Here is a 57,671-nt window from a genome sequence, read left to right on the forward strand (position 1 = left end):
TGTGCAGAGACCCTGTACAAAGTTGGAATCGAATACGAAAGGGAAAAGGCTGGTCTAGAGCGAAAGGTAATCCAGGATTCTGGATGGAACTGGGCGTATTTAGAAGGTGGACCGGATTCTGGAGAAAAGATTCTCATGGTCCACGGCTTCGGTGGTGATAAGGATAATTGGGTTAGACTTTCCAAGCATCTTACGAATAAATATCACATAATCTCGGTAGATTTACCTGGCTTCGGGGAAAACATAAAAAACAAGGAAGTCACTTATCGAATTCAGGATCAGTGCGAAAGACTGGATTCTTTTGTGCAAAAGATCGGTTGGAGCAAATTTCACATTGTTGGAAACTCCATGGGTGGTGCAATTTCCGGAACTTACTCGTCTATCTATCCGCAAAAAATACAATCACTCGCGCTATTTGATTCTTCCGGAATACGCACACCTGAAAAAAGCGAACTTACAAAATCTTTGGACAACGGAAGAAATAATCTCGTAGTAAATTCTCCCCAGGAATTTGACCAATTGATGGCTTTTGTCTTTGTTGAACCGCCTGCGATTCCTTTCCTACTGAAACCTTTTTTTGTGAATAGAGCCGTGCAAGCTGCGGAATTCAACCGGAAAGTATTCTCAGAAATTCGCTCAAGCTATCCCTTGCAGGATAGTATGCCCAAGATCCAAGCTCGTACTCTGATTCTTTGGGGAGACACAGACAGAGTGATTCATGTGAGCGGAGCAGAAGTATTAAGAAAAGGAATTAAAAATTCCGAGAAGGTTATTCTCGAAAAGATGGGTCACGTTCCAATGCTCGAACGACCCGAAGAAGTTGCGCAAGTATACGACCGATTTCTTTCGAGTAGTCATAAATCTAATTAAGAATACGTAATTCGTTTCACTGTAAGTCAATTCGTGTAGAACAAAGAGTGTCGAAATGATGGAATTAATTTTGCCGAATCATGTCTAAACTGAGCTGAAAGTAATTTTTACAAAAAGAAATCGAGGTTTTGGGACCCGATTCCTAAAGTTGACCGAAATGATCCTTTTTCCAGAAAGGATGGTCGGGAGAACTAAATGAATATCGGCCGGATCGGAGGTTGGTTTCGTGAAAGACTGCTTTCGTCAAAACGGAAAAATGAGCTAAACTTTGCCGAACAGGAATTCGAGCTATTTCATAGCATAGCGCTCCGCAGTAAAAATCAAATCGCGCTTCGTGACCAACTTGAAAACATCCAGACTCTGCTCGGCGCCACCGAAGACTGGGTTTTGCTCCTAGACAAATCCGGAAAAATTCAATTCATCAATGCTTCTGGTAAGCAAGAAATCTACAGGCGTTTTGGAATTCAACTTAGCCCAGGTGCAAAGTTTTGGGAAGCGATTCTAAAAGAACAAAGAGAAGTGTTTCAAACACTCTTTCAACAAGCGGTTTCCGGCAGAAAAGTAAAATGGCATTTTACAAAACTTTTTCCTACAGAAGAGCAATTGGAACTCGAAGCATCTTTCGTCTCGTTAAAGAAAACTGGCCATATCAGTCAGATCGCACTATTTTTGCGGGATGTTACAGTTAGGACAATTTGGGCCAACGCATTGTTGTCTAGCGAAGAAAAATATCGCAGATTAGTCGAGGTTTGCCCTGACGGAATTGGACTTCACTCAGAGGGGAAGCTTGCGTACTTAAATCAGGCTGGATTAAAAATCCTAGGCTATACCGAATTAGGCGAAGTCGAAGGAAAATCCATAATGGACTTTATTCATCCGGAATTTCGAGCTTCGGTCTTGGAAAGAGTGAGTCGTGCCCTTTCCTCTGATAGGGCACTGGAAACTGCGGAGGAAAAGCTCTTATCCAAAGACGGAAACACTATCCTAGCAGAAGTGACAGGAGTTGCCTTCGAGAATAGCGGTAAAAAGGTAATGCAAGTGATGTTCCGCGATATTTCCGAGAGGAAAAAGTCCGAACAGGAACTTTCTGAACTAAGAAAAAAATTAGTCTCAGCTAACGACCGTTTGCGGGGAATTATCGAGGGCGCGAGGGATGCGATTTGTGCGGTGGATATGGATATGAGGATCATCGCTTGTAATACCGCGTTCGAAATTCTAGTCTGGAAGCTCTACGGAAAAAAAATCAGCGTTGGGGATAGAATATCCGATGCTGCGATTCATAACCAGAATGAAAGAAAAATGATCATCGAAAATTGGAGCAGGGCTCTCAGGGGCGAAGTCTTTCGTTTAGAGAGAAGGGTTTCCGGAATCGTAACATCGGATTCAGTATTCGAAATCAATTATAGTTCGATTCGGGATCAAAATCATAATTTGATCGGAGCCGCACAAATCATTCGAGATGTTACAGATCGATATAACTACGAAGAAACCTTGAGGATTTCCTTGAACGAAAAGGAAGTCATGTTAAAGGAAATCCACCATAGAGTAAAAAATAATCTGCAAGTGATTTCTAGCTTGTTGAGTTTACAAACAGAATTTACCGATGATCCGAAATTAATCTCAGTATTGAAGGAATGTGAAAGAAGAATTCTTTCCATGGCTTTGGTTCACAAAGAGCTCTATCAAAACGATTCTATTTCGGATGCTGACTTTAGAGAATATCTGAATAATCTACTTGTAGCACTCATTCAATCATTTGGAGCGAGCAGAAAGGTTTCCTACCGAATATATTCCGATGAAATTAAGCTGCATCTGGATCACGCGATTCCTTTGGCCCTTGTTCTAAACGAATTAGTTTCCAATAGTTTAAAATACGCCTTTCCCGGGGAAAAAACCGGAAAGATCGAGATTCAAATAGAGAGGCTGGACGGTAAATTGGTCTTGAACGTTTCGGATGACGGTGTTGGTTTTCCGAAAGGATTCGATATCTTTCACAGCGAAAGCCTGGGATTACAGCTCGTAGGAATGTTGCTCGGAAAGTTAAAGGCGAACTGGAGGTTGGAACCCTCAAAATCCGGAGTATCGATCCAGATTGAAGTTCCACTTCCGAGAGCATGACCTATGATTTGAGCCTTGAGAAGTTTGCCCTCTTGTTCCATATATAAAAACGATTGCCCAGGAGCAAGATCCTCGGAGCCTGTACTAGGACGGGCAAGTGAACTTAATCTCAGTAGATAGAATTTCCAAAACGATAGGGGACAAACTACTTTTCCAGGACGTCAGTTTCGGAATCGAAGAGGGCGAAAAAACCGGTTTATTAGGAATCAACGGATCCGGGAAATCGACCCTTTTACGAATGTTAGTCGGAAATGAAGAAGTAGACCAAGGAAAGATTTTGAAAAATCGATCCCTAGTCGTATCCGTACTTTCGCAGTTTCCGGCCTACGACCCAAAAACCACAATTTTAGAGCATATACTTTCTGGAGAAGGGCCGCTTCTTGCTACAATACGCAGATATGAATCGGCGTGCGAGGCTTTGGGGGGACAAGACTCTGACCAGGAAGCGTTGGAATCCGAATACCACGAAGCCATGTCCGAAATGGATCGTAAGCAGGCTTGGGGGCTCGAATCAGAAATTAAGAATTTATTAAGAGAATTAAATATCTCTGATACATCTAGAACCATGGGAGAGTTATCCGGAGGGATGGTAAAGAAGGTTGCACTTGCTCATGCGCTATCTGAAGAGTCTAACCTACTAGTGTTGGATGAGCCTACCAACCATTTGGACATAGAGGCAATTCTATGGCTTCAAGAATATCTAAAATCGACTAAGAAAGCAGTATTACTCGTAACTCACGATCGTTATTTTTTAGAGGAAGTCGCGACTCGCATTTTGGAAATAGACCAAGGTGGATTCAGAGTATTTCCCGGAAATTACGATTCTTATCTAGAAAAGAAAGTCGAGATGCAACAAATCCAGGAAAAGGAAGAGACTAAACGAAAATCTTTTCTGAGAACCGAGCTGGAATGGCTGAAAAGACAACCAAAAGCGAGAGGTACAAAACAGAAGGCCAGAACAGACAGAATCCAAGAAGTACTGGATCGAAAGAAATCTGGAAAAGATATCGTTCTGGATTTTTCAGTATCAGGCAGGAGACTCGGCTCCAAAATATTAGAATTAAAGAATATTCGAAAATCCTATCATAAGCAGGTCGTGGGCGGGTTTTCCTATTTGTTTAAACTGAAGGAGAGAATCGGAGTGGTAGGCCCGAACGGTGTGGGCAAGACCACCTTTTTGAATCTTATTGTAGGCAGGGAGACCCCTGACAGTGGGGATGTTTCTGCTGGCCTAAATACTTCGTTTGGATTCTTTGACCAAACCTCCAAAGATCTTCCTTCCGAAAAACGGGTCTTGGATTATGTGAAAGAGGAAGTCGGGCCCTCGGTTAGAATGTCGGATGGAACGCTTTTTAGTGCGTCACAATTTTTAGAAAGATTCCTATTCCCTTCTCAACTCCAGGCTTCTAAAATAGAAAGGTTATCCGGTGGAGAAAAGAGAAGGTTATACTTGGTAATGATTTTGATGAAGAACCCGAATTTCTTGGTGTTAGATGAGCCGACCAACGATTTAGATATCAGGACCTTATCGTTGTTAGAGGATTTTCTCCAGGATTTTCCGGGAGTGGTTTTGACAGTTTCGCACGATCGCTATTTCATGGACCGAGTAGTAGATTATCTTTTCATAATGAAAGAGGGGGGAGTAATAGAGAAGTTTCCCGGAAATTACTCCGAATATTTGGAATACAAGGAATACCAGGAAAAGCAATCGGGAAGCAAAAAGGAAATTGAGAGGCAAGTTGAATCAAATAAATCTTCCTCAAACAGTGCCTATGCGAGTTCAGACTCAGAAAAGCAAGAGAAACTTCCGAGTAAAAAAAAGGGGCTGGGTTATCAGGAAAAAAGAAGATTAGAATCTTTGGAAGCCGAGATCACTCACCTGGAATCGGAATTAAAAGAATGCATGGATCTACTTCAATCCGGCTCCGCTGCTCCGGATATTGCAAGATCCACCGGAGACAAAATTTCCCAGATCCAATCTGAATTGAATGAAAAAGTTTCAGAGTGGGAAACCTTAGCTACTAAGGAGCACAGCTAGAAGCAGAAGGATCTAGCTCAAACGCTCCCACAGTAAATCCGTTTGCTCCAGTGCGAGCTACTCCTAAGAAATCCGAATTCATGATATTCGTAAAGTTTCCCGGTAGAGGTGGCATCAAGCCTCCGAATACGACCTGACACGGAGGGAAAGGTAGACTAGTCTTAGGTAAGAAATATTTAATATCGTTCAGTGTACCTGGAGTCTGAAATTGCACTTGTCGATTGTAAGAAACAAGCGTTCCAAAATTTCCGAGCGGAGGAGTGATGATTGAACAAGGTGCCACTAAAGTTGTGGAAAAGTCCGCGTTCGGTGTATCACAATAGGCTACAGTCGATGGAATTGTGAAAGACATTCTTAAAAGTGTTCCTGCAAAGTAATCGTTCGCCCAGGAAAAATGAGATCCGACCGGCGAATTCGTAACATCTAATGCGATAGAAGATCCGGTTGCGCCATAACCGAATAACAGATTGTTATTCACTTGTAAAGTGGGGCCCGGATTTTGATAGGCTACTGCAGTGCTTCCTGTGATGCCGTCTCCGGTAAAGATGGAGTTTGCTACGATAAAGAGAGCATTCGAAGAACCGACTCCTGAAATTTTTACTCCAAAGGTAATATTGGATCTGAGAGCAGGCGGAGTTCCTCCATTGTACTGGAACGGATTGATTTGGTTTTTGCCGATGAGAAAATTATTGTTTGCGATCGGGTTTCTTACATCAATGGCCGCTGCGTATAAGCCGCTTCCATTATTACTAAAACCTCCGTCGATTAGATTACTGTGAATTGCAGTCTCGGCTGAAACCGCGTCCGCTAGTACTCCCGCCGAAATTCCTCCTCCCGCACCTCCAGAGATAATATTGAAAAGAATGTTTACGTTTTGGGAAGCTCGAACGATGATCCCGTACCTTTCGTCTCCGTTTGCAAAAGCAGTTGATTTGGTCATTCCGGTAATCAAATTTTCTCTTAGATAGAATTGGCCCAACGGAGCCGCGCTATCGATGTAAACTCCAGTAACTATCTGTCCGGTTCTGTTTGCCTCGATTCTCAATTTTCTGAGTTCTATCCATTCATTTACAGCCAGAGTAGAGTTAGTGATGCGAATGGCGGAACATACTGCTCCCGGGTAGGAGGTCCCGCAAGCTGGATTTACGTCACTTATGATCGTCGGGTTCCCGATCGGATCTTGGGAAGTGAATGTGTTATTATAGGCGCCTACGATAGAAATTTTTCCGGAAATAGTGATCGGAGTAGTTACGTTGTAGGTTCCACCTGCGACCAATATATAACAAAACCCTAATCCGCATTTCGTGATTCCGCCACCGGAACCGATTGTCAGACAAGGTGCTCCAGGTGTCTGGCATGTGTTTGAATCTGATCCACCGGATGCGTTTACATAGCGAATTGCAGGAATTACGTTAAATACAGCGCTGATCGGAGTAACGCCTTCGTTAATAATGTTACCTGCAGAATCCTGGCATCCACTGACTGCGACATAGGCAGTCGCTGGAGAAACCATTCCCCAGTCCCCAGGGCTGATTCCCGGAGGTCCGATCACGAAGTCTGTAGTTCCTGCAAGGTTGTTTTGGAATGCCATCGTAAAGCCTGCGATTCCATTAATATTGTAAGTGGCTCCACCCGGAGAACCAGCGACTACGGTACATCCAGAAACGTTTGGATCCGAAATTCTAAAAACGATTTTATCAGAATTTTGTAACACAGATCCGGGCGTGACTAGAATTGAGCTCAAGCAATTCAGTCTAAGTGTAATCGCGGCACCATTCATGGTACCTGAGTTAGCTGGAGTAGTCTTGAATACGCAGGTATGTCCTACAGGATTTTGTACCACTGTTACGTTATACGCGAGTTGGTCTCCGATCGTAGTTGGAAAAGAATAAGTACCATTTCCAGAGTTGATCGTCTGCCTATCAGCGCCGTTGTTTTCCAGAATCAAGCCGGCTGGCGCACCGGAATACACACCGGAAACTTGTACGGAGACAGAATAGAAAGCCAAGGCACATTGGATTTGTACAATCGTAGCTGGACCGAGTACAGTTCCGCTAGGGTTCGTGATTTGACAGGTCCTTGCCGGAGTTACGACAGGCTGAGATACGATGCTGACATTGTACGTAGAAAATGACGGAAGCTTGGTACCAAAAGATTGGGTTCCATCAGCGGTAAATGTTAGATTGGGACTTTGCCCGTCAGAGACTACGAGAGTACCTCCGGTCATTCCGGTAACTTGCACTTGGACTGCAATTGGCACATTCACTGCAGAGCTGAAATTAGAAAAGACTAGATAATCAAAAACACTTTCGGCAGCAGGAGGCTTGAAGCATGCAGTAAAGCTGCCGCATCCGAAAAGCAGGACCAAAATCGCCCGAAGACAAATTGGGCGTGCGCGTTTCGCTGTTTGCAGGAACAATTTCACGGAAAAGTCCTTAAATAAGTACTACAAGTATCTACCATGAAAATTGCACCCCGAGTTCCCATCCAGCGGGTAAAATTTTTGAATCCGCAGAGGCAAATCCCCGTCCGGGTGTAGGAACTCCGCCCGAGTAGGAAGACCGGACAAGAGGATTCCAAGTTACGTCCGTATTCGTTCCTTCTATCTTTACAGATTGTGGTCCGGGAAAAAATGAAACGTCGAGCAGATTTGCTAAATAAATTATTCCCAAAATGCCAAGAGATACTTGCAGGTTTTGGTATTCGCCGACTGCCTTTGAATATTTTCCGGGTATTCCTGCATAATTGGCAATAGCCAAAGGGAATAGCGCTGTGTTTCCTGACTGAACAGCGTTTGTGCTCAAAAGTAAGTTTGTCTGTCTCGCCGAATCTAATTCGGATAACGATTTCGTATAAGCGTCGGCTCTAGTTGCGGTATATACACCGGCAACTATTAGCAAAGTTGGAAATGCAAAAGATCGTGTGTTCGACTTTCCTTGGTAAGCTTGCCCCCAGCCGGGTAAAACCGCAGACCTGGCTAATGCAGGCCAAGGGAAGGGCGGACTAGGCTCCGGTTTTTTTAGATACTCGGCCAATTTTTCTGGAGTTTCTGCGACCACTAAAAATTCACCAAGTTCCGTTACTTTGTTTTTCGGATTTTCTAATTTGAGCGATACCAAACCTTCCGGCGGATTAGAAGGATCCATGGTGATGATGAGAATGTCCGGCTCTCTAAATTCTACGGATTTCAATGGAATCTCTTTCCCATTCCGATCTTTCAAAACCACCTTGGTCACGTCTGATAAATACTTTCCTTTGATTTCGATGGATTCTGGGAGATCCTTGGTTAAGAATTTATTTTGAGTCTGGCTTGTGATTTCCGGAGGTCTAGCAAAGATTACATGGAACGGTATCCAGGAAGAAAAGACAGATACTCTGCCGTAGCGATTTAATACTCCGATTCTATGTTCGTAATTTCCCGCAGGTAGATCCAAAAGAATCGACGTAGAATTCGTTTTCTCTCTTCGGATCCTGCCGGAGGAATCCTTCACTTCGACTAGATAGCCGCCTGCCTCAGCGATCGGCTTCCACTCTAGTTTGATTCCATCCTCTTTTGCGCTTAAAGGAAAAGAGAATATGGAGCAAAACAAGATTGCCAACAGATAGATCGACGGTAAGAATCTTCGATCAGTCCACATAAATTTCTCTCGGAGTTAAAATTTCCGGCGCCCTTAGAGTAGACGAAAGAATAATCGTAAATTCTTTTCGGATCGGAATCGTCAAATGGGATTTCCCGGCCTTATCCTTGTATTTCGCGCTGATATTCCACTGGTACTTTCCATCTTTCAGTTGGTACAAATCCCTGAAATCAAAAGATTCCTTTTTGACTTCTTTCTTGAACACTTGCTTCCAATGTTTATTATGAAATTCTAATAGTTCCAGGGCATATGAATCTACTTCTCCCTGTGTTTCCCAGTAAAACGAAAGCGCATCCTTACTGTTTAGATCCACTTTATCATTGTCCCTCGGATAAACAGGAGTTAAAAACGGGGTGTCATCCGAGGTTACGAATTTATAAGAAGGACTGGAAAGTAGGACCTCCTCGTTGGAAGCAATGAGACGTACTCTCCAAAAATATTCCCCTGGCGATTCCAAATTAGCAGAAAAGGATCCAGATTTGAGCTTTTGGTCTACCAGCGAATCTGCAAAAGAAGATTCCTTGGACACCTGCAAATGGTACACTCCGGAGGGGTCTGGCCTTTCCCACCGAAAAGAAATTTTTCCGTCACTTGGGTGACCGAACTGTAGCCCGTCGGAGGGATAAGATAACTTCAAATTATCCAGAGGTTTGAGGCGGAATGATTGTACGTTCGAAAGATTGGAACTTTCTTCTGCAAGATTAGCTTTTACTCTCCAGTAGTACGTTCCTTCTTTCCATTCAAAGTTCGGCCGTAAGAAATTGGAAGCTGTATCGAACTTTGCAACTATGTTTTGAAAATTCGGTTCTTCAGAAATCTGTAATTGATAATTTTTGTATTCCTTTCTCGAAGACCAGCTAAAGAAGGAGCCATTCGCTTTAAAAATTTTGAATGCATACTCCTCTTGGTCTAAGGGTTTTAGAAGCTTAGGTGGTTCTATTTGTTCTAACTTTCGTACGGAAAAGAGAATAGCTGCCGATTGTAGCTCAGGAAAGCCTTGCCGTTCCGAAGACATTTTGATTCTGGAATAGAAAGTTCCTTCCGAACTAGGCTCCCACTTTGCAAATCCGGTTCCGGACTTTGCAGTGTATAGAATTGCTTTGAAACCTGGATCGTTCGCCACTTCTAAAGTGTAGCTGGCGGGCAACTCAGCTTGCTTCCATTGAAATCGTATCGAAGGGAATTCGTTCGTATAGTCAAAGGATTCTTTTGGAGACGGAGACAGGATTCTAGGAGGAGTCCACGCGGAGAGTCTTAGGCTACGAATCGGACTGTATTCTTGTTTTCCTGTGACCGGATTTGCCGCAGTGACCCGCCAATAATAAAATCCGGAATTCAGCCTGGTTCCAGTCTCCGTAGACTGAGTCGAGACGCTCTTCAAGTTATTTTTGAACTTAGGATCGGATGCGATTTCTAAGCGATAGGATTTTACTCCTTGAGACGGTTTCCACTGGAAGTTCACCGCCGCCAATGAATCTTCGCTAGGAAAACTGGTTTGATCTTCCGGAGAAATCAGATCCAAAGAAAGGCTTTTCACCTGCACCGAGTTTCCCTTTAATTCTGCGGCCTGGTTGTCGGTCAAAGTTTGTTCTCCGGATTCGGAACTGATTTTAGCTTTTCCGTGATCCACTTGTAGATTCAGTGCTTGGGTTTCATCCTTGGAGATTTTGACATCCGATTGATCCAGCGAAATCTTCGTATCCCCCGAGGCGATTTCTATTTGTTTTGTTCCTCCTGAACTTGAGGCGGAAATCGATCCAGTCACAAAGTTGATTTTATAAGGATCTTCGATGAGTATCATACTTTTCTCATCTAGCCTGATTTCAGTTTTTACGTCTCCGTCCATCAATACTAAAATTGCTTCTGATCCTTCGTCCGTACGGATCGTGTCCCGGTTTTTGATCTTAGTGAGTACTTCTACTTCTTCCCACACAACTTCCTGGTCTAACTTGCGAAGAATTTTCCTAGTTTTGAATTTTATTTCACCGACTACTCGGTTGTTGCTGGTCTTTACTCCCGAACGGATATGAGCGACCAAGGCTCCGACAAAAAAGAGTAAGAGTAGTACGAGGCCGGTTACTACGTATTTCCCTTCAGTCAAGTATTTCATACTTTACTTCCTCTTCCGAATCTCCCGCTTTTGAAGATTTGGAAGGACTCCATTCTATTCCGAGCTTGGCCCGGAGTTCAGAAAGAGATTTGATATGATTCGGATCATCTTTTCTGCCTAACACAGCATAGATGACTTGAGGTTCGACCTTGCCCTTTACTTTGATCGATTTCATTTTCTCTACTACGAATAGTTCCTTCACGACTTCGTATAGATCCTGTGTAATGAGTATATCGGTACCGAAAGGTTTGTTCAAGGCTTCTACTCTGGACGCAAGGTTGACCGCATCGCCGATCACGGTATATTCTAGACGTTCTTCGGAACCGATTTGTCCGGCGATCACAGGACCGTAATTCAGACCGCAACCGATTCGAATGATCGGCCTTTTATCTCCGCCTCTGCCCTGGTTGAATTTGATAAGCGCGGCCCTCATCAGTAAAGCACCGTTTACAGCATTTTCCGCATCCTTATCCGTGGAGCGAATCGCTCCCCAAGTGGCCATGATCGCGTCTCCGATAAACTTATCGACCACTCCCTGTGTATTGTTCACGCAGCGAACCATTTCTGTCATGTATTCGTTCAGGAACTCTACTACTTCTTCTGGTTCCAGTTTTTCGGAGATTGCAGTAAAAGAGCGAATGTCCGAGAAAAAGATCGCGCATTGTTTTCTCTCTCCTCCGAGAGTGAGCTCCTGCTTTAACACTAGTTCGGCGATTTCTTTGTTTACGAATCTACCTAGAGCGTCTTTCACTTTTTCCCTTTCTTCCAAGCCCTTGCCCATGTTCACAAAGTACTCGGTAAGTAGTCCGACTTCGTCCTTCGTACTAGGCTTGATTCCGATCCGGAAATTTCCTTTTGTGATCTCGACGGTGGCTTTCAGCAAAGCTAATAATGGAATCGTAATATTCTTCGCGATAAAGAATACGATGATCAAAGCGATACATAGTGCGATTGCCATGATGAGCAAGTTTTGAGTCTGGATTCTATATACTTGTTCAAAGATCTTGTCTTCTAAGACTGTTACGAATACTGCTGAGTTTCCAAAGCCCATTTTTTGAAAAGAGCCATAGTAGGAAATATTGGATTTGTCTTTGTACCTGGTCTGCTTATTGTCCGACTCAGAAGAAAGCATACTCTCGAAAAGAGGAAGATCAGCCCAGTTGGTTTTTGCCGAAAGTAATTGAGGGTCGTGGTGTGCGATCACGTCTCCGTCTCCGTTCAAAAAGAACGGAAGATTGATCCCTTGGTTTTGAAAAGAGGAGAGTAATCTTTCAGATCTGAGGATAAATAAGAACAGTTTGTTTTTGGAAGAATCAAAGACGGAAACGGAAAATATAGGTTCTTTGAACTCTCCGGTTAAGTTATCGATCCTTTCTCCGGAATTCGAAGTTTTTAAGAATGTTTCCTGCAGAGAGTTGACCGCAAAGTCCAATTCCTCGCGTTTAGAATCGATTCCGTCAAGATAAGAGTCGTTGTAGAGTACTATTTCTTTGGTCAGTTTTTTACCGATTGGCTTATAGATTCCGACGAGCAAAAAGTCCGGTTCGTTTCGGAAGAACAGATCTGCGTAGGCTCCGGGGCCTTTCGGGTCCAATAATTTTTCGGCAAGAGATTTACCTTTATCTAATATATCTTTCAGGTCGGATTTGATTTTGGAACCAAGTATATTTACCAGATTGAAGTTTGTTTCTAAGATTCGAACTTCATAATCCTCTTTGAATTTGCTAGAAGCAAAAAGAATGATAGTCGTGACTGTGACAGTTAGTAGAAGAGAAATGACTCCCATGAGTTTGAGCTGAAGCGGAAACCTGACTTTTTTCTGCACAGGTACTTCAGAAAAAGCTTCCGCAGGTTGTTCTTCCTTCGCTTTCTCTTTTTTCCCTTTAGTCTTGGGCTTATTAACATCCGGAAAAGTTTGCTCGGATTTTTTTGCCTCGGTCACTGATTTGCTTTCAAATTCGAGCTCAGTGAATGGCTCCGAAGCAACAGATTCCTGTTTTTGAATATTAGAATTTTCTGGGATAGAGATGATCTCGGAGTCAATTTCTTCGGCGGAATTCGATCCTGAGATTTCTGTACTTCCCCCGTTAAAACTGGAATGCTTTTGATCGGCGGAATCCTCTTCTGAAAAATTCTGGACTTCTCTCGCCGGAGAGTTCTGTTTTCGAAAATCTATTTTATGAACACCGTTGGAATTGTTTCCCAGTTCGATTCCCAGGAGGGTCAGTGGGAGCTCCCTCACAAAAATAGATGATTCTCCTCGATTTGATTCTTCGTACGTTTTAGGTCGGGTTGCATTCCGGGAAAAGTTCCTGTAGTTCTGAATCGCGCAGGCTGCGTTCTCTTGGGAAAGGTTAGGCAGCCAGCTCTGAAGTTCAGCTTCTGAGATTTGAGGTTGAAAGGTGATCACCATTTTCCCCAATAATTGCTCCCATCGGTCCGCAAGTTCCTCGGGAACCAGAAAGACTAGATTCGATTTTCCTGCGAGTTCTAAGATTTGGTGAGAAGAAAGATATACTGATTCGTCCGTTTCAGGCTTGGGAGGAATTTCCAAAGCACATAATTTCCATTCTTTGGAATGTAGAGATTCTTCTAAAGTGGTGACTACAGAAGATCCCTTTTCGGAAAAAATGCAAACGACAGTTTTGACACCTCGGGCTGCCCAGTTTTCCATCCAGTGTCGAATCGATTTCGATCTATTCTCCTGGTTTAGGATTTCCCAATAGGCGACGGAGCCTTCGTTTCCGATCGGTATGTATTTGCCGAGAGATTCCATGCCTCTATGTATATTCTCCTGATAGTTGTTCTGGGTCTAGTGATTAGGAAAAAACGAGCGAACGCTATGAAAAGAAGAATCTTTCTAATCTCTGTTAAAATATCGGAAATGAGGAGTTCTAACTTTTACAACTTAGCTCTGGACTGGAATTTGATCCAATTTGGGAAACAGTTGCTCAAGAAAGTAGCATTCTTAACCTGCCAGAAAGGAGAATGTTGAATGGCAACCGCTAGATTTATTACAAATCGTGGAGTTTTTTCCATTTTGTTGGAAGATGAAAAAGCTCCGATCACCGCAGGCAATTTTATCGAACTGGCAAAGAAGGGCTTCTATAACGGACTAGTCTTTCACCGGATCATTGCAAACTTCATGATCCAAGGCGGATGTCCGCAAGGAACCGGGACCGGAGGTCCAGGATACAAAATTCAGGATGAGTTTCACCCGGATCTGAAAAACAAAAAGTACACGATCTCGATGGCGAATGCGGGACCAAATACAGGTGGGTCTCAGTTTTTTATTAATGTAAGAGACAATCTTTATCTAGACAACCGCCACGCAGTATTCGGTCATGTGACAGAAGGAGAAGACGTGGTTCTCGCAATTTCTGAAACGAAAACGGGACCTGGGGATCGTCCTGTGGAACCTGTAGTTATGGAGAAAATTGAGATTCTATAAACTGATCTGTATCTAAGATTCTCAGAAGATTTTACATAAGTCGCTTTGTCTCTTAATCGGCAAAAACGACTTGCAAAAACCTTAAAACCGCCACAAGTATGGTGTCTGTGCCGAAGGGAAATTGGACACCGTGCTTATGGAATCATCGCCAGAACCTCCTACTTCCCATGACCATTGGTCACAGAAAGTGAATCCTTCTCTTTTTCCTGGGGAAGGAGACAATCACTTATTCTTACAACATTCCCTTTCCCAAACTCAAACAAGATTAGAAGAGAGCGAAGAAAGGTATCGATTTCTATTTCGAAATAATCCAAGGCCCATGTTCATCATGGATATGCAATCTCTTGAAATCATCGAGGGAAATGAATCTGCCATTCATCTTTACGGATACAGCAAGCAGGAATTTGAAAAACTTACAGTACTAGGATTGAAGTTCGAAGAAGATCGGCAAGCGGCGATTGATGGTCTCGCAAAAGCAGTAAAAGGTTATAATAAAGCTATAATCACGAGACATAGAAAAAAAGACGGCTCCGAGATCTTAATGGAAGCCAGCGCCCAATTCTTCAATTGGGACGGAAGAGAAGTTCTTCTCATTGAAGCAAACGACATTACAGAAAACTTTAAAGCGCGTGAAGCATTAGAAAAAGCACTCGCGGATGTGGAGAGATCGAATCGAGAACTAGAGCAATTCGCATATATTGCCTCTCATGATTTGCAGGAGCCTTTGAGAACCATTGCGAGTTATTTACAACTCTTGGAAAAGAAGCATACAAAGGACTTAAAGCAAGAGGCGCTCGAATTCATCGGGATTACCATAGACGCGGTGAAAAGACTCCAAATGCTCATAGATTCACTTTTGCACTATTCCAGATTGGGGAATAGAAAAGAAGAGTGGGCTCCAGTCAATATCAATCAGGTTCTAAAAGATCTTTGCACCGATTTGTCGACCTCGATCGAAACGGAAAAGGCAAAAATCGAGATCGAGGAGCCTATGCCCATCGTAGTTGGAGAAGCGGTTCAGATTGGCCAGCTTTTTCAGAACCTGATCGCGAATTCCATAAAGTTTCATAAGAAAGAAGTTCCTCCTTATGTCAGGATCACCTGGGAAAAGAAGAAAAGCATGATTCAATTCTGCATATCCGATAACGGAATAGGAATGGAGAAGAAATACTTTAATAAAATATTCCTTATATTCCAAAAATTGCATAATCGTTCTGAATATCCTGGTGCTGGTATCGGGTTGTCGATTTGCAAAAAAATCGTCTCTAACCATGGAGGGAAAATCTGGGTGGAATCTTCCATCGGAAACGGGACTGAGTTTTATTTTACTCTACCATTGAGGCCGAAAACTTGAGCGAACCTTTTACAGATTCTTTGAACGTGCTCTTAGTCGAGGACAATCCTACCGACGTAAGGCTTACTCGCGAAGCCTTCGAGGAAGTGGATGCCAGAATGAAGTTGCATGTAGTCCGGGATGGAGAAGAAGCCCTGGAATTTGTAACAGGATCCGGCGCATATTCAGAAAGAATCCCTCCGGACATTATACTGTTGGACTTGAATCTTCCCAAAAAGGATGGATTTGAAGTGCTTCGAGATTTGAAGGAACATCCGGATTACAAAAAAATTCCAGTCATAGTTCTTACTACCTCCGGCTCTCATACTGATATATTAAAAACATATAATTTACATGCTAATTCTTACATACAAAAGCCTGTAGAATTGGAAGCTTTTATGGGGGCCGTACAATCGCTTCGATTGTATTGGTTTGCGACAGTGACATTACCGCCGATATGAATGGGATGCTAAGCTATGATAACGATGGAAGCCAAAAAGACGAACGAGATATTGATCGTAGAGGACAATCCTGCGGATTTAAATCTATTGACGATATACATGAACGAGCTCTCTGGAAAACCTCTGAAATACGAGGAAACATCCACGATTGCAGAAGCGATTTTGCAATTAAATAGTTTTGCGGCGGATTGTATTTTGCTAGATCTATCTCTCCCTGATAGTTTCGGTCTGGATGGGTTCGAATCGATTCGAAAGCAATTTCCTAATATTCCGATTGTGATCTGTTCAGGATCGCAAGACGAATCTCTTGCAACCGAAGCGTTGAAGGCAGGTGCTCAGGATTATTTGATCAAAGGAAGATTCGATTCGCATTTGCTCTATCGATCGATTTTGTACGCGATCGAGAGGAATCGATTGATGTATCAATTGAACGAGCAGTCTTCGATGATCAAGGAAAACGAAGAAAGATATAGGCTACTCTTTGAAAATAATCCTCATCCCGTCTGGTTGTACGATTATCATACTCTCGAAGTTTTGGACGCGAATCAGGAGGCGGAGAAGGTCTACGGGTTCGAGAGAGACGAGATTCTTAAGATGAGTTTTCGAGATATTCGTTCCGAGGTGGAACATGAGCTTCCGGAGCTCGGAATGAAAGCCTTGGAAAATGCAGAATCTGAGAATCTTCCCGGACTAGTGCTACATCGAAAGAAAGACGGAAGCATCATGGTGGCCGAGATTGTATCTTACAGGTTTACAATCCAGGGAAGGGAAGTGGTGATGTCGATCGTCCTAGATATCACTAAATGGAAAAAGGCAGAAGAGTCCTTGTTGGAATCACTTCGCGAAAAGGAAGTGCTGCTGCAGGAAGTCCATCACAGAGTAAAAAACAACTTACAAATTATGGCGAGCCTTCTCAACTTACAGGCGAATTATACCAGGAGCAAGGAAGTCAATCGGCAATTAAAGGATACAGAGAGCAGAATTTACTCCATGTCCTTGGTTCACAATGAACTTTATAATTCCAAAAACTTGGCAGAGGTGGGATTTCAACTCTACGTAGAAAAGCTGTTGGATAATCTCTGGAACGTGTACGGGGTGGGAGCAGAAATCTCCAGAGAGATTTCTTTAGATGGAATGAAATTGGAAGTAGAGCAGGCGATTCCACTCGGAATGATTCTGAATGAGATCGCCACCAATTCTCTCAAATACGCTTTCGGTTCAGAGAAAAAAGGGAAATTCTTTGTGAGGGCAACCCATACCACGGATAAAATACAGTTAATGATCGGAGATGACGGAAAGGGAATCCCGGAAAACGTAAATATCAGAAGTGGGGATACTCTAGGGTTCCAACTGATTCACATTTTATCGAAGCAATTAAAAGCAAAGATTGATATTCAAACTGGAAATGACGGCACGGTTTTTCATTTTACTCTCGTGCCGAGATAGTTTTTCCCTATGCTAGTATTTTCTTAAATTCTGATATACAATTCTTACAAGCCTGACCGCAATCTTTGCACTCGGCATGATGCTCTGCGTGTTTGTCACATTCCTTGGCACATCTTTCGCAGGTCTCGAGACAAAGCTGCGCGAGCTTTTTGGTCGAGGGAGAATTTTGGCCAGCGATCTGAATAAACGCACTACAAAGCGCGGTGGTTTCCCTAACTGATTTCAGACAATCGGAGAGCATTTTGTCTCCTTTCGAAAGTTCTTCCACGCACATTTTCATGCAAAGCTCTCCTTTTACCAAACAATCCGCGGAGGTTTGCATTGCTGATTCATACTGGCCCTTGGGGCTGCCTGAATCGTTCTGTTTTTTCTTACTAGACTTTTTTTCAGAATGATCATGTTCATGCGAAGCAAGCGCCGAAAACGCTGAAAGTGCTAATGCAGCAGTACCTGCTCCTTTGATTAGTTCTTTTCTAGTAACTTTTGCACTCATCTATAGCTCCTTTAGAGATTTATACTTCTATTGAGCGGATAGATTTCTTGAAAAACGGCTTTCTTTCCAATACTTTTTGTATAGGGTAGTGAAAACTTGATTGAGAATCCGATGCAAGACGGAGCTTGACTCATTCCTGTTTTTAGTACTTTATAAATGTTGGATTTTTCAAAAGAACCAAAAATGGAAATCGAATCCACGAGTGGAGAGAAAGATTCTTCTAAACCAGAAAGAGTTCGGAAAGAATCTGATTTAATTTTGATTCTGGATGATGCCCCAGAGAATTGTCTACTTGTAGAAAGAATCCTGAGGCGGGCAGGCCACTCGAATGTACTTTCTACTCAGTCTCCTGAGATTGCTCTAGAATGGTTGGGTCTTTCCGGAAATCCGATTAACAAGAGGGATGTTTCACTTTTATTACTGGATATACTTTTGCCAGGTGGTCTGAACGGACTGGATCTGTTAAAGAGATTCAGTCACGAGCCAATCCTAGAGGATATGCTGGTGATTATCATCACAGCAATCCAAGATACGCAAACCCTTGAATCTGCTTTTGAACTCGGTGCGATCGATTATGTGACCAAGCCATTTGCAGCTACTGAACTTAGGGCAAGGGTTCGATCTGCACTTAGGCTAAGACATGAAACCGTGCAAAGAAAGCAAAGAGAAAGAGATCTGGAGGATACTACCAATAAACTTTCCGAAGCCTACCAAACCTTGCTCAGAGTTTCTAGAACCGACGGACTTTCCGGAGTTTGGAACAGGCGCTACTTCGATGAAGTTCTGGAAGTCGAATGGAAAAGATCAGGCAGATCCCAAAAGCCTGTCTCCCTGCTGTTATTGGACATAGACTATTTTAAGAAATATAATGATACCTATGGCCACCAAGCCGGAGACGATTGCATTCGAAAGGTAGCGGGAGTCCTCAGAGATACAGCAAGAAGGGCCGGGGACTTTGCAGCTAGGTATGGTGGAGAAGAGTTCGCGCTGATTCTTCCGGATACAGAATCCCAGAATGCACTGAAAGTAGCGGAGCAGATTCTAACCAAGATTCGCCTATTAAAAATTCCTCATGAAAATTCAGAAGTTGCCCCTCACGTCACCGTCAGCTTAGGATTGTCCACAATGGTTTCTGAAAAGGGAATCAGCTTGAGTTTGCTTGTGGAAAAGGCTGACGAAGCATTGTATCAATCCAAAAAGAAAGGAAGAAATCAGGCTACGATTGCGGAAGCATAATTAAGATCCAAACACTTCCCAGTCGTGATGCAAGATTGAGGAGGCGGTTGCTCAATTTCAGAGAGGATCTCCCTGGCTTTCTTTTCTGGCAGAGAAGCCTCGATCGCGATCTCGGCAATTTGGAATGCATATTCTTTTAGGCTCATATTTTAGGTAAAATGTCGTAACTTCGACACTCCAATACCATAATCCGCCTCAAAATTCGGTCGATAGGTAACTAACAGAGTTTTTTTTGCGGGTAAATGAATTTTATTTGCACCGCACTAGGTCTTATTTGTTACTTATAATATACCGGAACAACCGCCGGCGTAGGAGAAAGAGCTTGCTGGATAAACTCATACAAGAATTTAAAGACCGTTTTTTCCAGACAGTCCGAGTCCCAGTGGAGGTGCATTCCCAGTCCGGGAATTTTCCAGCTACGTGGGATGGAATCGAGGGGACATCTCTCAGTTTTTCCCTGGACCGATTTCACCCGGATCCTGAAGGACAGGATGCGGTCGTTGAAATAAGAGTGCCTTTTTGGAAGGAGCCACTTCAATTTTCTGGAAAACTAATGCAAAAGAGGATGGTACGCTCGCGATCCTCGGAGAGAATTACTGATACAGTACTGATCTTTGAATCGCAGCTGACCGAGCTATTAAAAAAGCATCTTCCTAAGATCGAACTTTCAGAACCTGCAAGGCAGAAGGTAGGCGAAAGTAAAGGAAGACTTTAAGTTTAAGGCTTTAGATCATAGATTAAGATTCGCGATGAGAGGAGCATGGTCCGAAAGGATCGGCTCCTTTTTTATTTCCAAAGACTTTAAAGAATTCTTAAGTTCTGGAGTAACAAAAACATAATCGATTCTCCAGCCTTTATTTTTTCCCCGAGCACCTGCTCTAAAAGTCCACCACGAATACTCCTGTTTGTTTGGGTATAAGTATCTATAACTGTCGATCCAACCGGTCTCTAAAAATTTAGTAACCCAAGCCCTTTCTTCTGGCAGAAATCCGCTCGATTTCGCATTTCCTTTTGGATCGTGAATGTCCATTTCGGTATGAGCGATATTCACGTCTCCGCAGAGCAAAAGTTTTGGATGCTTCTTTTTTAGTTTATTTGCAATTTGCAAAAACTCGTCCAAAAATCGCATCTTTAGTGTTTGGCGAACATCTCCGGTAGTTCCCGAAGGGAAGTAGACAGTCCAAACTGCGTAATCCCCGAAATCTGCGAGAATGCTCCTGCCTTCTCTGTCGAACTCTTCGATCCCTAATCCGATGGTTACTTTTTTGGGAGCCAACCGAGTCCAGAGACCGACTCCGGAATACCCTTTTTTTTCCGCAGAGTGAAAGTGCGCGGTGTAACCTAAATCTTCCCAGATAGAGGGAGAGAGCTGGTCTGGTTGGGCCTTGGTCTCCTGAAAGCATACGATATCTGGTGATTCTGACTTGAGCATCTTTCCCAAGCCCTTTTCCCAAGAGGATCGAATCCCGTTGCAATTCAAACAAAACAGTTTCATTAGGTTACTTCCTTCCAGGAATCCCCAGGATTTTCGGGATGCGAAGAGTTCGCAAAGAAAAAAAATGGCAAGTATGGGCATTTCTATCACGATCGTAGGGGAAAAAAACCAAGCGGATCTTTCCTCGGTCTTGTCCAGGGCAAAGGAAGATTTAAGCGATACGATTCCGATCGTAAAACCTATATTGGAAGCCGTGAGAGATCGAGGAGATCTTGCGGTTCAGGAATTCACCAAAAGATTTGATGGGCTGGAAGTGGATCGCTTTTTTTACCCTGTTTCCGAATGGAAGGGGTCAGTGCCCAAAGATTTACAAGCAGCCTTGGAAAAAGCAAAGGAGAATATCCTTACATTTCATTCGGCGCAAATTCCTCAGCCTGTTGACGTAACCGTTTCAGGAAATAAATTAGGAATTCGTTATACTCCAATCGAATCTGTTTCGGTCTATGCCCCCGGTGGAAAAGCATTGTATCCGTCTACTATATTAATGGGTGTGCTTCCGGCCAAGATAGCGGGAGTTCCTCATGTTCAAATCGTGACTCCTCCCCAAAAAGGTGGATTGCCAGATGGTCTTTATGCAGCTGCAAAAGTCGCCGGCGCAGACGCAATTATTACGACCGGCGGTGCGCAAGGAATCGGAAGCGTTGCGTACGGTACAAAAACGATTCCTCGTTCTGAATTTATCATTGGTCCCGGTAACAAATACGTAACTGCCTCCAAGATTTATTTGAACGGACTCGGTGTGATTGGCATAGACAGTCCCGCTGGTCCTAGCGAGGTACTTGTGATTGCGGACGATTCTGCGAATCCGGAATGGGTGGCCGCCGATTTGCTTTCGCAGGCAGAGCACGGTGAGGATTCGGTTGCGATTCTTTGTACTGATTCTAAAACTCTGGCAGATAAGGTCGCTCTTGAAGTCGAAAAGGCTCTCAACGAAAGACCAAAGCGCGGAGAAATGAAAAGAGAATCCATAGAAAAGCACGGAAGAATATTTGTATTTTCTAATTTAGAATCTTGTGTTGCTTTTTCCAACGAATTCGCGCCAGAGCATTTGGAAATTCAGACCAAGAATTACAAAGAATTATTTCAGAAGATCAAACACGCTGGCTCTGTGTTTCTGGGGCCGTACTCTCCAGTTGCTATGGGAGACTATATTAGCGGAACAAATCATATTTTGCCTACCGCCGGAGCGAGTCGGATTTATTCCTCCTTAGGAGTGATGACTTTTTTAAAAAGAGTCACGTACCAAGAAGTCACCCAAAACTCTTTGGAAAAACTATATCCTCACGTAAAAGTGCTATCCGAGTTCGAGGGATTGGATGAGGAGCACGGAAATTCCGTAAAGATTCGTCTGCCTAAAAAATAGAATGTAAGCTGAGAAGAATATGCTTGTTTCAAAGGATCCGAAAGAAGTCACAGAAATTGTCCGTTCTTGGAAAAATAAGGGGGAGAATGTGGGTTTTGCGCCCACAATGGGTTTCCTGCACGAAGGACACTCCACTTTATTTTGTAAATCAGCATTAGAAAATTCTAAAACGGTAGTTTCTATTTTTGTAAATCCTGCGCAATTTAACGATCCAAAGGATTTCGAAAAATACCCGGTCAATACCGAAGGAGATTTAGCGATCTGTAAAGAAGCCGGAGTTTCTCTGGTCTATCTCCCGGATAAAGAAACCATTTATCCGGGGGGTGTTCCTGAAATTCAGATGAGGATTCCGTCCTTGATGAAAAATTTAGACGCTACTACTAGGCCAGGGCATTTTGAAGGAGTTTTATTGGTCCTTTCCAGATTGTTTCATACTGTGGAACCGGATGCAGCATACTTCGGAAAGAAAGACTATCAGCAATATCTATTGGTCAGAGAATTCTGTAAAATGTTGGGATTCCAGATTAGAATCATAGGCGTAGATACGGTTCGGAGTCCCGAGGGCCTGGCTCTCAGTTCTAGAAACGCAAGACTCACTGAAAAACAGAAGGAGGAATCTCTTTTGCTTTCTAGGGCTTTGCGATTGGGAGAGAATCTGATCAAAAAAGGAGAGAAAGATCCCGAAGAAATTCGAACAGTAATGCAAGACGTTCTGGATTCTTCCTCTGCGGTTCGCACGGATTATCTGGAAATTGTGGATGCCAATACGTTGGAGGATCTTTCCTTGTTGAAAGGAGAAATTCTTTTGGCGGTCGCCGCCTTTGTCGGAGAAGTTCGACTAATCGACAATCTTACGGTTCAGGTAAATTAGGAATTTATAATGGCCAAATCTGTCCAAAAAAATTTGGATTGGAAAGTTCCGTTGCTGGATTGGATGAATTCACTTCGGGAAAAATCGGAAGCGGAATTTTTAAGGATCGGATCCGTGCCTTCCTCGGCGCACTCTTTGTTATCTTGCGTTCTCAAGGAAGCCTCCGATTCTCCTATAGTAGTCATCAGTCCTACCAACACAGAAGCAGAGTTTTTGCAAAGAGAGTCGCTTAGCTTTTTGCAGGAGACCAAATCGTATTTCTATCCGGGGCAAGAGGTGCTACCTTACGAATACATGAGGTATCCTCAGGAAATGAAGAGGGAAAGGATCAAGGCGATCGCGCAGATTCTATCCGGAGAAAATGTTCTAGTATTTACTTCTGTCTCAGGATTTTTGAAAACACTGCCCGCTTCCGAAGTTCTGAAAGGAAGGACTCTTTCGCTTAACGTAGGACAGACGATCTCTTTGGAGAAAATTCTGAAGGAGTTTGTTTCGCTCGGATACCACCGTACCGATGTTTGCGAGGCATTCGGAGAGTTCAGTTTAAAGGGCGGCATCCTGGATGTTTACTCTTCTTTTTCTGCTGAGCCAATTCGAATTGACTTCTTTGGAGATGAAATCGAGTCGATTCGGACCTTCGATCCGGAATCGCAAAGGTCCTTGGCTACTTTAGATAAAACTGTTATACTTCCAGCAGATGAATACATACTTAGCGAAGAGCAAAAGGCAAAGTATAGAGAAGCGATCGCAAAAGCAGACCAAAAATTGCATTTGCCCGAAATTCCGGATTCAAATAGCGGAACCTACTTTGAGGAATTGATTCCTTTGATCCGGGAAAATACCGGAATTCTATCTTACTTTCGAAAACGACCACTTTTGATTTTTACGGATCCAAATGGAGTTAGGGAAAGGCTTGTTCAGTTGAAAAGGGAGTACGACACTCTCTATGAAAAAAGAAGTACAGAAGTTCTTTGCTCTCCTCCTGAAAATCTGCTTTCTATGGGACAGGAATTCGACGCGATCCAGAATCTGGAAGGAGTATCTTTCTCCCAGCTTCCTCCTGCAAAGGATAGAGATTTCTCTTCGCCTCTAAAAGAAACTCCCGGCTTTAAAGGAAAGATACGAGAAGTTCGGGAAAAGATTCGGCAGCTGAGAGAAGAGAGCGGCTGGAGAATCCTGCTCACTTCTTCCTTCGAAGCTCAGACGAAAAGATTGCAGGGTCTATTCGAGAAAGAAGGAATTCGTCTTTTAAATTCCGAAAACGGAGAGCCAAAGCCTATCGAGTTTCCTAAAATTTCCGCCTCGGACTCTGACGATCTGTTTTTGGTAGTTTCCGAAATCAGAAACGGGTTTGTTTGGGAAGAGCAGAAACTTTTGATACTTTCCGAAAACGATATATTCGGAAGAGAGTATAAAAGAAAAACTAGATTTAAAAAACAAAGTAGCAAGGCGATCCAAAGCTTCCTGGATCTGAAGGAAGGGGACCACGTCGTTCATGTCAATCACGGTGTGGGTAAGTTCGTAAAGATCGAAAGAGTGAACGCTGGAGGAAAGGAAAGGGATTTTCTAAAATTAGAATATCATGGAGGCGATTCTCTTTTTGTTCCCTTGGACCAAATTTCGCTCGTACAACGGTACGTAGGCGGGACCGAAAGACCAAGGCTTGATAGTCTAGGAAAGAGCACCTGGAAAAAGACAAAAGAAAGGGTGCAAAAGGCGGTAGAAGGCCTCGCGGAAGATCTCGTAAAAATGTATTCGAACAGAATCAAGCTGCAAGGATACTCTTTTCCTCCGGATACGATTTATCAGGAAGAGTTCGAGGCGGAATTTGAATACGAAGAAACACCGGATCAGATAGACGCAATCGAAGCGGTCAAAAAGGATCTGGAATCTCCAAGGCCCATGGATCGACTGATTTGCGGAGATGTGGGCTACGGAAAAACAGAAGTCGCGATTCGTGCGGCTTTCAAGGTTTCTATGGCGGGACGTCAGAGCATGCTTTTGGCTCCCACTACAATCCTTGCATTACAACATTATAATACTTTTAAAAAGAGATTCGAAAATTATCCGATTCGTGTGGAACTGGTATCTAGGCTAAAGACCGCCGGCGAGATCCGAAAGACTTTGGCGGATTTTTCCGCCGGAAAGGTGGATATGGTGATCGGAACACACGCGATTTTGTCTTCATCGGTTCACCCGAAAAATCTAGGCTTGTTAATCATCGACGAAGAGCAAAGGTTCGGTGTGAATCATAAGGAATCCATTAAGAAAATAAAGAATCTCGTCGACGTGCTTACTTTGACTGCGACTCCGATTCCTAGAACTTTGCACATGGCATTGACTGGGATTCGGGAGCTGTCGATTATTGCAACTCCTCCCAAAAATAGGCAAAGCGTAGAAACCTATGTTTTAGAAGAGGACGACGATCTGGTTCGAGATGCGATTCGAAGAGAACTGGAAAGACACGGACAAGTATTCTATCTTTATAATAGAGTGGAATCTATTGAAAGAGAAACTAAATACTTAAATGAACTAGTACCGGAAGCATCAATCGGTGTGTTGCACGGACAAATGACCGAAGACGAGATCGAAGAGACTCTACTCGATTTTTACGGACGAAAGTACGATATCCTAGTTACCACAACGATTATAGAATCCGGCATAGATATTCCGAATGTAAACACTCTTTTGATCAAAAGAGCGGATCTATTCGGACTTTCTCAACTCTATCAGATTCGAGGTAGAGTCGGACGAAGCGACCGAAAGGCGTATGCCTATCTGCTGCTGCCTAGAGACAGAGTGGTTACGGAAGACGCAGAAAAACGGCTCAATACAATTTATGAGTACCAAGAGTTAGGTTCAGGATTCAAAGTCGCCATGAGAGATCTAGAGATCCGTGGAGCAGGGAACCTTCTCGGCAAAGAGCAATCCGGCGATATTATGGAAGTAGGATTCGATTTGTATGTCCGAATGTTAGAAGAAGCGATCGCGAAAATCAAAGGCGAGGAGATTCCGATTGAAGTCAGAACAGCGATCAACTTGGAAACCAATTTCTTCATTCCGGAATCTTACATTGCGGATACTAGACAAAAAATAGAATTCTACAAAAGACTAGAGGGCGCAAGAGACCTGGCCGAGATCGAAGAGATTACTACGGAAATGACAGATCGATTTGGAGAACCACCGGAAGAAGCAAAGACCTTTTTGTCTCTAGAGAAGATCAGAACTCTAGCTTCCTCTTTAGGTTTCGAATCGGTTACGGAAATCGGAGAAGAGATTCGGATGAAATCGGGAGCTCATTTCAGGGGCAACTATGATCAAATTGTAAAGTTAATTTCTGCAAAGGTAGGTCTGACTATGAATCCGAGGGAACCGAACGTTCTGCTCTACAGACCGGGCAAAGCCTCCCAAAAGGAAAAACTCTCGAATCTGGTTTACCTATTGACCGAGATGCAGCCTGAGAAAAAGTAATGGACGTGTCAAGGGCAGTCCCTACTTTTTGATCAGGAAATTCCATAAATGAAACGCGTATTTGTTGTAATTACATTCTTCATAGCAACCTTCTTTCAAATCGGATGCGGCGATGGATCGCCGGTCATCGAGTCCCTAGACGGAACAAAGATCACTGTTAAGAATTTCGAAAAATCTTACGAAACCGCCATCGATACCTTAAGCCGTACACAAAACATAGAAAAGAAAAACATCCTGGAGTTTATCTCGAAAGACGCAGCGGAAGTTCCTGAACAAATGCGTCCTTTGAGAGACGAGTTTCAGAAAAAAACGTTCTACGATCGTTATCGTCAGATGCTGATGATCAAAATCGTCGCAGACAAAAACGGATTCACCAAAAGAGCAGATATTAAGGAAATCTTAAAGTTCCAAGAGATGCAATTGATTTCGAATCTTTACATTGCAGAACAAATCGAAAGCAAATTGAAGATCACGGAAGAAGAAGCCCAAGCAGAGTGCCAGGAGTTGCGCAAACGCAACGCAGAAGTGAACGCACTTCCGATTGATCGTTGTTTGCTGCTCGCGAGAGCTCAGATTAAGAGCCGCAGATCCGTGGAAGTTTATCCAAAAGTTTTGGAGCGCGTAAAAGAAGGCGTGACTATCAAGCATAACGATAAGTTTGATTTGGAAGCTTATTTGAATACTAAGATCGTGCTTCCTGAGTCGGAGGAAAACAAGTCCTCCGAAGGAAAATAACGAACACGTTTTAGAGGAAGTTTGGATTCTTTCCTAAACGCTCTTATCCGTAGCGTTATTGAAGCGATTACGGAATTTCTTCCGGTGTCCTCTACAGGGCACCTTTTCCTATTTTCTTCCTTCTTTCCATTTTCCGGACAAGGAACGGGAGCCGAATTCGACGATCTCTTTGATATCTTTATACAGAGTGGAGCGATTCTTTCTGTCCTGGTTTTATACCACCAAAGATTTACCAACCAGATCCGTTTTGGTGTTCGGTATCTTTTGAAAAAGGAAAAGAATCCGGAAGGGATCTTATTCATCTCTCAGATCTTGATCGGATGCATTCCGATTTTACTAGCCGGATTCCTATTGAAAGATAAACTTGATACGATCAAAGCAAGGAATGATCTATTGCTGATCCTAGGATCGGCTTGGGTGGTCGGTGGAATTTTGATCTTGGGATCGGAGGCTTGGTTTCGTAGGAGCTCCCAAAAAAAGCCACCTGAATCTGTGCACTTAAAAGATTCTATACTGATCGGAATCTTTCAGTGTTTCGCTTTGATTCCAGGAGTTTCTAGGTCCGCGGCCACCATTGTGACCGCACGCTTTCTTGGAAAGGATGCGAAGCACGCAGCTGAGTTTTCTTTCTTTTTAGCAGTCCCTGTTTTGTTGAGTGCGGGTGCTTATAAACTTTACAAATATAGAAATATCTTGAATGCCGAGAACTTGCCGGTGCTTGCCTTTGGATTTCTGGCTTCCTTTTTACTTTGCATTTTGGTAATTCGGCTCTTTATAAAATACGTTCAGTCCCATACTTTCGACGTATTCGGTGTTTACCGGATCCTTTTAGGGCTTTGCGTCATTGCATTCTACAAATTAAATTGATGCAGGCCTGAGCGGAACGGATATTTTGACTCTGATCAGAATGCGTCACTGGCTCCGCACAATCACAATTGCTCTTCTACTTCCTTGTGGGATGTGGGCTCAGTCCGCGGATCCGCCATTTCCGTTTCCTAGCTCCGAATCCAAGGAAGAAGACCAACCTAAAACGATTACCAAAACTCGGAATCGATTGCTCCAAAAGTCCATCGAAAATTTGACCGAACGGGAAGTGGACGAGCAGCTCGAAAACCTAGGACTTTCTAAAGAAGGCTCTATTTATACTCGCCGGAAAAGATTGAAGGCCGCGCTAGAAGAAGCGGAGCAAACTGCGCAGCCTGAAGTCAATCTGCCCCAGGCTCCCAAGAAGGACCTCCCACTCGTCATTGAAAATGCAGCTGAGGGAGAGCTGGTTCGCGTCGACAAAACAAAGGGCGGGGTTCTCGTATTGAGAGGTCGGGTTCGCCTAAAACTTAGGAGCGGAGTTTTAGAAGCCGAAACCATTTCGGTCGACGCAGATAGACAAGAGATTTATGCGGAAGGCGGGATCAAGTTCAACGACGGAAGAGCAAAGATCGAGGGAGATAAGTTCATATACGACTACAAGTTAGATAAAGGAGTCGTTTATCATACCAAGGGATCTATTGCACCGGCATACTTCTTTGGAGAAAAGATCAAAAAGTTAGATGATAAAAGATACATGCTGGAAATGGGGTATTTCACGGCGTGTAACGCAGAAAAACCTCATTATTCTTTCAAAGTAAGTAAGGTAGTTGTTTACGAGGACAAGACGGTACTCGCCACGAATGTCCGTTACCAGGTAGGAAGCACGACTGTATTCTGGTTACCTGTATTATATAATAGTAATTTAGGAAACGGTTGGTTGACCCAGGCTGGAAAGAATAATACCCAAGGGTTCTTTTTGCAGAATTCCTATCAATGGTCGGTGATCCCTTCCTGGTCATTGGCTCCGATGGGTTACAAGTTCCGAGCAGATTTTTACGAAAAAACCGGACAGGCGTTTCAGCTCGAAATGTGGAAGCAATCTCAAAGTTTGAATTACTTGATCGATGTAGGCTACGCAAACCACAAGAATTATCAGATTACGAACGCATTCGAGGATAGGTTTAGAAACTTAGGATTGGGAACGACCGCGGTTACGAATCAAGTAGATAGAGGCGAATTGATTCCTAACTCCGGATTGCCCTACCGAAAAATCGGAGAGGACACAGAGCCTTGGTGGAAGGCGAGGATATTTCTAAATTCAAAAACCTATAATACGGAAAAAGACGTCACCCGGAACATCTCTCTCCAGTATGAAAATTACTCCAACAGGCTTTTTGAATATGAGTACGGAAATAGATACCAGCCTAACAACTCTTTGAATTCTTTATATACTTTCCGAGATGTCCGATATGGTTATATCCGGAACACTTTAGAATGGAAGTTGGATTACGCCGAAAACAGGGGAGATCTTTCCGTAAACGTCAATATGAAGAGGAACATGCTCTTCTATCTGTTGACACCGCAGGATAAGTCTGGCTATTTTCCTACTGTAGATGTCTTGCCTTCCGTAACGGTCAAAAATTCCTCCGAGATCGGAAGACTACCTTATTTTGATGCGCCGGTGTATTGGGACGTTTATTTGACAAATACCTTACTCAGATTTTATGGAGCACCGGTTCGAGAAAAGTTAAGGGTCGCCGCTCCAAACGGAAGCTACGAAGACCCTTTCGGAGATTATAAAGAAAATCTACTCAGAACCCAAACATTTATACAAGGTGAAACAGGGTTCCGGACTGCTATGAGTCTGGGCAGCTACGTTTCGTTTTCTCCGAACGTTTATTACGGAGCTAAAAAACAATCTGCCACCTTACCGACCTCAGGTGGAACGACTCCTGCGAGTTTTACTTCTTTGGAAAGATACTTGGCGAGAGAGAGCTACCAGTACATTCGCACGAACACGAATCTTAGAATTGGAGCACCTGTTTTTTTCTTTAATGCAACTTATCGCAAATTAGAAGCTGAGAAACCGGAGCTTCAGGATCCGGTGCTTATGAAGAACCGACAACACGAAGTGGAACTTTCCCTGGAAAGTTATGCGTTCGAGAATTTTGAAATTTCTTTGAGATCCATCCGCGACCTCAGAAATTTTTCCCCGGATTATCAACCTCAGCCTACGAACAAGGAAAGATGGTATTTTACTGTCTTAAGATTTTCAGGATACGTGGACTTTTTGGAAGGGTTCAGAAAAAGAAAGGCTACTTTGCTGGAAAGGAAGAGGAGCTTTTTTACCGGAATCTTCGTAAATAACGATTTCGTTTATCACACGCCGCTCGGAAAGCCTTTGTCCAATAACCTAACTTTGTCCTATAAGCTGGGAGGGTTCCGATTCCCTTTAATTCGTTATATCCGAGAATTGGAGGCCGGAGGAACTTGGTACCACGTGTACTCTGCTCCGGCAGTGGACAATTATCGAATATTCATAAAAGCGAATATTGACATTAACAGATTCCTAGGATTCGAATCCGAGCTGGATTCAAGGGTGACCGAGCCTTGGAGATACACCGGACAAACGGATAACTACTATTATAACCGTTACGTTTTGGGTCAAGATCCCACTGCACCGTTTACCACTATGAATGGAACTCCTACAAGTTTCGGTCAGGATATTGTAAACGGAACCGGCTTAAACGGACAGCAGAGCAGACAAACTACTGCTTTGAATATAAACAGGTTTATGGGGATTTTAAGATATAATCTACACACGTGGAATTTTAGATTGGGATATAGTATGGACTTGAGGGGAGTTCCAGGTGGAACTAACGCTTCTAGCCAGGTGACCTTTTATGACCAATCCGTATTTTTTTCCGTTTCCTTGACGGACTTTACCCTTGGTCAGGAAGATACTTCTCAGCTAACGAGGGTAAGATTGTTCCGATTCAGGAAAAGGCCGTTTCAGTCGGGATATACGGAGGGCGTAAGCTCGCAGTAAGAATATTATGTTAAAAGAAAGAAGCCAAACTTTTAAACTGCTTTTCGTTTCTCTAGACTTTATCTTTTCGTTGGGAAGCTGCGTATTTGCATATTTTCTAAGATTCTATATTTTGGATCCGAGTGGAGTGGATCGACTCTATATCGATTTGCAAGGTTATATAATTCTTTCCCTTGCACTTTCTTTTATCCAGATATCAGTCTATCTTTCTATAGATCTGTATCATCCTCGCAGAGGCTTGTCCTTTGCGGATGAGTTTTTGCCGATTTTCGGAGGAGTCTTTTTAAACTTATTGATCGTTTTATCCGTGCTCTTCTTTTTCCGCGGAGATTTCGGTAGCGAGAGATTTTCCAGATCCTTCATACTTGCATTTGCAGGAACCAATATATTTTCGATCTCCTTTTTGCATTTCATAACAAGACAGATCCTAAGGTATATGCGAAAAAAAGGATATAACCTCCGCAGAGTACTCGTGATCGGAATTCGGGAAACTGCTTCCAGATTCGCGGACTCGGTACAAAGACATCAGATTTACGGGTACCAAATCGTTGGCTATGTCGGAGGAGAGGAGTCTAAGCCGATCCGAAAGGAAATGAAAATACTAGGAAAGGCTAAAAAGTTCGAAAAGATTTTACTCGAAGTCAAGCCGGATCTGGTTGTCTATGCGATGGGACATACCGAAGGTGATTTTCTACAAAACGTATTAGATTCTTGTGATACAGAAGGAATTGATCTAAAAGTAATTCCGGGATTTCAAGAGTTCATAAAGGCGAAAGGTAGAGTCGATGAGATGGACGGGTTGCCCGTCATTTCCATCCGTAATATTCCGATTCGCCTGGGTTATAACAGATTTTTAAAGCGGATTTTCGATATCGCCTTCTCGCTCGCGTTTATTACTTTATTTTCCCCGTTTTATCTGCTGATGGCGCTGGCGATCAAACTCACTTCTGCTGGACCGATTTTCTATTTTCAAGAGAGAGTGGGTTTGGATAGTAAAAGCTTCAATATGTTCAAATTCAGGACCATGGTCACTCAAGAAAAGTCTCAGTCGGAGACCACTTGGACGGTCCAGAATGATCCTAGGGTCACCAAAATTGGTAAGATCCTCAGAAAGCTCTCCCTTGACGAAACTCCTCAGTTTTTTAATGTGCTCTTGGGAGATATGTCCGTGGTCGGACCCCGTCCGGAAAGACCACATTTTGTAGAAAAGTTCAAAAGCGATCATCGCCATTATATGAGAAGGCACGCTGTCAAAGCCGGTATTACCGGCCTCGCCCAGGTAAAGGGTCTGAGAGGCGATACCTCGATTGAAGAAAGGATCGCGGCCGATATCTACTATATAGAGAATTGGACATTCTGGTTGGATATCAAGATCATTCTACTGACTCCGTTCAAGGGAGTAATGGATAAGAATGCGTATTAATTGGAAGGGAGATGCTACCCAATGAATCTAAACGAAGATTCGCTGAACAAAATCGCTGAGCTTGCTAGATTAAAGATTTCTAAAGAAGAAGTCGGATCTTTTCTGGGAGATTTTAATAAAGTACTAAATTACGTGGATACGATTAAGGAGTTGGACGTTAGTTCCATTTCCGAAGATGATTTGATACCGAATCATGAAAATTCATTTCGTCCTGATGCAATTCAGGAGGGTTTAACTCGAAAGGAAATCGAATCCTTTGCTCCTACTTTTCAAAACGGATATTTTATCGTTCCTAAGGTGATCGAGACATGAAATCTCTTTGGAAATTGAAGTATTCGGAAATCAAAAAAGGTTTAAATTCGGGGGAATTTACTCCGACTGAAGTTGCGAAGTCGCTCATCGAAAGGATAGAAACTTTTGATTCTAAAGTGCAAGCATTCCTGGCCCTGGAAAAGGATTCTATCTTAAAGGCGGCGGAAGAAAGTACGCAACGAAGAAAATCCGGCAAGGCGCTTTCTGAATTTGACGGAATTCCGATCGGAATCAAAGATAATATTTGTATCAAAGATACAATCACGTCTTGCGCTTCCAAGATATTAGAAAATTATAAATCACCTTTTTCGGCTACCGTGGTCGAGAGACTGTTAGCAAAGGGATTTGTACTATTTCCTAGGGCGAATATGGACGAGTTCGCGATGGGTTCTTCCACTGAAAATTCTGCCTATCAAGTAACCAAAAATCCGTTCGATATTTCTAGAATTCCCGGTGGATCTTCGGGAGGATCTGCAGCCGCGGTTGCGGCTTCCATGGTTCCGGTGGCTTTGGGATCCGATACCGGAGGATCGATTCGTCAGCCGGCTTCTCTCTGCGGGATATTCGGATTGAAGCCTACTTACGGAACTGTTTCTAGATACGGTCTGGTTGCTTACGCATCTAGCTTGGACCAAATCGGGCCGCTTTCGAACGATATCCAAGGAGTGATCGATATTCATTCCATCATTTCTGGAAAAGATTCGAAAGATGCGACTTCCAGAAATCTGTCTCACTTTGAGCCTAATCAGTTGCCAGCATTAGATATTTCTAAACTTCGGATCGGAGTAATGAAACTAGGTCCTGAAATAGAGCCGGACGTTGCCAGCGCTTATCAATCTACGTTAAAAGAATTGGAAGCAAAGGGAGCCAAGCTCATAGAATTGGATTTTTCTAAATTGAGCTATTCGATTCCGATCTACTATATTATCGCGACTGCGGAATGTTCCTCTAACTTGTCCAGATTCGATGGAATCAGATTCGGTGTCAGAAAGGATCCTACCGGAAAGCTGGAAGACTTGTTTGTAGCGAGTCGCAGTGAAGGATTCGGCAAGGAAGTAAAAAGGAGAATTCTACTCGGTACATTCTCGCTATCTGCAGGATATTACGACGCTTATTACGGAAGGGCGCAGAAGGCAAGGGCTTTAATCCGTAAAGAGTACGAAGGATTCTTTACCAAGGTAGACTTGATTTTACAGCCAACTTCTCCGACCACAGCGTTTAAAGTGGGAGAAAAGACCGGAGATCCGATCCAAATGTATAAGGCGGATATTTTGACTACTTCGGTCAATCTTGCTGGAGTTCCTGCGCTTTCCCTACCGATTGGAAAGGACTCCAAAGGATTGCCGATTGGTTTGCAGGTCACCGCATCCGAATTAGGCGAAGCTAAGATTTTTGCCTTAGCAAAAGAGCTGTCTTCCTGGGATCAAACGAAAGTGGAGTTACCCGAAAAGATAGGATGAGCGAGCTAACCGCAAGAATCATTCCTTGCTTGGATATCAAGGCGGGGAGAGTCGTAAAGGGTGTACAATTCGTAAACCTGGTGGATGCAGGAGATCCTGTGGAATCCGCCATCGCGTATGAACAGAGTCTTGCGGATGAACTTTGCTTTTTGGACATTACTGCGTCTAGCGATAAAAGAGAGATCCTCATTCACCTCGTGGAAGAAATTGCAGAAAGGATCTTTATTCCGTTTACTGTTGGCGGAGGGATTCGTTCTTTAGAGGACGTAAAGGCAGTACTCGAAAAAGGCGCGGATAAGGTTTCGATCAACACTGCGGCTTTCCAGGACTCGGACTTATTGTTAGCTTCTTCGGAGATTTACGGTTCTCAGTGTATTGTATGCGCGATCGATGTCAAATTTCATAAAGAAAGGAATCGATACGAAGTATATCTTCACGGGGGACGAACCGAAACCGGAAGAGAGGCATTGGATTGGGGAAAAGAGGCCCAGGAAAAAGGGGCAGGGGAAATTTTGCTGACCTCGATGGACCGAGATGGAACCAGGAACGGTTTCGATGTGCAACTTTTGAAATTATTTTCTTCCAACCTAGAGGTTCCAATTATCGCCAGTGGCGGAGCGGGGAATCCGGAGCACATGGTAGAGGCGATTCTCAGGGGAAAAGCCGACGCAGTGCTCGCGGCTTCCATCTTCCATTTTGGGGAATTCACCATTCGAGAGACCAAAGAAAATCTGAGAGAAATGGGTATAAAAGTAAGACTTTAAACTGCTTTACCTTTTGGAAGAATCTTCTACAAAAGGTGTCCCATGAAGAAACTTGTCGTAACTTCGACATTCCTTGTTAGTCTTGCACTTCTAGTACAGTGCAGTGCTAGTCCTTTATTCCGTGAAAAATACTCTGAAGAGAGTTCTCCCGAGGGAGTTTCCGACTCTACTGGATCATCGCGCGGAGGATATTACAAGCCCGGTGCCGACTCTCGCAAGCGCGCCACGTCTGCCGATGGAAAAGCTAGTAGTAAGGGTAGAAATATAGACGCTTTGACGACTGATGGCGAAGCTCCTCCTCCACCGAAACCAAAGGAAAAAGAGAGACTGGTGATTTATATGGGGGAGCTCACAATTGTGGTCTCTGATCCAGAATCGGTTCTTGACAAGGTGACCAAGGCAACCGTTCAGCTCGGTGGGTTTATCGAAAAAGCGGAGAGCTCAATCGAAGATAGAAGAATGCGAATCGTAGTCCGAGTTCCGGTCAAGGATTTCGACAAGGCTTTACTCCAGTTTGCAAAATACGGAGACGTGATTTCTAGAAATATTTCGGCGAGCGATGTTACGAAAGAATTCCAAGACACTTCCACCCGATTGAAGTCTTCGGAAAAAGCAAGAGATCGTTTGTATGTTCTGCTTAAAAGAACCGCGAGCGTTCAAGAAAGAGTAAAAATTCTAAAAGAGATCGTAAGGCTCACGGAAGAAATCGACGGTCTTGTCGCGAGGATTTCCTACCTTCGGACGAGAGCCGACCTATCTACGATTACTCTGCTTTTGCAAACAAAACCTGCGGAAAGGTTGGATTTGTTTGAACCTTCTCCTTTTGCCTGGATTTCGAGCATAAGTCCGACTTCTAGAACATTGAGATCGACCGGAAGATTTACATTAGAAATTCCTAAAGGATTTTTTGATTACGCGGATGATTTTCTTCCTGGGTTGTTCAGCGAACCGAAATCTGATATTCTCGCGGTAGCTCCGGATAACACTCGCATTCGGGTCGGAATGACGGAAAACTATCCGAGTGGGGATTTAACTTTCTGGGGTAAGGCGTTAGAAATAGAAATGAAGCGAAGAGGGTTCAAAATCGTAGAATCAAAGCCTAATTTTGGAAAGCAATCCGCGCGTTTTATGAAGGTGGAAATTCGAAACGGTTTAGACATCAACTATTACTTTCTGTTAGTGCACGTTTCCGGAAAGAGAATACATGTCGCCGAGGCTTTTTTCCCGACTGCAGATTCTCTTAAGCAACATGAAGCTTCCGTAATGCAATCCTTTCAGACATTGGAAATGTCAGATCCTATATTGAGTTGGGCACTATGAAATATCTATCAATATTCCGACCTAAATTTCAAATCGCTTTGGCGATTGTTCTAGTTTCTCTTGGTTTTTTAGCTCCGCTTTTTAACGGTGCACTGCTTTCGCAAGACTCTGCTTCTAAGGACACGAGTTCGAAAAAGGAAGAAACGATAGAAGCCACCTTGATTGTAAAATCTGTAAGACCAGAGCAGATTCGGGACAAATTCCTTTCTTATGTGAAAGAGAAGGGCGGCTGGCTTATCCGAATGAGCAATCAGGATGTTACGGTGAGTGTCCCTGTGGATATTCCGCTGGAAGATGTACTTGGTGTTGCGGCCGGTGATGGACTAGTGATCCAAAGAAATATCGTGAGAACCAATGTCGGAGGGGAGATGACCGACCTCCGAGCAAAAATCGGAGCCAAGAGAAAGCATTTAGAGCAACTTTACAAGTTGCTGGACGAAAGCGAATTCGTACAAATTTTGGAAGTGGAAACGGAGATCAACGATACTGTCGACGAATTAGAAGAACTGCAAGGAGAGTTGAATTACTACAGTGAAATGGCAGCAAACATTCGTTGCAACCTAAGCTTTAGATTGATTGCTCCTCAGCAAATGACTCCGAAAAAGCCAGTGGAATTCCCATGGATGCAGATCCGGAATATAGAATCTTTACTGGAGAGATTTTGAAATGAAAAGAATATTGAAAAATTATAATATATCTTATGCTTTTCAAAGAGTGCGATTCATCTTGCTTTATTTAGTCGTTCTTGCTGCGTTAGTGCAGTGCGCTTCGTTCTCACTCGATACCCCCGAGGGATTTGCACAATATCCAGACAATGGTTGGTCTAAATGGAGATCTATCTCTCCGGATGGAGTCAGAGTTCTCGTAGAAAAAGTTCCCAACGAACCCCAATCGGACCTGTCCCTCTGGTCTCAATCCATGAAGCTGCATATGGAGCAGCAGGGATATAAATTATTAAAAGAAGAAGGCATCAAGACCTCTTCTGGACTGGACGGAAAACAATTTCTATCGGTGTATCGTCACGGGAATCGAGACTACCAATATTTTGCCGCTTTCTTTGTGAAAGGAAAATCTATTTATGTAATAGAAGCCACTGGTCCGTATGATTCTTTCGAATCCAGAAAAGAACAATTGCAAAAGGCGATACGTAGCTTCGAGCCAAAGTTTAGCTTATTTTAGGAAGGAAGCCACGTTAAGTTTGTTAAAATAGTTGGTTCGGATACGCTAACTGCCATTGTTCCTAATCACAAAGAACTAGCAATAGGTACACCTCGAAGCATTCTGAGGCAAGACAGGATTTCTGCGGAGGAATTCGAAAATCTTTAACCTAAAGCAGTTTTACAACTTCCACCGAGCAAACAATTCCAGAGCCACAAATGACCGTCGAATCCGAGAATCAAGATAGAAATCAGCTGAAGAGGAGAGGTGACGATATCCAAAGGAACTGAGATCGGATATAAAAGAGCGTACCAACCTCCTCCAGATTTAGGAATTCGGGATAGATTCAGTGGCTCGGCTCTAAATATGACACCATCTAAATAGTTAGGCGGAAGAGTTTTGATTCGATAGATTTTGCTTTCTAATTTCCAGGTTGAAGATTTAGGATCAAATTTTTCCTGAAGAACTGCGAAAGTCCTTTCACTTTTCGGAAGCTGGAGCTTTCGAATTTCAAGATATTCTAAATCCTTTTTTGAAATTTGATCCATTGTCAACCAAAGAGGTTCACCATCGGCTTTTCTATATAAACTCCGGGGACCATTTCCGAATCGGATCACCTGATTCGAATCTAGTAACAATCCCAGATGAAGATTGTATCCTTCGTAGAACAGAAATGCGGAAGTTACATTCTTCCCTTCCAGAAATCGAAGGGAAGGAGGCGAAATCCTGACTTTTTTGCGCTGGTCGTACAGCGCGCGACCGAATTGATCCGGATCTGGAAAAGGATTCATATCCGAAATTAACCCAGATTTTCGTGTCAGAAACAGATCCAACTCTCTGATCCAAATCCCGTTGGACAACTCTGGAATTTCTTCTAATTCGAATTTCAATTTCGGCGTAAGATCTACTTCTGTACAGTGGTCCGAGTCAGGTCTCAGGTACAGTTCTATTTGCCGTGGATAAAATCCGTTATCACCAGATCGGATCGGAATACAGATCGTCTTTTCGGCAAAGGATTGGATTCCGTCTTGCTCTAAGTTGTACCTTCCTGTCTTTACTAAAAAAACGAATGCGTTCTTAGAAAGATAGAATTCCTTGATTTCCAGGATTTGTTCTTTTAGAAATGGCGCAGTATCTTGCGCGTATTGGCCTGCCCAGTACTGCCTGCTCATCACAGAGGTTGTAAAACATCCTTCTAAGCAGATCCAAAAGAATACGAACAGAGGAAAGAAAACAGTTCGTACAAAATTTCCGGAAGTAACAGTTTGATTGGAAATTTCCACCATGGAGAAATATTGCAGCATTTAGCTATGCAGCAAAAAAGTGGTTTCCTAGAATTATGATTTTATTATAGACCATCTATATACCCAATCACAGTAGTAAAATGATTCGTAGCATTTGTGGTATTCGAATTTCTGAAGGAAAGCTGTGCGTGGTCAAAGGTGGTTGCAAAAGCCCTTGCCCCAAAACGACCGTTCATGTGACCGGAAGTTGTAGTCACGATTCCATCCGTGGCCCCAAAAGAAGGACTCCCTCCATTCAGAAAAGTGCACCCGGAAGTGTAAATGGCAGTGCTGTCCATATCATTACATGCCATGTCTCCGTAGTACGCGGATACTTTTCCGTCCTTGGAGCTTTGCGCGATTAAGTTTTCTAGATAAAAGTTTTGTGCGCCGGAAATAATTTCCGCCAATGGCACAACCGTAGCTCCTGCGACCAATCCTCCATTCGTATAGGCGAGGTTCCCGCCTCCTTCGGTTCCTGTCATAAATCCGACTAGCTGACTTAACACGGATAAATTGGAAGACTGGTAAGAACTGGAAGCGAAAGGTGAACCATAATAAGGAGTTCCTAAGGAAACTACATTGTCGATGATATCTACGACATTGTTCGTATGGTACAGGCCAGATCTTGTTACGAGTCCTCCCATCGAATGTGCTAGGATGATTACTGTATCCGTAGAACTGAAATACAAGTTTAAAGTATCGATGAATCTTCTGCCGTTATTCTCCACAAAGTCGGAGGTGCGATAGGTAAAAACATAGATCTCGTAGGTTTGTACGCTTGCGACATTCGTATTCACCATCCCTAATGCTTGTCCCCAGGTACCGAGAAGATTGCTCACTTTCGTAAATTTGTCTGTGGGGGGGAGGTTATTTCTCTCCAAGAAGTCCCATCCGTGAACCAAAACCAATTTCTTCATTGAGTTGTTTCGATTGAAGTAAGGATCTGCAAACTGATCTGCATTGATCGAACTCGCAGGTTGGCCATTAATCGGGATGTATCGATAGAGCGCGTGATTTTGTTCTGCGAAATAGGCGAGAGTAATATAATCTGTATATTTTTCCAAAAAGGATTTATGCTCTGGAGGCTTTAAGTGCTTTTTAAAATCTTCCCAATTTTGGCATTGGTTCAAAACCGTTAGGTTAATAATCAATAAAATAATTCCAAGATAGCTAGAGTTAGGTCGCTTGTATCTATTCATATTGGGAAAAGAATGTATCTAGTAGAATAAATCCGCAAGCAGTAAATTTGCGGACAGAAATTACGCTGGTGAGGAAAGAAAAATTAATCCGACAAAGGCCGTTGATTTGGACTTAGGCTCGATTCTTAAGTCGATCCAGTATAATCCCAGTAGCTACTGTAACATTTAACGAAGAGATATGACCGTGCAATGGGATTCGTAATACAAAATCAGATTTCTCCAGCAAAATTCTTTTTGCTCCTTCTCCTTCGTTTCCAACGATGATCGCCAACTCTTCCCAAGGTGGGAGTTTGGACCAATCTTCCTCTCCTTTATCCGAAGTGGATGCGATCCAGAATCCTTTCTTTTGGAGCTTTTCCAGTACCTGGGCCAAATTTCCGACTCTGAATACTTTTAGGTAAGCTAACGCTCCTGAGGCGATCTTTTCGACTAACGGAGTTATGCCGGCGGATTCCCTTTCCGGGATCAGAATTGTCTCTACGCCGAAGCATTCTGCGGTTCTTAGGATATTTCCTAGATTTCCCGGATCCTGGATTCTGTCTAGAATCAAGACTGGTCCTTTACAAGTTTCTAAATGTTCTTCAAAGGATTTGCGATCTCCCTTGTGCAAAAGAGTACGCAATGCAACGATCCCCTGGTGATTTGCACCCGAAGAAAGTTGGTCGAGTTTGGAAATGGAAACTTCGTTTACCTTTACGGATTTGGGAAGCCTGGATAATAAATCTTTGATTTCTTTACTAGGGCTAGACTTGATCCAGATTTCCTGGATGGGAAATTCTTCCTCTGAATTGTAGGAACTTTCCAGAATTTCGGAAACATTCCTTTTCCCGAATATATAGTCCGAGCGAGCTATTTTCTCCTCCAGCGGAGACCGTCTTTCGTATCTTCGAGTACAATTCCCATTGATTGCAATTGGTCTCGGATCTGGTCAGCTTTTGCAAAGTCCTTGTTCTTTCTGGCTTCTTGTCTTTGAAGCACTAGATCGTCTATATGTTCGTCTGCAGAAATTTCTTCTTTTTGAAAATGGAGAACTCCCAAAATGGAATCGATTCTGCGAAGGAACTCCAGAGATTGCTGAAGATTTTCTTTTTTCCATTCACCCGAATCCAGAGCGGAGTTGATTCTCTTGATCGCGTCAAACGAATTCGCTAAAAACTTGGAAATGTTTAAATCGTCCGCGAGTGAATCCAGACACTCTTCCCACCAGTTCTGAAATTCTCCACCCAGGTCAATCGATTGGATTGGCGCCTTTACTTGAAACTTTTCTAATTCTTCTAGAAGACGATCTATGCAGTTTTGAAATCTTGCTACGGAGGTTTTCGCCTCTTCCAATCTGGAGATCGAAAAGTTTAACTTAGTCCGATAGTGGGAAGAAATCAGCAAATATCGGATCGATTTTGCGTGAGAAACTATTTCAGAAGGTTTCACTTTTTCTAATAAATCTCTGAGAGTAAAAAAGTTTCCCTTGCTCTTGGACATTTTTTCTCCGTCGACTAACAAGTGTTCGGAGTGAAGCCAATATTTTACGAAGGATTCTCCCGGATAGGCGCCTTCGCTCTGTGCGACCTCGTTTTCATGGTGCGGAAATAGAAGGTCGACCCCACCAGTATGAATGTCCACACCGGAATGATAGACGTCTCGAATCATGGCGGAACATTCCAAGTGCCAGCCTGGACGCCCTTTTCCTAGAGAAGTATCCCAAGAATGTTCCCCTTCCTGCTTAGGATATTTCCAAAGTACAAAGTCTCGAACATCATCTTTTTCGTATTCATCCGTATCGTATCTAGTTCCGGATTTCATCCCGGTGATATCGATTTTAGAAAGCTTTCCATATCCTTTGAATTTGGAAATCGAGTAGTAGAGACTTCCGTCTTTTTCGTAAACAAAGCCGTTATCTTGAAGTCTACGGATCATTTCTACCATGGATTCAATGGACTCTGTGGCTCTAGGATAATGTTCCAGAGGTTCTATGTTTAAAGTATGAATGTCTTCTTGGAATGCTTTGATCCAGGGTGCAGTAAATTCTTGGATCGTAAGCTTTTGAGCGATCGAATCCCGAATGATCTTGTCATCGATATCGGTGATGTTCATGGTCATATCTACTCGATAGCCGAGAGCTTTTAAGGATCTTCGCAATAAGTCTACGAATAAGAATGCTCTCAAGTTTCCGATATGAGCAAAGTTATATACGGTCGGACCGCAGGAATATACCGTTACCTTGTTAGGATCAGAAGGAGTGAATGTTTCCTTTTTTCCAGAAAGAGAATTGTGAAATCGGACCTCCCTCATTCCGGAAATAAGATTTCCTTTGCAAATTCCAGGTTCACGGAATTCTGTTTGTCGCCTATAATTCCTGCGTGGTTTCCTTCGGTCGGATATACCTGCATTCTCTTGTCGCAAACCAAATGATTAAATAGTGCGAATACCGATTTAGGATGAGAGACTCTATCTTCCATTCCTACCGAAACCATCGTAGGAATCTTTATCTTTTTGGCAAAGTATAGGGAATCGAAGTAAGAAAGGTTTTTCTTATATGCCGATTTTTTACTTTTCGAATTTGCTAGTTGGTCGTTGATCTCTTTGGTCCAGCTCATTCCCAATTTCAATTGGTTGTCGTCGATGTGGCAAAAATTAGGAGTTTCTAATATAAGAGCTTTTACCCTGCTGGAAAAAGCCGCACCAAAAAGTGCCAAAGAAGCCCCCAACGATTTTCCGGCTAGGATAATCTTGTCTCCATCTATCCCGTCTGTTAGGCGAATGAATTCTATCGTACGGAGTACATCCAAATACATTCCTTTTAAGAAGAATGAATCTCTGTTATCCAATCCGCTCCGGAAATAGCCAGGCGTCCAATCCGGATCAGGAATTTCTCCTTCTTTGAGAACCGGACGAATTAATTGGGAAGCGTGACCTCTTAAGTCCAGGATGAGCTGCGCGATTCCGGCCTCGGTAAATCCTTTCATTATTTGTGGTCTGTCTTTCGCATAATCGTGAAAGTACGCTATGACCGGAAGATCCCCTCTTTTTCTCGGGATCACCAAACTGCCTGTAAGGGTGATTCCTCTGTAGGATTGAAAGGAGATATCGTAGATGGTTTCTTTTAGAATCGTGCCTTTGAGAAGTGCTTTCGTCTGGTTTTTGATCGGAAAGCCTTTCAGCTCCTTGATGGATTCGGACCAGAATTCTTCCAAATCTGCAGGGGGAGAAAACGGCGGATAGGTCTGAAAGCACTCGTCAAAACTGATAGCCATTAGAGATACATGGTTTTCATTTTAGCGGCGGTGTAAAGTGATCTTTTGCAGAATACAAAGTCTGCAAGAGCAGGACTGCAATCGTCATGGGACCGACCCCGCCTGGGACAGGAGTATAGTAAGAAGATTTTTCCCAGGCTTTGGAGATTTCTATATCTCCGACATTGCCAGGATTATAACCTGCATCCAATAAAATCGCACCTGGCTTGATCCAATCCGATTTGATAAACTCTGGCTTTCCTACCGCACCGACGACGATATCTGCCTGACGGACTACCTCGGACAAATTCTGGGTTCTGGAATGGCAAATGGTAACAGTGGCATTCATTTCGGAAAGAAGCATAGCCATTGGCTTTCCTAAAATTGCAGACCTTCCTACGACGACGGCCGATTTTCCTTCCGGATTGATTCCGTATTCTTTGAGTAAAAGTACCATTCCGTAGGGAGTGCAGGGGAGATAGGTTTCTACGCCCATGGAAAGTTTTCCAAAGGAGAGTGTCGTAACTCCGTCGACGTCTTTTTTTAAATCGATCGCATCAAATGCGGCTCTTTCATCGATTTGCGGCGGGCAAGGGTGTTGCAGAAGGATTCCGTGGGTGTCCGAATCTTGATTCAGTCTGCGGATTACTTGAAGTAGTTCCTGCGTGCTCGTAGTTTCCGGGAGCTCGATTTTCTCGGAAATCATTCCAACGGAATGACAAGCCTTGACCTTCATCGCTACATAGGTTTCCGAGGCCGGATTGTTTCCGACCAAGATCGTAGCCAACTTGGGAGGTTTTTTCCCAGAGGAAACCATTTTGGATATTTCCTGGGAAATGGAATCTTTGATTTTTTGAGAGAGTTTTTTTCCATCCAGTAAGATCGGAGCCATAGAATCAGGATTTTACTTATAGCATGGATGTCATTCGAAAATAATCCTTTCACACAATACGATGGAACTAAAATACGTTTATGTCCGAGGCAAAGACGATTACTTTAAACGAACTATCCGAGAATGTAGGGAAACGGGTTCAGGTCCGAGGTTGGGTGCACGGAATCCGAGGAAGCAATGCCAGACAATTTTTGAGCCTTAGAGAGAGCGGGAAAATTATACAGGTACTCGCTGAAAAGGAATTGTTAAGTGAAGAATCCTTTCAGGAAATTAAACACTTAAAACAGGAAACTTCAATTGAGATCCTCGGAACTTTGGCGAAAAACGAAAAGTCTCCGATAGGGTACGAACTGGTTCTGGAATCTTACAAAATCGTCGGACATTCTGAAAATTATCCGATCACTCCGAAAGAGCACGGAATCGACTTTTTACTTTCTCAAAGGCACCTTTGGCTCAGATCCAGCAAACAACTTTCTATATTAAGAGTTCGTAATGAGCTTAGCTTTCAGATCAGAAAGTATTTTTACGAGAATCAGTTCACACTGATCGACACCCCTATTTTGACAGGTTCGATCGGTGAATCTGCGGGCACTCTATTTTCTACCAAATATTTTGATCTCGGAGACGCCTACCTTGCGCAAACTGGCCAGTTGTACTTAGAGACCGCCATTTTTGCGCACAGCAAGGTGTATTGTTTTGGTCCGACATTTCGTGCGGAGAAAAGCAAGACTAGAAGACATCTCACTGAGTTTTGGATGTTCGAGGCAGAGGTAGCATTCGCAGACCATAACCAAAACTTAATATTGCAGGAAGATTTTGTAAAGACTGTAGTAAAAGCGACAGTTGCAGCCTGCAGGAACGATCTAAAGGTTTTAGAAAGAGATCCTGAGCCACTTTTGGCTTATATGGATCGACCCTTTGCAAGGATCGATTACAATCACGCGTTGGAATTCCTACAATCGAAAGGGGAGGATATCGTCTGGGGAGACGATATCAACGCGGAAAGGGAACAAATGCTTACCACGGAACATGGTGGACCGGTTTTCATCGAAAAATATCCGAGGGAAGCAAAAGCATTTTACATGAAGGTAAATCCTGAGAACCCTAAAACGGTACTGAACGCGGATTTGATCGCACCGGACGGAGTCGGAGAAATCATCGGAGGATCCGAGAGAGAAGAAAGCTATCAGAATATTGTGCAAAGACTGAAAGAGGAGAATCTTCCTTTGGAATCTTACGAATGGTACTTGGAACTTCGAAAGTACGGGTCGGTACCGCATTCCGGATTCGGACTAGGATTGGAAAGATTGATCGCCTGGATCTGCGGACTTCAGCATGTCCGAGAATGCATACCATTTCCTCGTATGATGGAAAGATTGTATCCGTAGTAGGAACGAACATGCGGGGATAGGGCCCCGCCCTGGTTGGGTGGGGGCCGGAGCGTCAGCGGTGGTACCCGGCCTGTAACAAAAATCTTGCTTTTTTGCAAGCATTTTTACTGAGCCGATTCCTGTAGGAGCTCCTACAGGAAATTCCCCCTGATCCTCGCGATTTATCCGAAATTCTCCAAGGAACCTTTCTCAAAAAATCAATCTCAAAATAACAAGATCCGCCGATATCCTAAATAGAGGTGTCGTATGGCCAAAAGTGTTGCATTATCCACGCAGCCATCCGTTGAGGAATCTACATGGGAGTTGTTTGAAACGGAGGAATACAAAGAAGTTATCCGCGTTTCAGAAGCCTATCCGAATAACGTTTTTATCAATCACCTGAGATGCTTGGCGGAACTCGAAATCGGATCTGTTTCCAAGCATCATGACTATTTACTGAAAGAAAGGACGATTCTAACTCCTTTGGTTTCTGCTTACCTGCACAAAATCCAAGGAAAGCATAAGGAAGCCGCAAAGTTATTTCACGAGTATTTTAGAGCTTCTTCCGTACCGATTTCTTATTCCATCTTAAAAGTCGGCATTTTGACCTGCGAAGAAGCATATGCTTACCAGTCTGCCTTGGATTTGATATCCAGATATAAAGCATTATTCGCGGATTCTCAATTTGCAAGGCTAGAGTTTTACTGTAATTTTCATGTCAGAAACTTCGAAGGTGCAGTTTCCGTATTTAAGGAAAACTTAAAGATCTTTACGGAAGATAGAAATACACTCGCGACTCTCGGAATTTGCTTAGTACATATCGGAAGATTTGAGGAAGCAAAAGATATTCTGGAAAAACTACCCGGAGCCGGAGAAATTCCCAGTTTCGAAGAAAAGACGGAAGAGTACAAGGATGTCATTCAAAGCATTCCTTCTTATGAAAAAAGAAGAAATAAACTTTCCGAGAAGGAACTCCTAAATCTAGGATTCGGATATCTGTTTTCAGAATCTTTCGAGAAAGCGGAAAAAGTTTTCTTAGAACTTATTGCTTTAAAAGAATAATAACTTTTCCGGATCTCAAGGCTTCTCTGGTTTTTGGAGAAGCCAAAAGCCTTTCTCCATCTTCACTCGAGATCACCAAATCTACCGGATATTTTCCTGTGGATGTAAGAGCCGTCGTAAAGAAAGGTTTATCGCCGGCATTTTCCCAGGACATCGCTTCTTTGGGAGTGGATAGATAACGAACATATCCTCCGATTACAACCGCAGATTTTTTTACAAAGAAAGGGGAGTAGATACTCACACCTTCTTCATTTTTGATTTCCGGAAATAATGCCGCAGTCACGTTCAAATGCCTCGCGTCTACGATGAGACTCGTATATGCATCCGAAGGTTCTAAGGCAGGATGGAATTCCGGAAATTTTTCGGATCCGTAAGGAAGCTGAATATGCGTAAGGATTCCGCGCTTTCCCTTGAACTCAATTTTTCCTAAAGAAGAAAGATGGTTGTGAGAAAACTTATACTCGATTTTAACCGGGTCCTTGTCATAGATTTCTTGAAAGATTTCGCGAAAGATTTCGTCTTCGCTGACCTTATCTCTCAAAAGTATATTAGAATTTAGAAATAGATTTTCCAATCCTCTAACTAGATACCTATGCAATTCCTCTCTTGCTCTTTCCTTCGCTCGGCTTCTCGCCTCGTTCAGATTCTTTGCGGTATCTTCCTTGTTATAATCAGGATCATCCGGATGGAAGACTACTTTGGGCATTCTGTGATCTATCGTTTTTCGGATTTCTCCCTTTTTCCAGTCCGTGATAGTATCAGTCTTATCTTTGGATTCCCAGGCAAAACTGCCCGAAGCGAACGAAAGTAGAGTTAGGATTGCGAGCGGAAAGGAATACTTGCTAGAGCGCCTAAAAGTAGGGAGCAAGCTTTTGTATTCGAGAAATTTAAGAAACAGGTTCTTTTGCATGGGAGTTCTCTATTTCAAATTTCGGCAGATTTGAATAAAACTCCTTCAATTCTTCCCAAGAACTCGCTCGTTTTGCAGGAGGAAGACAGGAAATCAGATCCTTTCCGTAGGACTTGGTCCAAATTCTGGAATCTAAAATACTCACGATTCCGGTATCTTTTTCGGAACGAATCAGTCTTCCGAATCCTTGCTTTAGAATTGTCATAGCGTAAGGTAGCTGCAAGTCTTTGAAGGGGTTCCCGCCTTTCTCCCGCAACTTTTCGCTTCTAGCTTCTAAAACAGGATCGTTCGGAGGTTGAAATGGAATCTTTGTAAGAATTACGGACCTAAGCTGGTCTCCACGAATATCCACTCCTTGCCAAAACGTGGATACTCCAAAAAGCACCGAGTTTTTTTCGGAGAGGAAAGAAGCCTTTGCGGATTCCGGTCCTAATTCCAATTGGGAATGGATCGGAAAGTTAGAGCGAGGTCTGACCAAATCCAAGACTTCGTTTAACGATCGGTTCGAAGTAAATAGAACGAAGGTCCCGCCCTTGGTCAATTCGATCAACTTCAAGATGTACTCTGAAAGATCGGCGGCGTTTCCCTCCGCATTTTCCGAGGCATCTCTTACGTCTTTGGGTAAGAATAGCAAGGAGTTCTTTTCATACGGAAAAGGCGAAGGAACAATTTTGGATTTGGTAGGTAATTTTCCGATTCTTTCCTGGAAGTATTTTAGATCTCCCTTTCCTGACGACAGCGTAGCCGACGTAAAAACGATGCTGTCCGTCCTGGGCTCCAGTACTTCTCTTAATATTTCTTCTGAATGCAAAGGCTGGGTAAGCAACCTGGGAAACAGTTCTTTAGTCATCCGATTAGGAGGGTCCGCCCAATATACTCTTTCTCCGGAATCCATAGTTCGAAACAAATGAAACCCTTCGCTGATCTTTGCGATTCTGGAAGATAGCATCTCGATTTCTAAAGCGATTTCTTTCTCTTCTAATTCTTCGCTTTCTTTATTATATTTTTTTAATTCGGTTTGAAATGCGTCCTGAAGTGTGTCGATGGAGGATTCGAAATCTCCACCATCCATTTTCAAAGGCTTTTTAATTCTTTGAGAGCCATAAAAATTTAAAGGGATCTCTCCGGCGATCCGGTTAAAGCAAACAGTCAGTTTTTCTCCTGCAACTCCGGCCAAATCGATGATTTTGGGAGATGATAGTTTTTGTCCGAGTCCGGTTTTTTTCTGAGGATTCCAGATTGTTAATAAAAGCTTTTGTATTTCCAAGGAGGACAATTCGATTTTGAATGCGGATCCCAGAGTTTCGGGAAAGTTGTGTGCCTCGTCTATGATCAAGTAAGGAAATTCAGGAAGAATATTGAAGTCAGAAGCGATATGTGCCGCGAGTAAATGATGGTTTGCGATTAATATATTTGCCTTTTGCCACTTTGCTCTTTCCAAAAAATAGAAAGAATGGGAATAGTTCGGACAGTTTCTGCCAAGACAAGAATCCGCCTCCCGGGTGACTTTTTGCCAAAAATCCGGAGAAGCATATCCGTTAAATTCCTGCTTTCTTCCGCTCTTCGATTCTTTTACCCAGTCTTTGAAGTTTGAAAGATGATCCATCATTTCCGGGCCGAAGGTTCCGGTAGTCAGTACGTTTCCCAACTTTCGTTTACAAACATAGTTGGAGGCTCCCATCGCAACTTCTGCTCGTATTTCTTTTCCGATGACTTTAGAGACCAATGGTATATCTTTTCGTATCAATTGGTCTTGTAGTGCCTTGGTTTCTGTTGTGACTAGGACTGTCTTTCCGGTTTCCAGAGAGTAGATTGCGGCCGGGATCAAATAGGCGAGGGACTTACCGACACCGGTACCAGCTTCTACGATCAGATGTTTGGATTCGTGAAAGCACTGTTCCACGGACGCGGCCATTTCTATCTGCCCGGTTCTTGTGGTAAAGTCCGGCCAAATCTCCGGTAGCTTTTCGAAAATTTCCTTGGTCTTTTCCGATTCTACGCTCATTCGTTCCTAGTGATAAAAAGCTTATAAACGCAGTAGATGGAAAGCAGAGTAACCAGTCCGAGTGATCCTACCATGATCAGTATTCCTTGGGGCTGAATCGATTGTACAGGAAGCAGGTCTAGGAATCGATCAGGAATCGCTTTCTTATAGGGAAAATATTTATACATCCCAAAGATAAGGCATGCAAAGCCCGCAATCACCAACATAAGCAGCCTGCTTTTGGTTCTGGCCTTTTCTGAGATGGTGTCGGGCTTTTTCCTCAAACTAATATGCACCAAAAAGTATATGATTCCGAAAACCGCTAGAATGCTAATAAAGATGAATTTAGAAACGAGTGCCTGAGTTCTCGCAGACTCTGGATCCGTATTCGGAGGAGCGTTCGCGATCATCCAGTCTACGCTCATCTTATTGATATAAGATTCCATATTTTGGTATAGAAATACTCCGAGCACGATCAGTAAAAATGCGGGAGTGATGTACTGGATTACGAACCAAAAGAACTTTGGCATTTGGAGATGGGATCCTCTGTTGCCTTCTTCCATTCCTTTTTTGGCGCCGATCACCCAGCCAAAAATCAGGATCTGCAAAGTCGCTAAAATGTAGATGAGTACGGTTCCGACCCAAAAGTCCGCCTGGTCTAATGCGTTGAAGTCCTTGTTGAAATAGATAATCGGAAAAGATAAAGAAAACGTAACTAAGAAAAGAATAAAGCTAGAAGTTCTTCTTTTTAGGTGAAACGCTTCTTCCAGAAATACGATCACAGGTTGAAGCATTGTCACGGAAGAAGTAAGCGCCGCCAAAAATAGAACAAAGAACCAAAGTCCGCCGAAGAACATTCCTCCAGGCATAAGCGCAAACACTGCCGGCAAAGCGATGAATCCCATTCCGAACGTACCAAAAGTAGTAACCGTCGCTCCTAAGAATAGAAAAGCCACCGGAATTGTGATCATTCCTCCGAATGCGACTTCCACGAATTCGTTCAAAGATGCCGCCGAGAGCGAAGAGAGAACTACATCGTTGTCCTTCTTTAAGTAACTGGAAAATACTAAGGCGATTCCGAACCCCGCAGAAAGAGTGAAGAAGATCTGACCGGCCGCAGAAATCCAAACCTTTGCTTGCCCGAGAGCACTCCAATCCGGGTTCCACATTTTTCCAAGGCCCTTGTCGATTCCGTCTAGCGTGAGAACTTTTGCGAGTACTATCGTGGAGCAAACTAACATCAAAGGGACAGCAATCTTTGCGAATACTTCTAGGCCTTTCGCAATCCCTCTGTACACCAGTAGAAAGTTGAGAAAAAAACAGGCGAGTGTAGCATAAAAGATTTTTCCGGCGATCGCTGCTCCGTTCTCCTTTGCCCCTACCATTTCCACAAAATAATTTCCGGCCTGTTGGATGACTTTTTCCTGAGTTCCGTTTACATCTGCAAAATGAATCTGACCTGTTAAAAAATCAAAAGCATAGGCAAGGCACCAGGCTTCCACAAAAACATAATATACATAAATCAGCAACGGGATGGTGACTCCGATTGCTCCTGTTAAGCGAAGTGGGATGCCGGATAGATAAGAACGAAATAGATTGGGAAAACTGTGATGGTGTTCTCCACCCATCCTTCCCATGATCCATTCAGTGATACAGACAGGAATTCCCACCAAAATAAAACTTACGATATAAGGGAGAAGAAAAGCTCCTCCTCCGTTCTGTACTGCCTGGCCCGGGAATCTCAAAAAATTCCCTAATCCAATAGCCCCAGAAGCAACGGTCAAAATCAGACCTGTGCGAGATTTCCAACTTTCCTTGTGAGGTGGATGAGACATGGGTGCTTTCCGTTTGTAAAGTTCGGCAAACAGCCCTGCCGGAGGGGTCGGAAACATAATCGCATTGGAGCAATTCCGTTTGTCAAAGGGAATTCAGGAGAAGATCTGGAAAAATAGGGACATAAAGTAAGAGAAAAAGTCTCTGACTTTCTGGCATAAAAATTCGCCAAAAATACAATGGCCAATGTCTAAGAGTTAAACTAAAAGGAAAAGAATTCCCTAGGAACTCCCAAAGAATTCAACCGAATCCAGAGACGAAGACTCATGAAGCTAGATAAAATCACGATTAAACTGAACGAGGCACTGGGCGAAGCTCAAAAAAATGCAGAGAAGAGCGGTCACCCGGAGGTGAAGGAGGAACATATCCTCTGGGAAATCTTGCACCAATCCGACGGACTGGCCCCCACGCTCTTTTCGAAACTAGGATTGTCTCTAGAGGCATTTAGAAGCAAGATAAGAACTCAGCTCGACACGATTCCCAAGGTTCACGGAGATGCAGATCGAAACTTTTCTAGGGAAGCACTACAGCTATTACAAAATTCCGATCGAATCAAAACTGAGCTGAAGGATGAATATCTTTCTACCGACCATGTTTTGCTCGGATTCTTAAAAAACAGTAACTCTAATTTGCGAAACGAATTCGCCAAACTGGGGTTAGATTATGCAAAGTTACTAAAGGTCATACTAGACCTGAGAAAAGGAAAGCCTATCATGGACGATTCTCCCGAAAGCAAAACAGATGCTTTGAAAAAATTTGCTAAGAACCTAAACGAGTTGGCAAAAAACGGAAAACTGGACCCTGTAATCGGGAGAGACGAGGAAATCCGAAGGACCATTCAGGTTCTTACTCGCAGGACCAAGAATAATCCTGTACTCATCGGTGAGCCCGGAGTCGGTAAGACCGCGATCGTAGAAGGTCTCGCGAATAAGATCATACAAGGGGAAGTCCCGGAAGGGATTCAGAACAAAACAATTTATGCCCTCGATTTGGGTGCGATGATTGCCGGAGCCAAGTACAGAGGAGAGTTTGAAGAAAGGCTCAAGGCCACTCTAGACGAAGTAAAACACAGCGAAGGAAATATCATTCTCTTCATAGACGAGATTCATACTCTCGTAGGTGCAGGTGCCACAGAAGGAGCGATGGATGCTTCTAACATGCTCAAGCCTATGCTGGCTCGCGGAGAGTTGCGGTGTATCGGTGCGACTACTCTAAAAGAATACCAAAAGCATATTGAAAAGGACGCTGCACTCGAAAGAAGGTTCCAACCGGTGTATGTAAAGGAACCGAGTATAGAAGAGACGATTACCATCCTGAGAGGATTAAAAGATCGTTATGAAATACATCACGGAATCAGAATATTAGATTCTGCTATTGTAGCTGCGGCGACCCTCTCGAATCGTTATATCGCAGATCGATTCCTTCCGGATAAGGCAGTGGATCTGATCGACGAGGCTAGTTCCAAAATGAGAATCGAGATGGATTCCATGCCGGAGGAACTGGATCGATTGAGTAAGAAAATTCAGTCCTTAAAAATCGAAAGGGAAGCCCTAAAAAGGGAAACAGATCCAGCTTCTAAACAAAGGACTGAATCGATCGGAAAAGAGCTTTCGGAGCAGGAAGAAAGATTTAGATCCTTGAAGGCGAGGTGGGATCTAGAAAAATCCAAAATTTCTAAGATCAAGGAAATCAAAGAAGAGATTGATAAATACAAAAATCTGGAGCAAGAAGCTGAGAGGTTGGGAGAAATCAATCGAGTTGCGGAGATACGATATGGAAAACTTGTAGATCTTTCCAAACAGCTGGATAAAGCAAACGAGGAACTAAAGAAACTTTCCGGAGACAGCAGGCTTCTGAAAGAGGAAGTCGACGAGGAAGATATCGCGAACATAGTGTCTAGATGGACCGGAATTCCTGTATCCAAAATGCTCCAGGGAGAAAAGGCAAAGCTCCTGAAAATGGAAGAATACCTAAAATCCAAAGTGATCGGTCAGGACCACGCGATCGAGCTCCTCTCTGATGCGATCCGAAGATCGAGAGCTGGAATCGCGGATGCAAATCGCCCGATTGGAACCTTTCTGTTCCTAGGACCTACAGGAGTCGGTAAAACTGAGACAGCAAAAGCTCTCTCTGAGTTTCTGTTCGATGACCCGAATGCAATGCTACGGATCGACATGAGCGAATATATGGAAGGACATTCTGTCTCTAGACTAATCGGAGCTCCTCCGGGTTATGTTGGTTACGATGAAGGTGGCCAACTAACGGAGGCAGTACGAAGGAGACCATACTCAGTGGTCCTCTTTGACGAGGTAGAAAAGGCAAATCAGGAAGTATTCAACGTATTCCTACAGATCCTGGATGAAGGACGATTGACAGATGGAAAAGGAAGACACGTGGACTTTAAGAACACTGTGATCATCCTTACTTCCAATATCGGATCGGACATCCTCGGAGGTACGCAATACTCTGGTGAAGAAAAGGAGAGGTTGGTGACCCAAAGGTTAAAGGCCCACTTCAAGCCTGAATTCTTGAATCGTTTAGACGAGATCATCTTTTACAGATCGATCGACGAAGGGATGCTTTCTAAGATCGCGGAGATACAGCTGCAACACCTATCCAAAAAAGCGAGAGAGAATGGTATTGCGGTGAAATATACTCAGGCGGTCAAGAACCATGTGGTCAAAGCAGGTTTCGATCCTGAATACGGAGCTAGACCTTTGAAACGAGTCATCCAAAGAGAAATCGGAAATGCGCTCAGCTCATTTATCCTAAAAGGAGAGTTCCAGGAAGGAGAATCTGTGGTAGTGGACTATTCCGGAGGCAAGATCCTGGTAAAGAAAGGCTGATCAGAATTTAGATTCTGTACAAATCCAATAAAATAAAAAGCCCTGGCTGATTGCATAAGCAAGCCAGGGTTTTCAATTCACAAATTATTCTGGAAAAAAGAAAAACGAACCACTTAGGGCTCGGTTAAAAAACCGGCCCGATATCTTAGTATTCTACTTTCTGTAGAAACAATTCCTCTTTTTTCATTTTTAGAACTTTGGAGGCCATTGCCTTGAAATCTTCAGGTGGTTCCAAAAGTCCTAGTTCTACTTTGGATAGAAATGGTGTAGAAACTTTCAGTTTTTTGGCCATGTCGTATTGTTTGATTCCCAACTCTCTGCGTTTTGCCCAGAGTTTGTTGGTCAGTCCCTGGCTGAATTCAGGGTAAACATCTTCCACAGCTTTTTCGTTAAATAGCTTCTCTATCGTGGTTTTCAGATATTTGCTGCAAGCCTGCTTGAACTTTTCTGTTGGAGCTTGGCTTCCGGTTTCGATTTTGGACAGGTAACTTGGGGATACACCCAGAGCTCTGGCCATATCGTATTGCTTAATTCCTCTTTTTTTGCGGAGCATGTAAATGTGGTTGTTCATTCTTTTTCCCCTCTTTTTGTACCTTTTTAGGATGAGGCCCTCTAGGCTCAAGAATAAATTTCCATTAAGTCCCATTGAAAACAAAAGGATACAATTTTTTTACTAAAGCTTATACTAAGGGAATAAAAAGGGCAAGTGAACCTCGGAAAAAATACTCCTCGGTCCACAAGTGTCTGATTCTTAGAAAATTGGATCCGCTTGCTTCCTTCTTATACTAGGCTAACAAGCGGTAGACGGGTGTCTAAAATCTAATTTAGAAGACTTTTTATATAAGTATTAGAGCCTACCTGCCGTTAGCTGCTCTGTAGCAACAGTCAGTTGGTAGTCCGTTTTTAGTTTATTAATAAACTCTTGGGCGTATCCCTGTTTTTTCCGGTCCATGAGCTCTTGGCGAATCCTAGGAGCCACTTCTCCGTAAGGCAACGGAATTCCTTGCTGGGGGTTCGTAGGAGAAGGTTTGGAATAAGCGAACATCTTTCCAGCTTCGTAGGTATCTCTCACTTCTTTTTCGGAAACTTCAATTTTTGGAGGAAAGACCCGTTTCATTAGAACAGGAAGAGATAGAAAGCGTCTTTGGATCGGAAATAGCTGGGTGAATTCTTCCGAATTACGAATCTCTTTGATTTCTTCAGAACGTTCTCCGACTTTCATCGGTAAGAACCTAGAGGAATAGAAATTTAGGACGGAGATTTTCTCCTCTTTAGGATTCGCTTCTCCACCGGTAATCGCGCTGAACTCTTTGTACATGGACAGAACATCTTTGTATTTAATTTCTTGGCCAGAGTTCTTGTCCTTTAAGAGAGTGGTATCCGGAACGATCTTATCCACACTCTCTCTTGTGATTTGTGCTGGTTCCCAGCCGGAGCCTTGCATTACTTCTTCGATTCTTTTTCTCCAGGATTCTGCCATATACAGATTTTTATAATGTTCTGCGTTTTGGACTGCCTTCTCTTCTATGTTTAGCTCCGAATAAAACTGTGCGTCTTTTTTTGCTTCTTCCGGAATGTCCCTTTTTACATAACTCTGAGCCAAATCCTTCATCTTAGAGAATTCGTTTCGGAAGAGTTTATCCAAGCGAGTGATATAGATGTCTTCCACTCTTTCTGCGCGTAATAGGAAGAAGTTACCATTCTCTTCTTTTAACACCCACTGGTTTGGGGTAAGTGCAGCTTCTCTAAACATCGCAGAGAAAGGATCATTTCCGCAATTGATGCAATAAGGTTCTAGGATTCCGCCGACCGCCTTTCTTTGTCTCTCTGCGGTGTTTTCGGAGATAAATGCTGCGGTCTCTTTTTTAGAAGAAATATTCTGTAGCTTTTGGAATAGCTCCTGTGCTTTTCCACTTGGATTCTGGTCTTGCGCAGATCTAGGTACAAAAAGAATTCTTAAGAAAGCCATGCGAGCCTTCCCTTTTGCAACCGACTCGTCCTCGAATTTTTTTCGAAGCAGAGAAAATGCGAACTGTGGCTCGGAGAACTTGAGATAATCCCCCAATTCTTTTTCGGAGACCAAGTTTTGGTCTTGGTTGTACTTTTCTGCGATTTTTAATAAGCTAAGTTCTTCTAGAATCTTGGATTGATTCGCGACCGATGCAGTATTCTCGTCCGGTTTACGACCTTTGAGGCTGTATTCATAGTGAAGACGTAGCTCTTTTCTGGTAACCGTTCCGCCTTTAAACGAAGCGAGAACATCTGAATTCATCTTACAGTCTAGGAGGATGAAAGCTAGAAGGAATGGGAGGGTAGAGGAGATTCTTTTGATCATACTTGGTTTTTGGTTCCCTAATTCTTAGGTGGTAAATGAAAGACTCGGCTAGTATTTATGCACGGTCTTCTTGGCAGGTTGTTGTTTCTTTCCTTGGATTTCAACGGATATTTGGTGAGCCAAGCGTTTTTCGTTATCTTGGTACAGACCTTCTGCAGCTCTAGAGCTAGATGGCTTTGTAGGAACCGCCCAATCCGAAGGTGTTTCTTTGGTTTTTAATCCAAGCATTTGATCTCTTTGAGAAGATAGCTTTTTCATTTCCTCATCGATGGAATCCCTTAGAGATTCTGAATAGTCTCTGTCTGAAGCGATCCTATCTCTGATCTTTCCCAGTTCATTTAAGTCTCTCTCTATCTCTTCGGTTTTTCGGAGCAAATGGGCGATTTTGATCTTTAAAGGGGAAACCATTTTCAAGTGTTCCTTTCCGTTTCGGATTCTAGGCCTTCCTGTTCTTCTTGCAAGTACGAAAAAAAGAGTCCGAGTGAATACCCGGTGAATTCCTGGCCTGGACTTCCGAGAGAAACCAGTAGAAAGCAGGCAAGGAAGAGCATCTTTTCACCGACCCTTTTTTTATCATCTCCTAAGCTCTTGGAAAAAAGTGCAAGGCATACCCCCGAGAATAACAGGAATGATTTGATTAGGCTAGGCTCCGAAGGGTGTTCCGATTCGGTGGCCCCTAGGAAAATCCCGACGATTAATAGAAATATGATTAAGACCGGAACAGTAATTTGACGCTTGCTGTATTTTGGAAACAGCAAAAAAAGCGCGGGGCTTAAGAATGTGGACAGCTCCTTTCTGGAATATGACAATATCATTGAAAAAAGTAATAGAAAAATAAGCAGGCCGTCCTTCACGGAAGCTGATCTAGTACGCAATCCTATTGTTCCGTTCCCGGCCTGCATCCCAGCCAAAGTAATACAAACTAAATCTAGGATATCTTCCGGGGAAGAACCGTCCCAAAGAGAGACCAACAATAAGAGCAAGGGAAATCCGAGAAAAATGATCCGTGGCCTTGCTGGTTTAGAGGAATGGAACTTAGTAAGTGCCAGAGAAAGTCCGAGCAGGATGGACCCGGAGAATGGAAACCCGTAGGTTTTGAAAAAAACAAATGCAGAGGAGAATAAAAGAAAAACCATTTGTATCTTTTGGGAAAATCCAGTACCCTGGCGAATCGAGTAGCTATGATCCTGAACGAGATTCTCATCTCCACGGAGAAGATAGACAACGTTCAAGTTCTGAAGTTGCAGGGATCTATCAACTCCTTTACGGAGAAAAAATTCCGCGACGTACTGACTGTTGCGG

Annotated in this window: 45 protein-coding genes and 1 pseudogene (2 of these 46 only partly in view); 27 read left to right on the forward strand and 19 right to left on the reverse strand. The window is 43.2% G+C overall.

Features of this window, described 5'->3' with window-relative positions; genetic code table 11:
- From CH373_RS05595 to CH373_RS05605, 3 genes are all read left to right on the forward strand, one after another.
- On the forward strand, positions 1-870 hold the 3' portion of the coding sequence (locus tag CH373_RS05595) for an alpha/beta fold hydrolase (RefSeq protein ID WP_100713109.1). The gene continues 66 nt to the left of window position 1, outside the view; only the last 870 of its 936 coding nucleotides appear in the window; the start codon falls outside the window, past its left edge; it ends in the stop codon at positions 868-870.
- Between the two features lie 195 nt (positions 871-1,065).
- Positions 1,066-2,988: a PAS domain-containing sensor histidine kinase gene (locus CH373_RS05600; protein WP_100713110.1), complete on the forward strand. Its 1,923-nt coding sequence runs from the start codon at positions 1,066-1,068 to the stop codon at positions 2,986-2,988.
- A 97-nt stretch (positions 2,989-3,085) separates the two neighbouring features.
- Complete coding sequence (locus tag CH373_RS05605) at positions 3,086-5,026, forward strand: ABC-F family ATP-binding cassette domain-containing protein (RefSeq protein ID WP_100713111.1); 1,941 nt, start codon at positions 3,086-3,088, stop codon at positions 5,024-5,026.
- Here CH373_RS05605 and CH373_RS05610 read toward each other — a convergent pair.
- The 4 genes from CH373_RS05610 to CH373_RS05625 all read right to left on the reverse strand — a co-directional run bounded on the left by CH373_RS05610 (position 5,010) and on the right by CH373_RS05625 (position 13,550).
- A complete protein-coding gene (locus tag CH373_RS05610) occupies positions 5,010-7,394 on the reverse strand; it encodes a hypothetical protein (RefSeq protein WP_100713112.1) in 2,385 nt (794 codons plus the stop codon). The genes CH373_RS05605 and CH373_RS05610 overlap by 17 nt on opposite strands.
- A gap of 88 nt (positions 7,395-7,482) precedes the next feature.
- Positions 7,483-8,664, reverse strand: a complete 1,182-nt coding sequence (locus tag CH373_RS05615) for an LIC11435 family protein (RefSeq protein ID WP_100713113.1) — start codon at positions 8,662-8,664, stop codon at positions 7,483-7,485.
- Positions 8,654-10,774, reverse strand: coding sequence for a fibronectin type III domain-containing protein (locus tag CH373_RS05620; protein ID WP_100713114.1), 2,121 nt, complete (start codon positions 10,772-10,774; stop codon positions 8,654-8,656). Before CH373_RS05620 ends, CH373_RS05615 begins: the two co-directional genes overlap by 11 nt.
- On the reverse strand, positions 10,758-13,550 hold the full coding sequence (locus CH373_RS05625; RefSeq protein ID WP_100713115.1) for an adenylate/guanylate cyclase domain-containing protein: 2,793 nt from the start codon (positions 13,548-13,550) through the stop codon (positions 10,758-10,760). Before CH373_RS05625 ends, CH373_RS05620 begins: the two co-directional genes overlap by 17 nt.
- 219 nt (positions 13,551-13,769) lie before the next feature.
- On the opposite strand from CH373_RS05625, the gene CH373_RS05630 reads away from it, so the two are divergent.
- The 4 genes from CH373_RS05630 to CH373_RS05645 all read left to right on the forward strand — a co-directional run bounded on the left by CH373_RS05630 (position 13,770) and on the right by CH373_RS05645 (position 17,465).
- Positions 13,770-14,225 carry a peptidylprolyl isomerase gene (locus CH373_RS05630; RefSeq protein WP_100713116.1) on the forward strand — a complete coding sequence of 152 codons (456 nt, stop codon included), beginning with the start codon at positions 13,770-13,772 and terminating at the stop codon, positions 14,223-14,225.
- A gap of 136 nt (positions 14,226-14,361) precedes the next feature.
- A complete protein-coding gene (locus CH373_RS05635) occupies positions 14,362-15,579 on the forward strand; it encodes a sensor histidine kinase (protein ID WP_100713117.1) in 1,218 nt (405 codons plus the stop codon).
- Positions 15,576-16,019 carry a response regulator gene (locus CH373_RS05640; RefSeq protein ID WP_207761447.1) on the forward strand — a complete coding sequence of 148 codons (444 nt, stop codon included), beginning with the start codon at positions 15,576-15,578 and terminating at the stop codon, positions 16,017-16,019. The genes CH373_RS05635 and CH373_RS05640 overlap by 4 nt, the downstream gene beginning before the upstream one ends.
- 15 nt (positions 16,020-16,034) lie before the next feature.
- Positions 16,035-17,465 carry a sensor histidine kinase gene (locus tag CH373_RS05645; protein WP_100713118.1) on the forward strand — a complete coding sequence of 477 codons (1,431 nt, stop codon included), beginning with the start codon at positions 16,035-16,037 and terminating at the stop codon, positions 17,463-17,465.
- Between the two features lie 7 nt (positions 17,466-17,472).
- On the opposite strand, the gene CH373_RS05650 is transcribed toward CH373_RS05645, so the two are convergent.
- The gene (locus CH373_RS05650) at positions 17,473-17,958 is read right to left on the reverse strand and encodes a four-helix bundle copper-binding protein (RefSeq protein ID WP_100713119.1); all 486 of its coding nucleotides are present in this window, start codon (positions 17,956-17,958) and stop codon (positions 17,473-17,475) included.
- A 183-nt stretch (positions 17,959-18,141) separates the two neighbouring features.
- Between CH373_RS05650 and CH373_RS05655 the strand changes: the two genes are divergently transcribed.
- Together CH373_RS05655 and CH373_RS05660 are read left to right on the forward strand one after the other, a co-directional pair.
- A complete protein-coding gene (locus CH373_RS05655) occupies positions 18,142-19,194 on the forward strand; it encodes a GGDEF domain-containing response regulator (RefSeq protein ID WP_100713156.1) in 1,053 nt (350 codons plus the stop codon).
- 322 nt (positions 19,195-19,516) lie between these two features.
- The gene (locus tag CH373_RS05660; RefSeq protein ID WP_100713120.1) at positions 19,517-19,909 is read left to right on the forward strand and encodes a hypothetical protein; all 393 of its coding nucleotides are present in this window, start codon (positions 19,517-19,519) and stop codon (positions 19,907-19,909) included.
- 15 nt (positions 19,910-19,924) lie between these two features.
- Here the strand turns inward: CH373_RS05660 and CH373_RS05665 are convergent, their stop codons facing one another.
- On the reverse strand, positions 19,925-20,689 hold the full coding sequence (locus tag CH373_RS05665) for an exodeoxyribonuclease III (RefSeq protein ID WP_100713157.1): 765 nt from the start codon (positions 20,687-20,689) through the stop codon (positions 19,925-19,927).
- Positions 20,690-20,762: 73 nt separating this feature from the next.
- Between CH373_RS05665 and hisD the strand changes: the two genes are divergently transcribed.
- The 14 genes and pseudogenes from hisD to CH373_RS18560 form a co-directional block, all read left to right on the forward strand.
- Complete coding sequence (gene hisD / locus CH373_RS05670; protein ID WP_100713121.1) at positions 20,763-22,052, forward strand: histidinol dehydrogenase; 1,290 nt, start codon at positions 20,763-20,765, stop codon at positions 22,050-22,052.
- A 19-nt stretch (positions 22,053-22,071) separates the two neighbouring features.
- Positions 22,072-22,923, forward strand: a complete 852-nt coding sequence (gene panC, locus CH373_RS05675) for a pantoate--beta-alanine ligase (RefSeq protein WP_100713122.1) — start codon at positions 22,072-22,074, stop codon at positions 22,921-22,923.
- A gap of 63 nt (positions 22,924-22,986) precedes the next feature.
- On the forward strand, positions 22,987-26,394 hold the full coding sequence (mfd, locus tag CH373_RS05680) for a transcription-repair coupling factor (RefSeq protein ID WP_243393282.1): 3,408 nt from the start codon (positions 22,987-22,989) through the stop codon (positions 26,392-26,394).
- A gap of 48 nt (positions 26,395-26,442) precedes the next feature.
- The gene (locus CH373_RS05685) at positions 26,443-27,129 is read left to right on the forward strand and encodes a lipoprotein LipL31 (protein WP_100713124.1); all 687 of its coding nucleotides are present in this window, start codon (positions 26,443-26,445) and stop codon (positions 27,127-27,129) included.
- A gap of 21 nt (positions 27,130-27,150) precedes the next feature.
- A complete protein-coding gene (locus CH373_RS05690) occupies positions 27,151-27,996 on the forward strand; it encodes an undecaprenyl-diphosphate phosphatase (protein WP_100713125.1) in 846 nt (281 codons plus the stop codon).
- Between the two features lie 40 nt (positions 27,997-28,036).
- A complete protein-coding gene (locus CH373_RS05695) occupies positions 28,037-30,985 on the forward strand; it encodes an LPS-assembly protein LptD (RefSeq protein ID WP_100713126.1) in 2,949 nt (982 codons plus the stop codon).
- 7 nt (positions 30,986-30,992) lie between these two features.
- Positions 30,993-32,408, forward strand: a complete 1,416-nt coding sequence (locus CH373_RS05700; RefSeq protein ID WP_100713127.1) for an undecaprenyl-phosphate glucose phosphotransferase — start codon at positions 30,993-30,995, stop codon at positions 32,406-32,408.
- Positions 32,409-32,429: 21 nt separating this feature from the next.
- Positions 32,430-32,720, forward strand: a complete 291-nt coding sequence (gatC, locus tag CH373_RS05705; protein WP_100713128.1) for an Asp-tRNA(Asn)/Glu-tRNA(Gln) amidotransferase subunit GatC — start codon at positions 32,430-32,432, stop codon at positions 32,718-32,720.
- Positions 32,717-34,180 (forward strand): Asp-tRNA(Asn)/Glu-tRNA(Gln) amidotransferase subunit GatA, encoded by a 1,464-nt coding sequence (gatA, locus tag CH373_RS05710; RefSeq protein WP_100713129.1) that lies wholly within the window; start codon positions 32,717-32,719, stop codon positions 34,178-34,180. The genes gatC and gatA overlap by 4 nt, the downstream gene beginning before the upstream one ends.
- Positions 34,177-34,944, forward strand: a complete 768-nt coding sequence (gene hisF, locus CH373_RS05715) for an imidazole glycerol phosphate synthase subunit HisF (protein WP_100713130.1) — start codon at positions 34,177-34,179, stop codon at positions 34,942-34,944. Before gatA ends, hisF begins: the two co-directional genes overlap by 4 nt.
- A 42-nt stretch (positions 34,945-34,986) precedes the next feature.
- Complete coding sequence (locus CH373_RS05720) at positions 34,987-36,264, forward strand: DUF4349 domain-containing protein (RefSeq protein ID WP_100713131.1); 1,278 nt, start codon at positions 34,987-34,989, stop codon at positions 36,262-36,264.
- Positions 36,261-36,929, forward strand: a complete 669-nt coding sequence (locus CH373_RS05725) for a DUF4349 domain-containing protein (protein WP_100713132.1) — start codon at positions 36,261-36,263, stop codon at positions 36,927-36,929. The genes CH373_RS05720 and CH373_RS05725 overlap by 4 nt, the downstream gene beginning before the upstream one ends.
- A gap of 1 nt (position 36,930) precedes the next feature.
- The gene (locus tag CH373_RS05730) at positions 36,931-37,443 is read left to right on the forward strand and encodes a hypothetical protein (protein WP_100713133.1); all 513 of its coding nucleotides are present in this window, start codon (positions 36,931-36,933) and stop codon (positions 37,441-37,443) included.
- A gap of 12 nt (positions 37,444-37,455) precedes the next feature.
- Positions 37,456-37,590 (forward strand): annotated as a pseudogene (locus tag CH373_RS18560) (type II toxin-antitoxin system HicA family toxin); the annotation flags it as partial.
- On the opposite strand, the gene CH373_RS05735 reads toward CH373_RS18560, so the two are convergent.
- From CH373_RS05735 to folD, 6 genes are all read right to left on the reverse strand, one after another.
- Positions 37,587-38,726: a hypothetical protein gene (locus CH373_RS05735; RefSeq protein WP_100713134.1), complete on the reverse strand. Its 1,140-nt coding sequence runs from the start codon at positions 38,724-38,726 to the stop codon at positions 37,587-37,589. The pseudogene CH373_RS18560 and the gene CH373_RS05735 overlap by 4 nt on opposite strands.
- A 44-nt stretch (positions 38,727-38,770) precedes the next feature.
- A complete protein-coding gene (locus CH373_RS05740; RefSeq protein WP_100713135.1) occupies positions 38,771-39,907 on the reverse strand; it encodes an esterase/lipase family protein in 1,137 nt (378 codons plus the stop codon).
- A 112-nt stretch (positions 39,908-40,019) separates the two neighbouring features.
- The gene (gene rlmB, locus CH373_RS05745; RefSeq protein ID WP_165778787.1) at positions 40,020-40,772 is read right to left on the reverse strand and encodes a 23S rRNA (guanosine(2251)-2'-O)-methyltransferase RlmB; all 753 of its coding nucleotides are present in this window, start codon (positions 40,770-40,772) and stop codon (positions 40,020-40,022) included.
- Complete coding sequence (cysS, locus tag CH373_RS05750; protein ID WP_100713137.1) at positions 40,757-42,196, reverse strand: cysteine--tRNA ligase; 1,440 nt, start codon at positions 42,194-42,196, stop codon at positions 40,757-40,759. Before cysS ends, rlmB begins: the two co-directional genes overlap by 16 nt.
- On the reverse strand, positions 42,193-43,158 hold the full coding sequence (locus CH373_RS05755; protein WP_100713138.1) for an acetylxylan esterase: 966 nt from the start codon (positions 43,156-43,158) through the stop codon (positions 42,193-42,195). Before CH373_RS05755 ends, cysS begins: the two co-directional genes overlap by 4 nt.
- Positions 43,159-43,174: 16 nt before the next feature.
- Positions 43,175-44,029: a bifunctional methylenetetrahydrofolate dehydrogenase/methenyltetrahydrofolate cyclohydrolase FolD gene (gene folD / locus CH373_RS05760; RefSeq protein WP_100713139.1), complete on the reverse strand. Its 855-nt coding sequence runs from the start codon at positions 44,027-44,029 to the stop codon at positions 43,175-43,177.
- Positions 44,030-44,109: 80 nt separating this feature from the next.
- On the opposite strand from folD, the gene asnS reads away from it, so the two are divergent.
- A complete protein-coding gene (gene asnS, locus CH373_RS05765; protein ID WP_100713140.1) occupies positions 44,110-45,417 on the forward strand; it encodes an asparagine--tRNA ligase in 1,308 nt (435 codons plus the stop codon).
- A gap of 249 nt (positions 45,418-45,666) precedes the next feature.
- Positions 45,667-46,461: a tetratricopeptide repeat protein gene (locus CH373_RS05770; RefSeq protein ID WP_100713141.1), complete on the forward strand. Its 795-nt coding sequence runs from the start codon at positions 45,667-45,669 to the stop codon at positions 46,459-46,461.
- Here the strand turns inward: CH373_RS05770 and CH373_RS05775 are convergent.
- The 3 genes from CH373_RS05775 to CH373_RS05785 are packed head-to-tail and all read right to left on the reverse strand — an operon-like array spanning position 46,442 to position 51,190.
- Positions 46,442-47,371, reverse strand: coding sequence for a hypothetical protein (locus tag CH373_RS05775; protein WP_243393277.1), 930 nt, complete (start codon positions 47,369-47,371; stop codon positions 46,442-46,444). The two genes, CH373_RS05770 and CH373_RS05775, sit on opposite strands and share 20 nt — an antisense overlap.
- Positions 47,349-49,376 (reverse strand): ATP-dependent DNA helicase, encoded by a 2,028-nt coding sequence (locus tag CH373_RS05780; protein ID WP_100734075.1) that lies wholly within the window; start codon positions 49,374-49,376, stop codon positions 47,349-47,351. The genes CH373_RS05775 and CH373_RS05780 overlap by 23 nt, the downstream gene beginning before the upstream one ends.
- The gene (locus CH373_RS05785; protein WP_100715207.1) at positions 49,373-51,190 is read right to left on the reverse strand and encodes a sodium-dependent transporter; all 1,818 of its coding nucleotides are present in this window, start codon (positions 51,188-51,190) and stop codon (positions 49,373-49,375) included. The genes CH373_RS05780 and CH373_RS05785 overlap by 4 nt, the downstream gene beginning before the upstream one ends.
- Positions 51,191-51,454: 264 nt before the next feature.
- On the opposite strand from CH373_RS05785, the gene clpB reads away from it, so the two are divergent.
- The gene (gene clpB, locus CH373_RS05790) at positions 51,455-54,034 is read left to right on the forward strand and encodes an ATP-dependent chaperone ClpB (protein WP_100715198.1); all 2,580 of its coding nucleotides are present in this window, start codon (positions 51,455-51,457) and stop codon (positions 54,032-54,034) included.
- Between the two features lie 145 nt (positions 54,035-54,179).
- Here the strand turns inward: clpB and CH373_RS05795 are convergent, their stop codons facing one another.
- From CH373_RS05795 to CH373_RS05810, 4 genes are all read right to left on the reverse strand, one after another.
- Positions 54,180-54,587: a helix-turn-helix domain-containing protein gene (locus CH373_RS05795; RefSeq protein ID WP_100715206.1), complete on the reverse strand. Its 408-nt coding sequence runs from the start codon at positions 54,585-54,587 to the stop codon at positions 54,180-54,182.
- A 294-nt stretch (positions 54,588-54,881) separates the two neighbouring features.
- Entirely contained in the window at positions 54,882-56,369 is a 1,488-nt protein-coding gene (locus tag CH373_RS05800) for an LIC12015 family putative lipoprotein (protein WP_100715197.1), read from the reverse strand.
- 48 nt (positions 56,370-56,417) lie between these two features.
- Positions 56,418-56,777: a hypothetical protein gene (locus CH373_RS05805; protein WP_100715196.1), complete on the reverse strand. Its 360-nt coding sequence runs from the start codon at positions 56,775-56,777 to the stop codon at positions 56,418-56,420.
- A 2-nt stretch (positions 56,778-56,779) separates the two neighbouring features.
- Complete coding sequence (locus tag CH373_RS05810) at positions 56,780-57,505, reverse strand: hypothetical protein (RefSeq protein ID WP_100715194.1); 726 nt, start codon at positions 57,503-57,505, stop codon at positions 56,780-56,782.
- A 45-nt stretch (positions 57,506-57,550) separates the two neighbouring features.
- Here CH373_RS05810 and CH373_RS05815 point away from each other — a divergent pair, with 45 nt between their 5' ends.
- Positions 57,551-57,671, forward strand: the start of a protein-coding gene (locus tag CH373_RS05815) for an STAS domain-containing protein (RefSeq protein ID WP_100715205.1). It continues 230 nt past the right edge of the window; 121 of the gene's 351 nt are visible here — the first part of the coding sequence; its start codon is at positions 57,551-57,553; its stop codon lies beyond the right edge, outside the window.

Source organism: Leptospira perolatii (assembly GCF_002811875.1).
GTDB classification, from domain to species: Bacteria; Spirochaetota; Leptospiria; order Leptospirales; family Leptospiraceae; genus Leptospira_B; species Leptospira_B perolatii.

Coding starts and splice junctions, on each gene's coding strand:
- CH373_RS05600 (WP_100713110.1), top strand. CDS start 1,066: ATGAATATCGGCCGGATCGGAGGTTGGTTTCGTGAAAGACTGCTTTCG.
- CH373_RS05615 (WP_100713113.1), bottom strand. CDS start 8,664: ATGTGGACTGATCGAAGATTCTTACCGTCGATCTATCTGTTGGCAATC.
- CH373_RS05620 (WP_100713114.1), bottom strand. CDS start 10,774: ATGAAATACTTGACTGAAGGGAAATACGTAGTAACCGGCCTCGTACTA.
- CH373_RS05625 (WP_100713115.1), bottom strand. CDS start 13,550: ATGGAATCTCTCGGCAAATACATACCGATCGGAAACGAAGGCTCCGTC.
- CH373_RS05630 (WP_100713116.1), top strand. CDS start 13,770: ATGGCAACCGCTAGATTTATTACAAATCGTGGAGTTTTTTCCATTTTG.
- CH373_RS05635 (WP_100713117.1), top strand. CDS start 14,362: ATGGAATCATCGCCAGAACCTCCTACTTCCCATGACCATTGGTCACAG.
- CH373_RS05645 (WP_100713118.1), top strand. CDS start 16,035: ATGATAACGATGGAAGCCAAAAAGACGAACGAGATATTGATCGTAGAG.
- CH373_RS05650 (WP_100713119.1), bottom strand. CDS start 17,958: ATGAGTGCAAAAGTTACTAGAAAAGAACTAATCAAAGGAGCAGGTACT.
- CH373_RS05655 (WP_100713156.1), top strand. CDS start 18,142: ATGGAAATCGAATCCACGAGTGGAGAGAAAGATTCTTCTAAACCAGAA.
- CH373_RS05665 (WP_100713157.1), bottom strand. CDS start 20,689: ATGAAACTGTTTTGTTTGAATTGCAACGGGATTCGATCCTCTTGGGAA.
- hisD (WP_100713121.1), top strand. CDS start 20,763: ATGGGCATTTCTATCACGATCGTAGGGGAAAAAAACCAAGCGGATCTT.
- panC (WP_100713122.1), top strand. CDS start 22,072: ATGCTTGTTTCAAAGGATCCGAAAGAAGTCACAGAAATTGTCCGTTCT.
- mfd (WP_243393282.1), top strand. CDS start 22,987: ATGAATTCACTTCGGGAAAAATCGGAAGCGGAATTTTTAAGGATCGGA.
- CH373_RS05685 (WP_100713124.1), top strand. CDS start 26,443: ATGAAACGCGTATTTGTTGTAATTACATTCTTCATAGCAACCTTCTTT.
- CH373_RS05695 (WP_100713126.1), top strand. CDS start 28,037: ATGCGTCACTGGCTCCGCACAATCACAATTGCTCTTCTACTTCCTTGT.
- CH373_RS05700 (WP_100713127.1), top strand. CDS start 30,993: ATGTTAAAAGAAAGAAGCCAAACTTTTAAACTGCTTTTCGTTTCTCTA.
- gatC (WP_100713128.1), top strand. CDS start 32,430: ATGAATCTAAACGAAGATTCGCTGAACAAAATCGCTGAGCTTGCTAGA.
- gatA (WP_100713129.1), top strand. CDS start 32,717: ATGAAATCTCTTTGGAAATTGAAGTATTCGGAAATCAAAAAAGGTTTA.
- hisF (WP_100713130.1), top strand. CDS start 34,177: ATGAGCGAGCTAACCGCAAGAATCATTCCTTGCTTGGATATCAAGGCG.
- CH373_RS05720 (WP_100713131.1), top strand. CDS start 34,987: ATGAAGAAACTTGTCGTAACTTCGACATTCCTTGTTAGTCTTGCACTT.
- CH373_RS05725 (WP_100713132.1), top strand. CDS start 36,261: ATGAAATATCTATCAATATTCCGACCTAAATTTCAAATCGCTTTGGCG.
- CH373_RS05730 (WP_100713133.1), top strand. CDS start 36,931: ATGAAAAGAATATTGAAAAATTATAATATATCTTATGCTTTTCAAAGA.
- CH373_RS05735 (WP_100713134.1), bottom strand. CDS start 38,726: ATGCTGCAATATTTCTCCATGGTGGAAATTTCCAATCAAACTGTTACT.
- CH373_RS05740 (WP_100713135.1), bottom strand. CDS start 39,907: ATGAATAGATACAAGCGACCTAACTCTAGCTATCTTGGAATTATTTTA.
- cysS (WP_100713137.1), bottom strand. CDS start 42,196: ATGAGGGAGGTCCGATTTCACAATTCTCTTTCTGGAAAAAAGGAAACA.
- CH373_RS05755 (WP_100713138.1), bottom strand. CDS start 43,158: ATGGCTATCAGTTTTGACGAGTGCTTTCAGACCTATCCGCCGTTTTCT.
- folD (WP_100713139.1), bottom strand. CDS start 44,029: ATGGCTCCGATCTTACTGGATGGAAAAAAACTCTCTCAAAAAATCAAA.
- asnS (WP_100713140.1), top strand. CDS start 44,110: ATGTCCGAGGCAAAGACGATTACTTTAAACGAACTATCCGAGAATGTA.
- CH373_RS05770 (WP_100713141.1), top strand. CDS start 45,667: ATGGCCAAAAGTGTTGCATTATCCACGCAGCCATCCGTTGAGGAATCT.
- CH373_RS05775 (WP_243393277.1), bottom strand. CDS start 47,371: ATGCAAAAGAACCTGTTTCTTAAATTTCTCGAATACAAAAGCTTGCTC.
- CH373_RS05780 (WP_100734075.1), bottom strand. CDS start 49,376: ATGAGCGTAGAATCGGAAAAGACCAAGGAAATTTTCGAAAAGCTACCG.
- CH373_RS05785 (WP_100715207.1), bottom strand. CDS start 51,190: ATGTCTCATCCACCTCACAAGGAAAGTTGGAAATCTCGCACAGGTCTG.
- clpB (WP_100715198.1), top strand. CDS start 51,455: ATGAAGCTAGATAAAATCACGATTAAACTGAACGAGGCACTGGGCGAA.
- CH373_RS05795 (WP_100715206.1), bottom strand. CDS start 54,587: ATGCTCCGCAAAAAAAGAGGAATTAAGCAATACGATATGGCCAGAGCT.
- CH373_RS05800 (WP_100715197.1), bottom strand. CDS start 56,369: ATGATCAAAAGAATCTCCTCTACCCTCCCATTCCTTCTAGCTTTCATC.
- CH373_RS05805 (WP_100715196.1), bottom strand. CDS start 56,777: ATGGTTTCCCCTTTAAAGATCAAAATCGCCCATTTGCTCCGAAAAACC.
- CH373_RS05810 (WP_100715194.1), bottom strand. CDS start 57,505: ATGGTTTTTCTTTTATTCTCCTCTGCATTTGTTTTTTTCAAAACCTAC.